Source organism: Oceanimonas smirnovii ATCC BAA-899 (assembly GCF_000381965.1).
Lineage (GTDB): Bacteria > Pseudomonadota > Gammaproteobacteria > Enterobacterales > Aeromonadaceae > Oceanimonas > Oceanimonas smirnovii.
On sequence record NZ_KB908458.1, the window covers coordinates 1 to 57,671 of the forward strand.

The following is a 57,671-nucleotide window of genomic DNA, read 5'->3' on the forward strand; positions in this document are numbered from 1 at the left end:
TTGTGACCGTTGGCGTGTTGCCCCGTGTCAGTGGATGCGCATTATAGGGAGCCGCGATTTTTGCGCAAGGGCTTTTTGCGGAAAAATCACTACTGCCGGCTCAAGTGCTTAACGGTTAACCAGAATGGTGAACTTTACCGCGCTTCGGTCAGTTGCCGTGCAAACTCCACCAGAGAAGGATAGACGCTTTGGGCCAGTTTTTCCCCTTCTGCGGTAATTTCCTTGCCGGTGCGTACCAGCACGGGATGGCCCACACCGGCGGCAATGGCCGCATTCATGTCCGATACCTTGTCGCCCACCATATAGGAAGCGGCCATGTCGATGCCGAGTTCTTTGGCTGCATCCAATAACATGCCCGGTGCCGGCTTGCGGCAGTCACAGGCCTTGGTGTTCGGACCGTTACCGGCAGAAGGATGATGAGGACAGAAATAGATGCCATCGAGATCGACGCCTCTGTCGGCCAGAGACCAGTCCATCCACTCGGTCAGACGCATAAAATCGTCTTCGCTGAACAGTCCCCGGGCAATACCGGACTGATTGGTAACCACTACCAGCAGGTAGCCCTTTTCCTTAAGCAAGCGAAGGGCGTCGATCACCCCGTCAATAAAAATGAAATCGTCAGAATGGGAGACATAACCGCTGTCTTGGTTGATGACACCGTCCCGGTCGAGAAAAATCGCTGGCTTTGCCACTGTAATACCTGCCTTTAGTCAATTGTTACCGAACGCATGGTAGCACAGGGCTGGCGGGCACCTGAGTCAATTTCAGCGGCATAATGGCAGGCGACTTTATGCTCACTGCCTTGCAGCATTGGCACTTCCTGAGCACAACGATCACCGGCGTAAGGGCAACGGGTTCGAAAATGACAGCCACTGGGCGGGCTGGCAGGAGATGGCAGTTCGCCGCTGAGCATGACGGGTTCTCGCCGAACTCTGGGATCCGGCCGGGGAATGGCCGAGATTAACACTCGTGTATAGGGGTGCATTGGCTGCCGGTAGAGCGCTTCCGCCGGTGCCTGCTCCACAATCCGCCCCAGATACATAACGGCGATATGATCCGACACATGCTTCACCACCGACAGATCATGAGCGATGAACAACATGGCCAGGCCTCGTTCCTGCTGCAACGATAACAGCAGGTTAAGGATCTGCGACTGTACCGACACATCCAGCGCCGATACCGCCTCATCACACACCAACAAGCGCGGGTTGAGCGCCATTGCCCGGGCGATACCAATGCGCTGACGCTGTCCGCCGGAAAACTCATGAGGAAAGCGATCCAGTGCAGAGGCTGGCAGCCCAACCCGTTCCAGCAACTCTGCCGCCCAGATCTGACGCTCGCGCCAGCTACCTGTTTTGTGAATAACAAACGGTTCCTGCAGCAGGGTGCCGATGGTATGGCGGCCATTTAAGGATTCTTGCGGATCCTGAAATACCATCTGCATTTCACGCCGCAGGGGCTGCATTTGCCGGCGGCTGTAGCCGGTGATGTCGGTGCCATCATAGATGATGCGCCCTGAGGTGGGCTCATGCAGCTTGAGCAAAGCCCGGGCCAGAGTAGATTTGCCACAACCAGACTCTCCCACCAGCCCCAGCGTTTCTCCGGCTTTCAGTTCAAAGCTGATGCCATCCACAGCATAGAGTTTTTTCCCCGAACGCAACAAACCACCGCCAAGGGTAAAATGCTGAGTCAGCTGCTCTAACTGCAGCAGTGCCGTCATAATGCCAGCTCCCGCCAATGGTGACACCAGACCTGATGCCCGTCTCCTGCCTGCTCCCGGGCCGGTTGAGTAGTGCACACTTCGCTGCTGTACGCGCAGCGATTGGCAAAGCGACAGCCAGCCGGTAGCTGCTCCAAAGAGGGTACCTGCCCGGGAATCACCGGCAGCTCGGTTTTACTTTGACGGTCCAGCCGGGGAATGGATGCCAGCAGCCCCTGGGTATAGGGATGTCGCGGACGTTCGAACAGATCAAGCACACTGGCTTGCTCAGCGCTGCGACCGGCATACATCACCAACACCTGATCGCAGATCTGGGCTACCACACCCAGATCATGAGTGATAAAGATCACCGCCATATTGTTTTGCTGTTGCAGCTCGTCAATAAGATGCAGAATCTGCGCCTGCATGGTCACATCCAGCGCCGTTGTGGGCTCATCGCAGATCAACAAGTCCGGTTCACAGGCCAGCGCCATGGCTATCATTACCCGCTGACGCATACCTCCCGACAGCTGATGAGGGTACGCATTCAAGCGGGCCTCAGCTTCGGAAATGCCAACCTTATTGAGCATGTTTAACGCGGCTTCCCGCCGTTGTGTCTTGTTCAGCTCAGGCCGATGCAGATCATAAACTTCGGTCAGCTGGCGACCGATTGTATGCACCGGGTTCAGCGCCGTCATCGGATCCTGAAATATCATGGCAATCTTGTTGCCCCTCAGCCGATAACGCGCTTTTGGGCTCAGAGTCAGCAGATCTGCTCCCTGAAACAAAGTCCGGCCACCTTCCACTTTCCCTGCCGGTTGCGGCAGCAGGCCCAGCAGGCTGAGGGCAGTCACACTCTTGCCACAGCCCGACTCACCCACCAGCCCCAGGGTCTGACCCGGTGCCAGCGAAAAACTGACGTCATCCACCACGCGAAAGCGGCCCGCTTCGGTGGTAAAACTGACCGCCAGGTTGTCCACTTCCAGCAATGCCGTCATTGGCTTTCAGGCCTCCGCCAGGTTTCCACCACGTCCAGTACCGGCTCGTATTTTTTGCCCCCGGCCTTGATCTCTGCCTGCAGCTGTTCATCAATCCAGAACAGACCGCCGGTGCTGTAAGGATAGCCTTCCATCGGCCAGAATAAGGACGGCGAATGCCGCGTACCCTTGCTCTCGGGCAGTTTCACATAACGCCAGTAGGCTTCCCGGGTATAAGGCACCTGATAGCCGGGAATAAAGATGGCCAGCTCGTGCACCCGGCGCTGAATTTTCCGGGAAACGGCCGCCTTGGCATCCAGGTCCATGGTACGACGATATTCCTCGATTAACCGGTCGAGCTCCGCATCGCTGACATTGAACAGGTTGTTGGTCTGGGGCTTGTTGGCATTAAGAGAGTGAAAGAACTCCCAGTACTGGGGGTAAAGACCGCCGCCGCCCCAGCCCAGCCAGGCGGCTTCATGCTTTTTCTCCAGCATCGACTTGAAGCCGGTGGCACCGTCTACCAGGTTCAGTTGCAAGTCCAGCCCGGCCTTGCGCGCCTCTTCCCGCAGAATGGCCAGACGGGCAGTATGTTCCTGAGTGGTGTAAGTCACCGCCAGACTGAGCCGATCGCCTGTGGCATTAAGCAGAATACCGCCCGGCCCCTGACGATCGTAGCCGGCCTCGGCAAACAGGGCTCTGGCCTTGTTAATGTCGTACTCCCGGGCGCGAATATCGTAGTTGGTAAAGTCACCATAACCGGTGCCAAAACTATTCATACGCTCGTAATCACCGCGCAGTATGGTCTCCAGCATGCGCTGCATATTAATGGCATGAGCAATGCCCTGCCGCACCCGGACATCAGCCAGCCTGGGATGAGCCGTGTTCAGATGAAACCCCTGCGCACCCTGTTGCATATCGTTATAGAACCAGATGCGATTAATAAGACCATCGCGGTATTCTGGAGTGTTGGTTTTGTCGTGCCACCATTCCGGCAGGATCAGACCAAAAGTATCCACATCGCCGCGCAGAAAATGGCGGTAGGCAATATTCAGATCCCGCACTACGGTGAGCCGGATTTCATCCACGTTAAAGCGATGTTTGTAATAGGTGAGTTCATTGCCCCACCAGTCGTCCAGCCGTTTAAAGGTAATGGAGCGGCCGCGCTTGACGTCACTGATCACGTAGGCACCGGTCACCGGCACCACTTCCCAGTTATAACGACGCACCCAGTCTTCACTCATTTCATAAAAATGCGCGGGCTGGGGCACCAGCCCCAGCGTATTGAGCAGCTCGCGCCGGCTCTTGGGGCTGCCGGCGGTCACCGAAATGGTGTGGTCATCATATTTGGTCACATCGGTAATTTCTTCGGTGAAGTAGTTGTTATACCATGGGGCCCGAATCACCTTGGAGCGCATAAATTCCAGCGCAAACAGAAAATCATCAGCAGTAACCGGCTCGCCATCGGACCAGCGAGCGTCCGGATTCAGCCTGAAATACATGGTGCGGTTGTCATCACCAAAGGCCCAGTGAGTGGCCAGCGCTGGTATGGGATTATCGGTTTGTGGATGCAGGGCATAGAGACCAAGCTGATTTTCCAGCACAAAAGACCGGAACGAAGTATTGGAGTCGGGCCCTACGGTGCGAAAGGTGAGCGGAAAGCTCATCAGCGTCATATTAAAGCGTCCGCCCCGCTTGGCTTCAGGGGAAGCAAAAATGGGATCCGCAGTATTGGTTTCCCATTCCAGATTATCGGGCAGCTCAGCGGCCTGCAGACTCAGGGCCAGGCTGAAAGATGCGAGCATTGCCAGCAGTTTGTTCATGCAGTCCTCACCTATTCGTATCGGGAAAAATGTTTGGGATCAAAGGCCTCACGAATGGCCTCACCAATAAAGGAAACATTGATCAGCACCAGCGACACCGCGCTGACCACCGACGCTACTATCCAGGGGGAGTCCAGGTGGTTCACGCCCTGACGCAGCAGCTCCCCCCAGCTGGGAGTGGGCGGCGGCAGGCCAAAACCGAGGTAATCCAGCGCCGTAAGCAGGGAAATATTGGCTACCACGGTAAAGGGGGCCAGGGTGACGATCATCATCAGGGTATTGGGCAGAATATGGTGCACGATAATACGCACAGTGCCTGCCCCCTGGGCCCGGGCCGCCAGCACATAATCCCGGGCCTTTTCCTTGTAGGTCAGGGTACGCATATACCAGGTGATGCCCATCCAGCCAAACAGCACGTTGATGGCCACAAACAGGGCAAAGTTGGGCTGAGTAATCGACACCAAAATCATGATCACATACAGAAACGGCACCTGCGACCAGATCTCGATAAAACGCTGAAACAATAAATCAAAACGCCCGCCCAGAAAGCCCATCAGGCAGCCGAGCATCACGCCAATCACATAGCTGGCGGTCAGTGCAATAAAGGCAAAGCCCACGGCGGTGCGAAAGCCGTAAACCAGCCGCGCCACTATGTCCCGGCCCGAGCTGTCGGTGCCGAGAAAATGCCGGCTGGCAAGGCTGGGAGCCGTGGGCGGATAGCCGTTACCGCTGTAATCCTGCTCGTAAGGACTCCAGGGCACCAGCGGCAGCAGCACCCAGTTGCCGGGCTGTTCGCTCAGCACTTGCTTCAGCTCCCGGTAGTCGGTTTCATACTGATAGCCAAGGCCAAAGGTGTTGCCGGTGATCACGGCCCCATAGGTGGGAAAGTACAGCTGCCCCTCATACTTCACCAGCAGCGCCCGATTGCTGACCCACAGCTCGGCGGCGGCGGCCAGCAGCACCATCACCATAAAAATGATAAAGGCGTAGTAACCGCGTTTAATGCTGCGAAAGCGGCGCAGTTTCTTTTTGGTCACATCGGAAAGCAGCCTAGCCATCGAACCTCACTCGCGGATCCACCAGCGCCACGCAGATGTCCGACAATATATTGCCCAGCAGCATCAGCAGTGACGTCACCGCCAGTATGCCCATCACCACAGGGTAGTCCCGCTCCACCACCGCCTCGTAGCCGAGCAGGCCAAGGCCGTCGATATTAAAGATCACCTCAATCAGAAAGGAGCCGGCAAAAAACACCGAAATCACGTTGCCGAAATGGCTGGCAATGGGGATCAGGCTGTTGCGCAGGGCATGGCGAGTGACCGCCTTGCGAAACGGTAACCCCTTGGCCACGGCGGTGCGCACATAGTCTGCCGACAGGTTTTCCATCAGGCTGTTTTTCATGGTCATGGTGAGCACGGCAAAGTCGCCGATGGCATAGGCAATCAGCGGCAGCAGGGCATGATGAAACAGGTTCAGGGTTTTGGGCCAGAAGCCCTCAAGATAGTAGAAGTCGTCCCCCACAAAGCCCCCCATGGGAAACCAGCCCAGCTGAAAGGCAAACACCGTCAGCAGAAAAATGCCCACCACATAGGCCGGCAGGGCGTAACCGGCATAGATAAACATGGAGCTGACACTGTCGAAACGGCTGTTGTGTTTAAGCGCCTTGAGAATGCCCAAGGGAATGGACACCAGGTAACTGAGAATAAAAGTGCTGATGCCAAAAAAGGCCGAGACTGGCAGCCGCTCTTTTATCAGCTCCCACACCGGCAGGTAGTAGCGGGTAGATTCTCCCAGATCGAGGCGCACCAGCTTGCCCAGCCATTCCAGATAGGCTTCTCCCACCGGCTTGTCGAGACCATAGAAAGCTTTCAGCTCTTCAATTTGATCGGCAGACAGCACCTGTCCGCCCCGGCTGCTCTGGCTGAACTCACTGCTTGCCATCTGGCTTTCCATCAGCATGCGCTCTACCGGGCCGCCGGGCACAAAGCGGGTAATGGCAAACACCACCAGGGTAATGCCTAAAAAGGTGGGGATAAGCAGCAATAATCGACGCAGAAAATACTGGCCCATCGGATTCCTTGTATTCGTTCCCTGAAAAAGAATAAGTGTCTGCTGGCTTATCACAGCAGACAACGCACTGTCAGAAGCAATAGCAGGGATTACCGGATTCGACCGTCAAATGCCATGGATGGCATTTGCCGAGCGCCACATGGATGTGCTCGCAGCGTGTCGAAGAAGGTAACCCTGCTAGTGCTTCGCTCAGACAACGCTGATGCTGAGCCTCTTGCCGCCAGCTTACGGCTTATCGTTATCTTTTACATCTTATATCAAGGCATTGGCATCGGGCCAAGGCAAAGGCATATGTTTCATTGTGGCAGCCTTACCGGTAAATACTCGTTGACGCAGACGTCCAGACGGCTTAGCATTCTCTGCCATCAGTCATGATGACATGACTTGTCCCTGTTCTTACGCTGTTTACGCAGTGGATAACCATACCGGAAGGCTCATCCTCCGATGATCAAACTAACCAATATTACCAAACGCTACGGAACAGGCGACTCCGCCGTTCACGCCGTGAAAAACGTGGATCTGGAGGTTGCTGCCGGCCAGATTATGGGCGTTATCGGCGAATCCGGTGCCGGCAAAAGCACCCTGATCCGTTGTGTTAATCTGCTCGAGCGCCCCACCGAGGGCAGCGTGCACGTAGACGGTAACGATCTGACCGCCATGAGCGGTACCGAACTGTCCCGCGCCCGCCGCAATATCGGCATGATTTTTCAGCACTTCAACCTGTTGTCATCCCGCACCGTGTTCGACAATATCGCTCTGCCTCTGGAGCTGGCAGGCAACTCAAAGGCCGAGATCAAACAGCGGGTGAACGAACTGCTGGAGCTGGTCGGCCTGTCTCACCGTGCCCATGCCTACCCCAATGCGCTGTCGGGCGGTCAGAAGCAACGAGTGGCCATTGCCCGGGCACTGGCACCGGCCCCCAAGGTACTGTTGTGCGACGAAGCCACCTCGGCGCTGGATCCGCAGACCACCCAGTCCATTTTGGCGCTGCTGAAAGAGCTCAATCAACGTCTGGGCCTCACTATATTGCTGATCACTCACGAGATGCAGGTGGTCAAATCTATCTGTGACAAGGTCGCCATTATCAATGACGGTGAACTGATTGAGCAGGGTGACGTGGCCTGGTTCTTTGCCAATGCTCAGACTGATCTTGCCCGGCGCTTTATTGCTTCCACCATTAATCTGGATATTCCCGAGGAATATCAGCAGCGGCTGTCGGCTGTGCAGGAGCCAGGTGCCCTGCCCCTGGTGCGGCTGGGCTTTACCGGGGAAACCGTGGACACACCGCTGATCTCCATTTTAAGCCGGGAACTGAGCGTGGATGTAACCATTCTCAGTGCCGATATCGAATATGCCGGCGGCGTAAAATTTGGCTTTATGCTGGCAGAGCTGGACGGTGCACCAGAACAGACTCAGGCTGCCATGACCTATTTGAACGAACACAAAATTCAGCTGGAGTTACTCGGTTATGTCCGACGCCATGATTAATCTGCTGCTCTCGGCACTCTGGGAGACCCTGATCATGACCTTTGGCTCGGGCGCTATTGCCTGCGCCCTGGGCCTGCCACTGGGCATTGCCCTGCATGTGAGCAAGCCCGGTCAGATCTGGGAAAACAAGGCTTTTAACAAAATACTGGGAACCGTGGTCAACATAGGTCGCTCCGTGCCCTTTATCATTCTGCTGGTGGCCATTATTCCCTTTACCCGGCTGGTGGTGGGCACCAGCATCGGCACCTGGGCTGCCGTGGTGCCGCTGACCGTGGCTGCCATTCCCTTTGTGGCCCGGCTGATGGAAGGGGCCCTGATGGAAGTGCCGTCAGGGCTGGTGGAAGCGGCGCAGGCCATGGGCGCGCGCCGGCTGCAAATTGTGTATAAGGTATTGCTGCCCGAGGCCCTGCCGGGCATGCTCAATGGCATTATCATCACCCTGGTCACCCTGGTGAACTACTCGGCCATGGCCGGTGCCGTGGGTGGCGGTGGCCTGGGAGATGTGGGTATTCGTTACGGCTACCAGCGCTTTGATCCGCAAATTATGCTGATTACCGTGGTCATTCTGGTGGTACTGGTACAAATCATTCAGAGCGCCGGCGAACGGCTGGTAGCTCGAATGGATCGTCGCTGAGTTTTCTTTATCAAGGAGTGCAATATGAAAGCAGGACTGAAATCATTCGCTACCCTGGGTCTGCTGGCTTCGGCCCTGGCGCTGGCCGGTTGTGGTGAACAGAACGAACAAACTACCGCCGAAGCCGAAGCTGCCAAGCCGCTGCGCCTGGGTGTGATTGCCGGTGCCGAGGAGCAGGTAGCCGAAGTGGCAGCCAGGGTCGCCAAAGAGCAATACAACCTGGAAGTAGAGCTGGTCTCCTTCAGCGACTACGTGACTCCCAACGTGGCCCTGAGCGACGGCAGCCTCGACATCAACGCCTTTCAGCACAAGCCTTACCTCGACAAGCAGATTGCTGACCGTGGTTATGAGCTGGTACCGGTGGGCAACACCTTTGTATATCCCATTGCCGCCTACTCCAGGGTAGTCAAGTCGCTGGATGAACTGGCCGACGGTGCCAAAGTGGCCGTGCCCAACGACCCCACCAACCTGGGCCGCAGCCTGCTGCTGCTGGAGCAGCAGGGTCTGATTGAAGTGGATGATGCCGTAGGCCTGGAAGCCACTCCCCTGAACATTACCGGCAATCCCAAAAACCTCGACATTATCGAGCTGGAAGCACCGCAGCTGCCCCGCTCGCTGGATGACGTGGCCTTTGCAGTGATCAACACCACCTATGCGTCACAAATCGACCTGCTGCCCGGCCGCGACAGCCTGTTTGTGGAAGACAAGGAGTCACCCTACGTTAACCTGATTGTATCCCGCAAAGATAACCAGAATGACGAGCGTATTCAGACCTTCGTCAAGGCGTATCAGAGCGAAGAGGTCTATCAGGCCGCACTGGAGCTGTTCAAAGGCGGTGTGGTAAAAGGCTGGTAAGTTACTGCTCACTTTATCTTCAGGGCCACGGCATGCCGTGGCCCTTTTTTATGGTTGCTGCCATAATGCGATATTTACTCACCTGCGCAGGACGGATTTATGCTCAACTGGTATCTTGCCCATTGCCGGCCCCGGGAAGAAGAGCGGGCGCTGCTTCATCTTGAGAACCAGAATGTGGAGTGTTTCTGTCCGTTTGTGGAAGCTAAACGTATCATTCGTGGTAAACGCATAGTCCGCAATGAAGCCCTGTTTTCCGGTTATGTGTTTTTGCGGGCCAACCTGAAAAAAATCAGCGCTACTTCTCTGCGTTCCACTCGCGGTGTCCGTAATCTGGTGCGCTTTGGCGACACTCCCTGCGTGGTGCCCGACGAACTTATTTTTGAGCTGATGTGCCGCACCGGAGACCCGCGTCTGCAGAACAAACTCAGCGATCTGCCCCAATGCGGCGACAGAGTCACCATTCACAGCGGTCCCTTTGCCGGTATGGAAGCCATCTATCAGGAAGCAGACGGCGATCATCGTGCTCTGTTGCTGATCAGCCTGCTGCAAAGTGAAACACGCGGCAGTTTTGCCAATACCGAATTTACCCCCCAGCCTAAATAAGCCCTTAACGATGCTCCAGTACCAGGACTCTGTGATATTGCAGAGGCCGGTATTCCTCCAGGTTATTATTTTCGGCAGGCCGCCACCAAAGTCCGGGAGAAAGTCTGAGGGGAAGCTCAAACATCAGTCGAATGCGGGATTCAAACTCGTCTTCGCTGTTATTCAGCACCGAGGTTTGTAACCGCAAAATACGCCAGGGTGCATAACTCAGCGACCACTGCCGGGAAGCGGCTGCCTTGTATTTATCACCACTGCCGAACAACTGCAGCTGACGGCCCTGCCACTGGTAGTAACGGCCACTAATGCTGAGCCCGGGCAGCGCACTGATATTACCCTCACCAAACCAGACTCTCCCCGCAGCGGGCCGCTCACCGGAATACCAGGGAGAAAGCGGGCGGTATTGTGCTGCGCCCAGACGTAAATCCTGATGCTGCATCCATAATAGAACGCCACCCCGTCTGTGATAGGTGTCATCCTGATAGTCAAACAGAGGCTGAAGGTGTAACTGATTGTCAGCCGGGAGATCACGGCGATAGTGCAAACCCAACTGATAGGTAAGCCGGTCGTCCCGGTAATCTATTCCCAGTTCACTGTTAAGCTGCCGGTTCACCGGAAGTGCCAGCTGAGTATTAGCCCTGGCATCACGATCAAACAAGGGTAATTGATAATCCCAGTACCAGTCACTGGGGTTCAGCCAGGGCAGCGCGGCCAGCTGGCTGGTGCCAAACGACAGAGTATCCTCAGCCAGCAGCTCGGTCTGGCTCAGCAGAAAACTGTCAATATCATCACTGGCAGCCGCTCTGGCAGCACTGGCCAGAGTCAGCAGCAACTCATCCGATTTGGGGGCAAGAGCAGGGTCGGGACGGCCCAGCACAGGCAAGGCCACTGAATCGGTAACGGGCAAGGTGGAAGTTCTGGCCGGCACCGGAGAAACCGCGCTCACATCGGTTCGCGGGGTTTTACGTGGTACTGACTTGTTTGGTACCCAAACCCAGTCTCCCGGTGCCAGCGGCACCAGAAAGCGCTCCCGGTTAAACTCAAATCGCAGCCGGCGTTCACTCAGCTGATAACGAGCCGCAAGCGCTCTCCAGCTCTCGCCTGCCACTACCTGATGCATCACCATCACTGGTCCGGCGGCCATGGCTGGCGTCATGATCAACAAACACAGCAGCAGGTAAAACCAACGCACCTGTCAGCCTCCAGCATTATTTATATCACGGTCTGGTATTCAGCTCTGAAGACCACACAGCAGCCGATATTCTTCCAGCACATAGGTATCTGTCATGCCACTGATAAAGTCCAGCAGCAGGCGCACGCGAAAATACCATTCCCGCTCGGCCTCACTTTCAAAAAAAGGTGCGCTTTGGCTGTCGCGCCGATAGGCCGCCAGGTGCCGTGCCGGTAACCGGTGAAACAGCCGGCGCAGCAGCTGGCCATTGGCATCGCGGCGGTTTTCAAGATCCACAAACTCGGCCGCAGACAATGTCAGCAAAGGCGCAAAAGCGTCGAGCACACCCTTGAGTGCGGCAAACCCTGCCAGCTCAAGCGATTCGACCTCACGACGGCGAAACACATGTTCGTGAGCAAAGCTTTTCAGCCACTGCAGCGCGTCGGCGGGAGCCTGCTCCGCCGCCAGCAGCGGCTGATCGTGCTCCCCCTCAAGAATGGCCTGTTGGTACAACATAAACTGCTCAGTAACCAACGGCAGCAAGTCTTGCCCCAGCCGCTCACGAAAGCGGCTGAAAAACCCCGGCTCCTGCACGCGGGAGCCCTGCCATAGCGTCTTCAAATAGTCGTTGCCGTTATTCAGCAGGGCTCGTTCCAGCTCGGCCAGGCTGAGCACCCCCCTGTCGACGGCATCCTCCAGATCCGCCACGCCATAGGCCATGTCATCGGCCGCTTCCATCAGAAATGTCAGCGGATGACGGCCCCGGGCGGTAGTGGGAAAAAGTTGCCGGATTTGCTGCACCAGCGGCCGCTCACTGAAAAAGTGTCCGGGTTTTTGCTGCCAGCGGCCGCCGGTTTTGGGCTGATAAGCACCGCGCACATATTTTTGCAGTGCTGCCAGCTGACTCAGGCTCAGATTCAGATCCTGCAGGGTATGCACCAGCCGAAGGCTCTGGGCATTCCCCTCAAACTGGCGTAAATCTGCCAGCAGCATAGGCCATTGCCGGGACGGCTCACCCACGGCCCGGCGAAACAAGCCCGGCAGCTGCTGTCCCAGCCAGTCAATCATAACCGCCTCGCCAAAATGTCCAAAAGGCGGATTACCCACATCGTGCAGCAGGCAGGCCATCTCCACCAGACTGACCAGCGCATCCCGCTCTACTTCAGGTTCAAGCTCAGCGGCCACCCTAAGTGCCAGCTGACGCCCGGTTTCCTTTACCTCCAGAGAATGAGTCAGGCGACTACGTACCGAGGCTTTTACGTCCAACGGAAACACCTGAGTCTTTTGCTGCAGCCGGCGTACCGGCGAGCACTGCACAATACGCGCCCTGTCTGCTTCTATTGCCTGCACTGTGGTTTCCGGTACAGAAGCAGGTCGTAACCGCTCAGCGCGGATCAGGTCTGCATAGCGACTCATACACGCAACTCCAGCCAGTGCCGCAATTCCGCCAGATCCGGCTCAAGCAGCCGTTCCAGTTCATTCACTCTGTCATCCAGCCGTTCCCACCAGTCGGGCAAATCCGGGCTTTGTATCTGCTGGGCCAGCAGCTGCACCCGCTTCAGCCCCACCGAACCCGCCGCCCCTTTTATTTTGTGAGCTTCTTCCACAATTTCCTGCTGCCGGCGTTCGGCAGTAACGCTTTTCAGCCGCGACAGATAATCACCCGCCATGGTGCCAAGCATATCCACACTGGACAGCAAGGCCGCAGCACCTACCGTCTCCACATAGTCCTGCAGAAAAACAGTATCCAGTACCGCGTCGTCCCGGGAAGCCTCAGCAACGGCAGAAGAGACCGCCCTTGCAGCCTTGCCGCAAGGTGGCTTATGACCAAAAAAACGGGCCAGAACGCCTTTGATGGCCTTGGACGAGAGCGGTTTGCTGATGGCATCATCCATACCGCCGGCCAGGTATTTCTGCTTGTCACTAATGACATTCGCTGTCAGCGCTACCAGCGGCGGCAATCTGGTTCCCTGCTGCTCAGCGTCTTGCCGCAGCCGGCCGGCGATATCAAAACCCGTCATGTCCGGCAGCTGAATATCCAGGAACACCAGATCAAACTGCTGCTCAGCCAGTAATGCAAAAGCTTCACCGCCGTTGCGGGCAACACTGACACTATGACCCAGTTTTTCCAGCAGAGCACAGGCCACGGTAATATTCAGCTCGACGTCTTCCACCAGCAATACAGACAAACAAGGCAGCTGGGCCAGCACAGGGTCGTCTTTGGGTGCCTGAGTGGTAGGCACGGTAATGGTAATACTGAAGCAGGAACCCTCCCCCGGCTCGCTGTCCAGTTCAATGGTGCCATGCATGGCTTCCACCAGCTGCTGTGACACTGCCAGACCAATGCCGGTGCCGGTAGCGTGTTTGCTGCCTTCAATCTGAAAATAGAGCGCAAATATCTTTTGCTGCAAGGCGGCAGGAATACCGATACCGGTATCTTCAATATCAAAGCGCAGAGTAACTTCTCCGGGGGTCAGTTCATCAGCCATACAACGAATGGTGACGCCACCGTCGTCAGTAAACTTGACCGCATTACCCACCAGATTCCACAGCACCTGACGTAACCGGGTGCCATCCGCCTCAATCCAGTCGGGTATGTCACCGTCCCGGTCAAAGTGCAGATACAGCCCCTTCTGCTCCGCCTGCAGCCGTGCCAGACTCTCCAGGTCATCAAGAAAGCCGGGCAAATCCATGGGTTCAGGTGCCAGCGTCAGCCGGCGGCGGTCCATTTTGTCGAGATCAATAATGTCATTAAAGATATTACCCAGGGTCACAGCGCTGAAGTGAATGGTCTTGAGATGCTGGCGCTGCTCGTCGCTGAGTTCAGTGGCCAGCAAAATACGGCTTAAGCCCACTATGCCGTTCAGCGGCGTACGCAGTTCGTGGCTGATGGTGGATATAAAAGTGGTTTTGTCCTGGCTCGCCTGCTCCAGCTCATTCTGATAGCGCTTGCGCTCGGTAATATCGCGGCCATAGCCCAACAGTCCCAGACGCTTGCCATCCCGATCAAAGAAGGGCACCTTGCGCAGCTCAAAGCAGGCTCGGCGGCCATCCGGATATTGCAACCACTGTTCGTAGGTTTGGGTTTCGTTGCGGGCAAAGACTTCTTTGTCGGTTTCTACTACTTTATCAGCCACGTCTTCCGGATACACATCGTAAGGAGTAAGGCCTATCAGCTCTTTTTCCGGCCGGCCGAGCAGATTTTCCATGGCCTTGTTACAGCCCGAAAATTCCTCCAGCTCATTACGGTAATACACCAGATCAGGTGAAGTATCGATAAAGGAGCGCAACAGTGCCGAGCGTTCCTGGGATTCCATCTGAGCTTTTTCCCGCTGAAACACTTCACTTTCCAGATCTTCAATGGCCTGCTGGCGGGCCGCCTGCGCCTTGCGGGTTTCTTCAATCTGACGATTAAGCAGCTCGATTTTTTCCTGCAACTCGCTGTTCAGCTCCTGATCCCGGTCGCGCATTTGCTGCAGCTTCTGCACCAGACGACTCAGCCGCTGGCGTGAATCCTCCAGCTGATCCACTACCACCGACAGAAAATACACCGCCCAGGGAGTGATCAGCAGGCCAAAGAAAATAGAGCGCACCATATCCACCGACTCTACCGAGCCACGCAGAAACAGGGTAACCCCCACCTGTATAAAGATGGCCAGCAGAATAATGCAGGCAGCCAGCAACATGCTGAAGCGGACTATGCCCAGCTTGGTCATCAGGTCCACATAGTACTGGGCCCAGGTTTTAATGGGTTTCATCAGGCTTTCCTTCGGCAACGGCAAGCTCAAAGAATACCGGCTCCGAAGTGCACTGTCATGTAGCCTGGCTGAATGATGTCTGCACCAAAAGAGGTAAATTTGACGTAACTCAGCGCCAGTCATTACCAAAGACGATCAATATAAGCCGGTACATTTAGCCGATATGCACCAAAATTGAACATGCAACCAGCTGAACACGGACCACTTTCCCGCCTATGCACTGGTATGGGGCAATTAATGCACCAATAAAATGCAGGAGTAAAATCAAGAAAAAGCGCCATTTTGTTGTAATAAAACAACAACTGGTGTGCATCACTTGCTTACGCCAAACATCAATAAAGAAAAGGATCAAAGGCACAAAAATCACATCAGGGCGGCATTAAACCCTAAACAAGCGCTTTTTACATTAAAAAAATCTGACATCAAGTCGCAGGACACGGTTACTTCGGAATGAAAACATTTCGTTGACCTCACAAAAAATTATCGATATTTTTGTAATTAAGCCACTTATGGCAACGGACGCTTCGACGCAGAATGCGCTGAGTAATACGCAGTCGCCCGGCCAGCAGCCGAGCAATGGAGGAAAGCAATGTCTCTTTATGACCCCACACTGGAAAAGGACAACTGTGGCTTTGGTCTGATCGCCCATACCGAAGGCGAAACCAGTCATAAGCTAGTGCGCCTTGCCATTTCGGCACTGGATCGTATGCAGCACAGGGGCGGTATTGCCGCTGACGGCAAAACCGGTGACGGTTGTGGCCTGCTGATGCAGAAACCCGACAGCTTCTTTCGCGCCGTGGCACAAGACAAGGGCTGGAGCCTGGGCCGTAAATATGCTGTGGGCATGCTGTTCCTCAACCCAGATGCCGCCCTGGCCGAGCAACACAGAGCCATTATTAACGAAGAGCTGGAGCGGGAAACCCTGAGCCTGGTGGGCTGGCGCGAGGTGCCGGTAAACCCGGGTGTGCTGGGCGAGATCGCCAAGGCTTCGCTGCCGCGCATTGAGCAGGTATTTGTTAACGCCCCTGCCGGCTGGGCCGAACAGGACATTGAGCGCCGCCTCTATATCGTGCGCCGCCGCATTGAAAAGCGCATCAGTGACGACTTTTTCTATGTGGTCAGCCTGTCCAACCTGGTGATGACTTACAAGGGCCTGTGCATGCCTGCGGATCTGCCCCGGTTCTACCTGGATCTGGCCGACATTCGCATGCAGTCTGCCATTTGCGTGTTTCACCAGCGCTTTTCCACCAATACTCAGCCGCGCTGGCCGCTGGCCCAGCCGTTCCGCTTTCTGGCCCACAACGGTGAAATCAATACCATCGGTGGTAACCGTCAGTGGGCCCAGGCCCGGGCCTACAAATTTGCCTCGCCGCTGCTGCCGGATCTGAAGGACGCCGCTCCCTATGTGAACACGTCAGGCTCCGACTCCTCCAGCCTCGACAACATGCTGGAGCTGTTCCTGGCCGGCGGCATGGACCTGTTCCGTGCCATGCGCATGCTGATCCCGCCCGCCTGGCAGAAAAACCCGGCCATGGACGAGGATCTGCGCGCCTTCTACGACTTCAACTCCATGCACATGGAGCCCTGGGACGGCCCTGCCGGCATAGTGATGTCCGACGGCCGCTTTGCCGCCTGTGCCCTGGACCGCAACGGACTGCGTCCGGCCCGCTATGTGCGCACCAAAGACGGCTTCATTACCCTGGCGTCGGAAATCGGCATCTGGGACTACACCCCGGACGAAGTGCTGGAAAAAGGCCGGGTCGGCCCAGGCGAGCTGTTCGTGGTAGACACCGCCAGCGGCAAGATCTGGAACAGCTTTGAAATCGATGACGATCTCAAAGGCCGCCACCCCTATAAGGAATGGATGACCAAACACAAACGCAAACTGGAGCGCTTTGAAGACCTGTCCGACGAACAGGCCGGCCAGCGCGAGCTGGACGAGCGACAACTGCGCACCTATCAGAAACTGTTCGGCTATTCCATGGAAGAGCTGGACCAGGTCATTCGGGTGATGGGCGAAAACGGCCAGGAAGCGGTCGGCTCCATGGGGGACGACGCCCCCATGGCGGTGCTGTCCAGCCGGGCCCGCTCCGTCTATGACTATTTTCGCCAGATGTTTGCCCAGGTGACCAACCCGCCCATCGATCCGCTGCGGGAAAATCACGTTATGTCTCTGGCTACCCTGATCGGCCGGGAGCAGAACGTGTTTAACGAAACCCATGGCCATGCCAACCGGGTTCAGTTTGAGTCACCCATTCTGCTGTACTCCGACTTTCATCAGCTGATGCAGCTGGATCAGTCCGAGCACAAACACTGCGTGCTGGATCTGAACTTTGAGCCGGCCGAAGGCCTGAAGGCGGCCATCGAGCGGCTGTGTGAAGAAGCCACCACCGCCGTGCGCGACGGCGCCGTGCTGCTGGTGCTGAGTGACAGAGCCATTCGCGAAGACCGGCTGCCGATCCCCGCCGCCATGGCGGTGGGCGCAGTACAACGCACCCTGGTGGAAGCCAACCTGCGCTGCGACTCCAACATCATAGTAGAAACCGCCAGCACGCGGGATCCGCACCAGTTCGCCGTGCTGCTGGGCTTTGGCGCCACCGCCATCTACCCCTATCTGGCCTACGAGACCCTGGCCCGCCAGGTGGCCGACGGCGTGCTGAACATGCCCCTGCGCCAGGCGCTGCTGAACTTCCGCAACAGCATCAACAAGGGCCTGTACAAGGTGATGTCCAAAATGGGCATCAGCACCGTCGCCTCTTACCGCTGCTCCCAGCTGTTTGAAGCCATCGGCCTGCACGACGAGGTGGTGGAACTGTGCTTCAAGGGAGTGTCCAGCCGTATTCAGGGCGCCGCCTTTGAAGATTTCCAGCAGGACCTGTTCAACCTGAGCAAGCTTGCCTGGATTGCCCGCAAGCCCCTGAACCAGGGCGGCCTGCTCAAATACGTGCATGACGGTGAATATCACAGCTACAACCCGGACGTGGTTACCAGCCTGCAAAAGGCGGTGCGCTCCGGCAACTATGACGACTACAAGGTCTACGCCAGACTGGTGAACGAGCGTCCGGTGGCCACCCTGCGGGATCTGCTGACGCTGAAGCCCGCCGGTGCCGGTATTGACCTGAGTGAGGTGGAGCCTGCCAGCGAACTGTTCCCCCGTTTCGACAGCGCCGCCATGTCCATCGGCGCGCTGGGGCCGGAAGCCCACGAGTCGCTGGCCGTGGCCATGAACCGCCTGGGCGGGCAGAGCAACTCCGGCGAGGGCGGCGAGGATCCCCGCCGTTTCAACAGCCTGAAGAACTCCAAAATCAAGCAGGTGGCCTCAGGCCGCTTTGGCGTGACCCCGCACTACCTGATGAACGCCGAGGTCATTCAGATCAAGGTGGCTCAAGGGGCCAAGCCCGGCGAGGGCGGCCAGCTGCCCGGCCACAAGGTAACCGCCGAAATCGCCAAGCTGCGTTATGCGGTACCGGGGGTGACCCTGATCTCGCCGCCACCGCACCACGATATTTACTCCATCGAGGATCTGGCCCAGCTGATCTTTGACATCAAGCAGATCAACCCCGACTGCCTGGTGTCGGTGAAGCTGGTGTCCGAGCCCGGCGTGGGCACCATCGCCACCGGCGTGGCCAAGGCCTATGCCGATTTGATCACCGTGTCCGGTTACGACGGCGGCACCGGCGCCAGCCCGCTGACCTCGGTCAAGTACGCCGGCTCTCCCTGGGAGCTGGGCCTGGCCGAAACCCAGCAGGCGCTGGTGGCCAACGGCCTGCGCCACAAGGTCCGGCTGCAGGTGGACGGTGGTCTCAAAACCGGTCTGGACATCGTCAAGGCCGCCATTCTGGGTGCCGAGAGCTTTGGCTTTGGTACTGGCCCCATGGTGGCCCTGGGCTGCAAGTACCTGCGTATCTGCCACCTGAACAACTGCGCCACCGGCGTGGCCACCCAGGATGAAAAGCTGCGCAGGGATCACTTCCTCGGTCTGCCGGAGATGGTAGAGAACTATTTCAAGTTTATCGCCGAGGAAACCCGCGAGCTGATGGCGCAACTGGGTGTGAGCAAGCTGACCGACCTGATCGGCCGCACCGATCTGCTGCAAGCCCTGCCCGGCCTCACCGCCAAACAGCAAAAACTGGATCTGTCCGGCATTTTGGCCAAGCCCGAGCCCAAACCGGGCCTGGGTGTGTTCTGCCAGACCGGCAATCCCAACTTCGACAAGGGTGTACTCAACCTGAAAATAACCGAAGACGCCCTGCCTGCGGTGGAAAGCAAGACCGGCGGTAACTTCTATTATGCCATTCGCAACACAGACCGCTCGGTGGGGGCCCGTCTGTCCGGCGAAATAGCCAAACGTCACGGCAACCAGGGCATGGCAGCCGACCCGGTACGCATTCATCTGGACGGCACTGCCGGTCAGAGCTTCGGAGTGTGGAATGCCGGCGGTCTGGAGATGATCCTCACCGGAGATGCCAACGACTATGTAGGCAAGGGCATGACCGGCGGCAAGCTGGTGATCAAGTCTCATGTGGGCGTGGCCTTTGCCTCTCAGGACGCCACCCTGGCAGGCAACACCTGCCTCTATGGTGCCACCGGCGGTTACCTCTATGTGGCCGGCCGCGCCGGCGAGCGGTTCGCGGTGCGCAACTCCGGCGCCATTGCCGTGGTGGAAGGCCTGGGCGACAACGGCTGCGAGTACATGACCAGCGGCATTGTCACCGTGCTGGGCCGCACCGGCGTGAACTTCGCCGCGGGCATGACCGGCGGTTTTGCCTATGTGCTGGACGAAGACGATGATTTCGAGCTCAGAACCAACTTTGAGCTGGTTGAGCTGCTGGGACTGGACGAGCTGGTCATCCATCAGGAGCACCTGCGCGGCATTATTACTCAGCACCTGCAGGAAACCGGCAGCGACCGGGCACAGCAAATACTGGCCGACTTCGACCGTTACCTGCCCATGTTCAAGCTGGTCAAACCCAGGTCCAGCGATGTGAAATCCCTGCTGGGTCACCAGAGCCGCTCTACCGCCGAGCTCCGTGTCCACGCGCAGTAAAGGAAGATTGTGATGAGCCAGAACGTATTTCAGTTTATAGACGTACAACGTGTCGACCCGCCCAAGAAGCCCATCGGCACCCGTAAAATCGAGTTCGTGGAAATCTACGAACCTTTTTCCGACAGCCAGGCCAGCATGCAGGCCGATCGCTGCCTGGACTGCGGCAATCCTTACTGCGAGTGGAAGTGCCCGGTACACAACTACATTCCCAACTGGCTGAAGCTGGCCAACGAGGGACGCATCTTTGAGGCGGCGGATCTGTGTCACCAGACCAACAGCCTGCCCGAGGTATGCGGCCGGGTCTGCCCGCAGGACAGGCTGTGTGAAGGCTCCTGCACCCTGAACGACGAGTTCGGTGCCGTGACCATCGGTAATATAGAAAAGTACATCACCGACAAGGCCTTTGAGATGGGCTGGCGTCCGGACATGTCTCAGGTGGTGAAGACCGACAGAAAAGTCGCCATTATCGGTGCCGGCCCCGCCGGCCTGGCCTGTGCCGACATTCTGGCCCGTAACGGTGTGACCCCTGTGGTGTTTGACCGTTATCCGGAAATCGGTGGTCTGCTGACCTTCGGCATTCCGTCGTTCAAGCTGGAAAAGTCGGTGATGAGCCGTCGCCGGGAAATCTTCACCGAGATGGGGGTGGAATTCTGCCTTAATACCGAAGTGGGCAAGGACGTGTCCTTTCAAAGCCTGGTGGACGACTATGACGCCGTCTTCCTGGCCGTGGGTACCTACAAGTACCTGCGCGGCGGCCTTGCCAACGAGAACGCCGACGGCGTGTACGACGCCCTGCCCTTCCTGATCTCCAACGCTAACCGGGTGCTGGGCTTCGAGAAGCAGGCCGCCGACTACATCGACATGGCCGGCAAGAAGGTGGTGGTGCTGGGTGGTGGTGATACCGCCATGGACTGTGTGCGCACCTCCATTCGCCAGGGCGCCGACAACGTCATCTGTGCCTACCGACGGGACGAGGCCAACATGCCTGGCTCTCGCCGCGAGGTGCAGAATGCCCGGGAAGAAGGGGTGAACTTTATGTTCAACCTGCAGCCCACCGGCATTCGGGTGGACGACAATGGCCAGGTCACCGGCGTGGAAGTGGTCTCCACCCGGCTGGGTGAGCCCGACGCCAACGGTCGCCGCCGCCCCGAGCCGGTACCCGGCTCCGAGCAGGTGCTGGAGGCCGACGCCGTGATCATGGCCTTTGGCTTCCAGCCTCACGAGCAGCCCTGGCTGAAGGAATTTGGCATTGAGGCCGATCAGTGGGGCCGGGTCATCGCCCCCGAGCAGGCCGAGTTTGCCTACCAGACCAGCAACCCGCGCATCTTCGCCGGTGGTGACGCGGTACGCGGCTCGGATCTGGTGGTCACCGCCATCGCCGAGGGCCGCAAGGCTGCCGACGGCATCATGGACTATATCGGCGTGTAAGTTCGCTTGTCTTCATGTGCAAAGGCCGCTCACCGAGCGGCCTTTTTGTTTTAACTGTCGGTTGAGTCATGCAAATACGTCGGCCAAAGGGCACTGCTTCTTCGGCTCGCCGTAAACCCATCCCTGGGGGCTCCGTCGCGCCATCCTTGGCGCGAAGGGCACGCCGAAGCAGACACCCTTTGTCCTCCTTATTCACCACCGGGCTGTCTGTAGCTATTTGCTGGCAACCCTGCTGGTGCTTCGCAATCCACAAATCCACATCCAACAAACGAATTTAGGTGCTGTGCAATCGGCCTTTTAAGGTGATGGTGGTACACTTGCGGCCATCATTTTTGCGGGAATCAGTGTTATGACTATCGGAATTATCGGGGCCATGGAGCAGGAAGTAGCCGAGCTGCGCGCCCAGCTGGAAAACGCCACTACCACCACAGTAGGCGGCTGCGAGTTTTATCAGGGCCGACTTGCCGACAAGGAGGTGGTGATCACCCGCTCCGGTATCGGCAAGGTAGCCGCCAGCATTGCCACCACCTTGCTGCTGGAGCGCTTTTCACCCAAGTGCGTGATCAACACCGGCTCCGCCGGCGGCTTTGATCCGGCCCTGCATGTGGGCGATGTGGTGGTATCCAGCGAGGTGCGCTTTCACGATGTGGACGTGACCGCCTTTGGCTACGAAATGGGGCAGATGGCCCAGCAGCCGCCGGCCTTTACCGCCGATCCGGCGTTGATTGAACTGGCCCGGGAATGCCTCACCGGCCAGGATAACATCAATTCCGCCGTCGGCCTTATCTGTACCGGCGATCAGTTTATGCACCGGGAAGAGCAGCTGAACAAGGCGGTCACCGAGTTTCCGGCCATGAAGGCCTGCGAAATGGAAGCCGGTGCCATTGCTCAGGTGTGCCATCAGTTCAAGGTGCCCTTTGTGGTGGTGCGTGCCCTGTCGGACATTGCCGGCAAGGAGCAAGCCGAATCCTTTGAAGCCTTTCTGGACGTGGCGGCACGCCACTCTTCGGCCATGGTCAAGGCCATGGTACAGCGTCTGCCCGGCTAAGCCATGACGTTTCTGCTGGAACACCCTCTCAGCCTGCTGACGCTGGCACTGCTGCTCAGCCTGCTGCAGCCTGCCGACAAATTGCAGCCGCTGCTCACCCAAGGGCTGACAAGCCTGGGCCGGCGGCTGAACAAATCCGGCTACAGCCAGGGTTACCTGAAAGCCGCAGGGATGGGGCTATGGCTGGTGGTGCTGCTGCCGCTGCTGGCCGCCTGGTGGGCCATTGCCGAGCTGGCCCCCTGGCCCGAGTTACTGGATGTGCTGTTGTTGTGGGCCTGCCTGGATGCGGGCCGGATCAGCCGGCGGCTGCCGCAAACGCTTAAACAGATAGCTGAACAACGCAATCTGGCCCAGTTAACTCTGGCCCCTCTGTGTTTGCGCCAGACCGATGCCCTCTCCGAGCTGGGGCTGCGCAAGGCAGCGGCGGAAGTGGCGGTGCTGCGGCTGGCCGGGGATTTTGCCCTGGCCTGCTGGTATCTGGCCGGAGGCATTTATGCGGCGCTGACCTTTGCCCTGCTGCGGCTGGCGGTACAGGCCTGGCCATGCAAGCTGAATGACTGGCGCGCCTTTGGCACTCTGCCCTCGGCGCTGTACCGTGCTATGGCCTGGCTGCCATTTCATATGCTGGCACTGACCCTGCTGATTTATCCCGGCTCCCGCCGGGCAGTCCGTGGCTGGGCCAAAGGCAGCCTGTGGGGCTTTGCTGCCGCCGGCCGGCTGCTGGCAGTCGCCGCTGCTGGCGTGAATGCTGGCCTGGGCGGGCCACGACGTTACACTCAGGCCACCGAGTATTACCCCAAGCTGGGCAGCGGCAATCAGCTGCGTTCTGATCAGGCCCGCGGGCTGCTGCTGCGGCTGGCTCTGGCGTTACTGTTCTGGCTCTCCATTGGCTGGACCCTGACTCTGGTGCCGCTGCTTTATGGCTAAATTACTGCTGCTGTTAGTGCTGATACCGGCGCTGGCCTACGGAGAGGCAAAACGCATTATCAGTCTGGCCCCGCATATTACCGAAATACTGTTTGCCATTGGTGCCGGCGAACAGGTGGTGGGAGTGGATGAGGCCAGTGATTATCCCGAGGCCGCCACTGCCCTTCCCGACATTGCCAATTACCGTTCCATTAATCTGGAGCAAGTGCTGGCACTGGAGCCGGATCTGATTATCGCCTGGCAAAGCGCGCAGTCGCTGCAGGTGGCTCCCTTGGTGCAACTGGGTATACCGGTAGCCTATTCCGAGCCCAAACAACTGGATGACCTGAGTGACGAGCTGCTCAGATTTGGCCGGCTCACCGGCCATGAGCAGCAGGCTCAGCAGGTGGCAGAACATTATCGGCACCGCCTTGCCGCCCTGCGTCAGCGCTATCAAGAAGCAGCGCCGGTCAGACTGTTTTATCAGCTGAACGAAGTGCCATTGATGTCGGCCAGCCAGCATACCTGGATGGGCCAGGCGGTCAGCCTGTGCGGCGGAGACAGTATTACCGCCGACAGTCCCACGCCCTATCCGCAAATTGATGCAGAATTTGTGCTGGCACAAAATCCGGACGTGATTCTGGCCCGGAACCTGTCTGCTCTGCAGCGCTGGAAAGACTGGCCAGAGCTTGCTGCCGTACAACAAAACCAGCTGTTCACTATGGATGTGGACACTCTGCACCGCTTTACTCCACGCACTCCCGGCGGCATTGCCGGGCTTTGCCAGCAGCTGGATCTGGTTCGTCAACACAGACAGAAGGCGAATTGAGTTCCTCATACCGCCTCTATACAATGGCGGCCCTTTTTTGTTGAGGTAAAGACAATTGCTGCCCCTGGTTGATTCGGTATTTTACTGGAGTGATTTATTCGGCACCGCCGTGTTTGCCTTTTCGGGCATTCTGGTTGCAGGCCGTTTGCGCATGGATGGCTTTGGCGTCATCGTACTGGCAGCCGTCACCGCTATTGGCGGTGGCACCATACGGGACCTTATTATCGGGGCCGAGCAAGTTTTCTGGGTAGCGGATACCCTTTATCTTTGGGTCATTCTGGGCACGGCCATGCTGGGACTCTATATAGTTCGCCTGCCCCGCCGGCTGCCCTGGTATATGTTGCCTCTGGCCGATGCCTTTGGCCTGGCGGTGTTTACCGTGATTGGTGCCGACAAGGCTCTGAGCCATGGCACCTCGGGCATGGTGGCGGTGGTGATGGGCGTGATCACCGGGGTGGCCGGCGGCATGATTCGGGACGTGCTGGCCCGGGAAGTGCCCATGGTGCTGCAACGGGAAATCTACGCCACCGCCTGTATTCTGGGCGGCATTCTCTACACCGGTACTCTGGCGCTGGGCCTGCCCACCCTGCTGGCCACCGCCCTGGGCATGCTGGGCACCTTTATACTCAGGGTTGCCGCCATTCGCTGGCACCTGTCGTTGCCGGTGTTCTCGCTGACGCGGTGAGGAAAACAAAAAGGCAGCTCAATGAGCTGCCTTTTTTAGCGTTAAAGCCTCAGACTCAGGCCACGGTGACCCTTGCAAACTTGCGCTTGCCTACCTGATATACCGCCTGACCGGGCAGTACCTGCAGCTTGCTGTCTTCCAGCTTGTCACCGTCCACTTTTACCGCACCCTGCTTGATCATGCGCAGAGCCTCGGAGGTGGACGCCACCAGACCGGCGTCTTTCAGCAAATTTGCAATGCCCATGCCGTCGGCACCGGCATTCAGGGTCACTTCCGGCAGATCGTCAGGAATGGCGTTTTTCTGAAACCGCTGCACAAAGTCCTGATAAGCCTGTTCGGCAGCTGCTTCGTTGTGGTAGCGGGTGATAATTTCTCTGGCCAGCAAAATCTTGGTATCCCGCGGGTTGGCACCGTCGGCTACTTCCTGCTTGAGGGCGGCCAGCTCGTCCAGACTACGACGGGACAAGAGCTCGAAATAGCGCCACATCAGCTCATCGGACAGCGACATGATTTTGCCGAACATTTCATTGGGAGCTTCGTCCACACCAATGTAGTTGCCTGCCGACTTGGACATTTTCTTGACGCCGTCCAGGCCTTCCAGCAACGGCATGGTCAGCACCACCTGAGGCGTCATACCTTCGTCTTTCTGCAGCTCACGTCCCATCAGCAGGTTAAAGCGCTGATCGGTTCCTCCCAGCTCAATATCGGCCTTCAGTGCCACTGAATCGTAGCCCTGCAATAACGGGTACATAAATTCATGAATAGCAATGGACTGGCCGGAAGCATAGCGTTTCTTAAAATCGTCCCGTTCCAGCATACGCGCGACTGTCTGACGGGCAGCCAGACGAATCATGCCGGTGGCACCCAGTTCACTCAGCCAGCTGGAGTTATACACTATCTCGGTTTTCGCCGGGTCCAGCACCTTGAATGCCTGCTCGGCATAGGTTTTGGCATTAGCGGCCACCTGCTCGGCAGTCAGCGGCGGGCGGGTCGTGTTTTTGCCGGACGGATCGCCTACCTGAGCGGTAAAGTCACCAATCAGCAGCAATACTTGATGGCCCAGATCCTGAAACTGACGCAGCTTGTTAAGGATCACGGTATGACCCAGATGAATATCCGGCGCGGTGGGATCCATACCCAGTTTTACCCGTAGCGGGCGACCTTCCTTCAGCTTTGCAATCAGCTCTTCTTCAACCAGTATCTCTTCGGCACCACGTTTAATTTCCGCCAGCGCCGCTTCCAGCTGGGACATGACAACTACACTCCTGTTGGCAAGCCTGAGGCACCCTCTGGCGCTTTGCCGGGGCACAAAAAGGGATCAGGCAATATAATTTAGTTAAGCAAGCCATATTACTGGAATGGCGAAGAAATTGGAAAGACTGTAGAATTTTTGCCAGTTTTCAGGGAAGAGCCGAGCATGCCTGTGATTAAACTGCTGAATAATTTACCCCGTCGACATCGTATTGCCATTTTTGCCCTTGGTATCGGTATGGGCATACTGGCCATGTTGCCCAGTGAACAGGCCGTTGCCAGCCGGGCGATAGCTGAGCAAACCGATGCCCTCATTGTGGCTGGCGAGCGTTATCCTCTGGCGTTGGAAGTCGAGAATATTCCTTTTAATGAGTCTCGCCGTCATGCTCAGGAGCAAATAGTTCAGGTAAAGTCCGGTGATGCGCTGTCGCTGATTTTTTCCCGTCAGGGCCTGCCCTCTGCATTGCTGCACGAGCTCAGCCAGCTTGAAGAAGCGAAGGCCCTGCAGTCACTGCATCCCGGTGACAAACTCACATTTCGCTACAACCGCAATAATGAATTTACCGCCCTGCTCTATTCTCTGGACGCCGCCCGCACATTGGAAATCACCAAAGGTGCCAAGGGACTGAGCAGCCGTATTCACAGTGCCAGTCTGGAAAGCCGCAGCCGGTTTGCCCAGGGCAGAGTCAGCTCGAGCTTCTGGAATGCCGGCAAGACTGCTGGCCTCAGCGCCAGTCAAATTATGAGCCTGGCCGGCATGTTTGCATGGGATCTCGACTTTGCGCTGGATATTCGCGAAGGTGACTATTTTACCGTGCTGTTTGAAGAGCAGTACAAAGACGGGCTGAGGGTAGGCAGCGGCGACATTCTTGCCGCCGAATTTGTGAATCAGGGCAAGGTCTATCGCGCTGTGCGTCATGAAGACGGCAACTACTATTCACCGGAAGGCCGCGCCATGCGTAAAAGCTTTTTGCGGGCACCGGTGAACTTTACCCATATCAGCTCCAACTTTAACCCCCGCCGGCTGCATCCGGTCACCGGTCAGGTGCGGCCGCACAGAGGCATAGACTATGCAGCACGCACCGGCACGCCGATAATGGCCGCCGGCAGCGGTGTCGTGACCGAGTCTGGCTATAACCGCTTTAACGGCAACTATGTGTTTATTCGCCACGACAGTACTTATGTGACCAAATATCTGCATCTGCATAAACGCATGGTTAAAAAAGGTCAGCGGGTAAAGCAGGAGCAGCAAATCGGAACGCTCGGGGCCACCGGCCGGGTCACCGGCCCGCATTTGCATTATGAGTTTCTGGTTAACGGCGTGCACAAGGATCCCAAGACGGTGAAGCTGCCTCAGGCCGCCAAACTGCCCACTGCCGAACTGGCCCGGTTCAAGCCCAGGGCTAACCAGCTGCTGGCCCAGCTGACTCGTGTCGGCAATGTGATGCTGGCGAAGAACTGATACAAAAACGGCCCGCATTGGCGGGCCGTTTTTTATTAAGCAGCGACAAAGTCCGGCAGTGCAGCCAACCGTTCACACCAGCGGGCAGCTTCGGCCTCAAGATCATCATAGAGCAAGGCCTCAAAACGCCCCCAGACAGGGCCTGGCCAGGCGTCATCGGTGGTAAAGCGGGCAACATGGTGCAGGTGCAGCTGAGGCACCATATTGCCGAGTGCGGCCACATTCAGCTTATCGGGTGACAGCGACTGTTCCATTAATTGCGCCAGCGCACAGGACTCACGCATCAGCTGCTGTTGATCCGCCTCGCTCAAGTGATGAATTTCCCGCAATTCGGCATAACGGGGCACTAAAATCAGCCAGGGATAGCGGCCGTCTTTGGCCAGCAGCACCCGGCTTAACGGCAGGTCGCCCAGCACCACGCAGTCGGCGGCCAGGCGCTCATGGAGCACAAAGTCATCGCTCATGATGCCTTGCCGAAGTGCAGGCGCAGGTAGGCGGCAATATCTGCCGATTCATACAGCCAGAAATAGTCACCGTTTTCCTGTTCAATGCGCAGGCAGGGCACCATACGCTGGCCGCCACCGGCCATCAGCGCCTGCAGGTGCTCGGGGTTATTGGTGTCATATTCGGCAAGCTCAAGATCCAGCTCGCGCACTACCGCGCTCACCTTCTGACAAAAGGGGCACCACTCTTTTTTATACAGCGCCAGCTTTTCCGGGCTCTGTACAGCCGGTGCCGCTTCGGCCGCCTTGCTGGCACCACCGCCAAACCAGTCAAACAGGGACATATTCAGCCTCAGATGCTAAAGGAAGAGCCACAACCACAGGTGCTGGTGGCATTGGGATTGGTTACCAGAAAGCGGGAGCCCTCAAGACCTTCAATATAATCGACGGTACCGCCCACCAGATATTGCAGGCTCATGGCGTCTACCACCATGATGATGCCGTTCTTTTCAATCACGGTGTCGCCGTCATTGCTTTTTTCATCAAAGGTAAAGCCGTACTGAAAGCCGGAGCAGCCGCCGCCGGTAATATAAACCCGCAGCTTCAGATCCGGGTTTTCCTCTTCGGCGATCAGGGCTTTTACCTTGTTGGCTGCCGCATCGCTCATCTGGATCGGCAAGGGGACTGCTTCGCTCATCACTACCTCTTTATATATGGTGTTCTGCAAAATTATCCGATACCCGACTAAACAGTTCAAGTATTGTGCGACCGGGGCCGATTCTCGGCCTGAGCAGATTTTGCTATAGTCGGCACCACACTCGACCACAACCACCAAGGATTTTGTGCATGTCCAAGTCTGACGAACTCTTTAACCAGGCCCGCCGCTTTATTCCCGGCGGTGTAAACTCTCCGGTTCGCGCCTTCAGCGGTGTGGGCGGCACCCCCCGTTTTATTGAGCGCGCCGACGGTGCCCGCATGTATGACGTGGACGGTAACAGCTATATCGATTACATCGGCTCCTGGGGCCCCATGATACTGGGCCACAATGCTGACGTAGTCAAAGATGCCGTGATTGAAGCCGTGTCCCGTGGCCTTAGCTTTGGTGCCCCCACCGGCGTTGAGGTGACCATGGCCGAGAAAGTTTCCCAGCTGGTACCGTCCATGGAGCAGGTGCGCATGGTAAACTCCGGCACCGAGGCTACCATGAGTGCCATTCGTCTGGCCCGGGGCTACACCGGCCGTGACAAAATTCTCAAGTTTGAAGGTTGTTACCACGGCCACGCCGACTGCCTGCTGGTAAAAGCCGGCTCCGGCGCTCTGACTTTGGGTCAGCCCAATTCACCGGGCGTGCCCGCCGACTTTGCCAAACACACCCTGACCTGCACCTTTAACGATCTGGACTCGGTACGCGCCGCTTTTGAGGCCGCTCCTGCCGACATCGCCTGTATTATCGTGGAGCCGGTCGCTGGGAACATGAACTGTATTCCGCCTGCCCCCGGCTTTCTGGAAGGCCTGCGCGCCATCTGTGACGAGTTTGGTGCCCTGCTGATTTTTGATGAAGTCATGTGTGGCTTCCGCGCTTCGCTCGGCGGTGCTCAGCAGCGCTTTGGCGTCAAGCCCGACCTCACCACCCTTGGCAAGATCATCGGTGGCGGCATGCCCGTGGGTGCCTTTGGTGGCCGTCGCGATGTGATGGAACATCTGGCACCTACCGGCCCCGTGTATCAGGCCGGTACCCTGTCCGGGAACCCGGTGGCCATGGCGGCGGGTCTGGCTACTCTGAATGCCATCGGCAAGCCCGGTGTGTATGAGGCGCTGGAGCAGAAAACTCAGGCTCTGGTTGAGGGCATGCAGGCGGCCGCCGACAAGCACGGTATTGCCTTTACCACCACCCGGGTGGGTGCCATGTTTGGCTTCTTCTTTACCGAAGAAAAAAACATCAGCCGCTATGAGCAGGTCACCCGCTGCGATCTGGACGCCTTTAAACGCTTCTTCCACCTGATGCTGGATAACGGTGTTTATCTGGCACCCAGCGCCTTTGAAGCCGGCTTTATGTCGCTGGCCCACGGTGAGCAGGAAATTGCCGACACCCTGGCCGCCGCCGACAAGGCCTTTGCCGCGCTCAAGAGCTAAAGGCTAGTACCGAGCCGTCTTCACCACGAATCAACGGCAGGGTTACCTCCACCGACACGCTGCAAGTACATCCATGTAGCGCTCGGCAAATGCCATCCCTGGCATTTGACGGTCGGTTACGGTAATCCCTGCCATTGCTTCGCTGAATATGAGCACAGCTTCAGAAGTCTCAAATATCCATTCTGCTTACGCCGGCCGCTGTATTTCCACCAGCGGTGCTTCCAGCAACTCCACGCTGTTGCCGTCGGGATCCATAATAAATACATAGCGGGCACAGGTCTGACCCGGCACCGGCGTTGGTTTATCGGCCAGCAAGCCGGCCCCGTGCAAACTGCTTAAGGCATCATCCAGATCAGTAACCTGCAGGGCAAAATGTCTCAGCCCCAGCCTATGGCTCTGCGCCCAGGGCGGCAAAGCGCCCAGATCCGGCTCTTCTTCAGGGCGAAAACAATACAGCTCCAGCCGCGCCTGCCCCAGACGAAGATGACAAATCTGCAGCTCGCCCTGCTCATCCTGCCAGCGGTAATCAGGCTCAAACCCCAGCCCTTTGTAAAACCCTTCTGATGCATTCAGATTACGCACATTTAACGTTACATGATGAAAAGCAAACATAGCGCTTCCCTCCGTCTCTCTATTCAGCATATACGGAGACGGTGGCTTTCACCCGTTTGCGCCGGCATCAACAATAAGGGGGAGCACAGTGGCTCCCCCTTATTTACTCAGCTTATTATCATCAGCGGGCAAAGTTAAAAATATCCCGCAGCCAGTCGCCCACCTGCTCTCCGCTGGGCAGCTCAGGCATGGACGGCTGACAGCCGCGTATCGGCGGCAGACCACTGGTGCGGGCCGGCAATAGCCGGGTCTGCTCACAACGGGGGTCGGCAGGCTGGCCGTCACTCAGGGCAAAGTTGACCTGATCAATACCCGCCGGCGGCGACAGCTGTAAAGAGTCAACGCCACGGCCATCGAGATAGCGGCTGTAAATGCGCAGGGCACCGCTGGCACCGGTCAGGCCGGTCACGCCGTTATCGTCCCGGCCCACCCAGGCGGTAACCAGCTCTTCGTTATCCAGTCCGGAGAACCAGGCATCCCGCAAGTCATTGGTAGTACCGGTTTTACCCGCCATGATCCGGTTAGGAAAACGGGCCGCCAGATGGGCCGCGGTACCACCGCCCACTACCCGGGTCATACCATAAAGCGCCAGATAACCGGCCTGAGGGTCCAGCACCTGAGTGGCCTTGGCAGTGTGCTGATAAATCAGCTCGCCCTTTTCGTCCTGAATGGCCCGAATAGACGTCAGCGGCTGATACAACCCCTGATTAGCCAGAGTCAGATACAGCTGGTTGACTTCCAGCGGGGTCAGCTCCAGCGTGCCCAGCAGCATGGAAGGATAAGGCGGCACCGGCTGCTCTACGCCCATGCGCTTGAGTCCGTCCACTATTTTATCCAGACCCACTGCCATCCCCAGGTTCACCGTGGGCACGTTCAGGGATTTGGCCAGACCATCCACCAGCAGCACGCTGCCGCGATACTGGCGATCGTAGTTTTTGGGCCGCCATACCTGTCCGCCTTCACTGCGCAGGGTAACGGGTTCGTCCTTAAGCGGGCTGGACAGACGATAGCCGTTTTCCAGACCCAGCGCATACACAGGCGGCTTAATCAGCGAGCCTATCTGGCGACGGGCTGACAGCGCCCGGTTAAAGCCGGCAAAGGCCGGATCGGCTCCGCCCACAACAGCACTCACTTCCCCCTTGCGCCAGTTTGACACCACCATGGCCGCTTCCAGATCCTGGCGCTTGGTATTGGCACGCAGCTGCTTTATCTGCTCGGCCACCGCCTGCTCAGCAGTATGCTGGGCGATGGGATCCAGACTGGTAAAAATACGCAGGCCGTTCTGATTGAGAAAGCCGGCACCAAAACGGGTGTTGAGCTCGTCCTTCAGCAGCCCCATAAAAGCCGGAGTGCGGCCATAGCCCATACGGCCACGCTCAATCAGCCCCAGATCCCGGCTGCTGGCCTGCTCATAGGTCTGGCGGTCAATATGACCTTCATTGGCCAGCAGCCGCAGCACCAGATCCCGGCGATCACGGGCCCGCTCACTGTTACGCCAGGGATCGTAAAAAGAAGGTCCTTTTACCAGCGCCACCAGCAGCGCCATCTGATCCGGATTCAGCTCGTTGATGGGCAGGCCGAAATAAAAATAACTGGCCAAACCAAAGCCATAAACCCCTTTGGCACCGTTTTGCCCCAGATAAACTTCATTCAGATAGGCTTCAAGAATTTCGTCCTTGTCGTAGCGAAAATCGATGATCAGTGCCATGTAGGCTTCCTGAACCTTGCGCCACAGGCTGCGGTCCTGACTGAGGAAGAAGTTCTTGGCCAGCTGCTGAGTCAGGGTACTGCCGCCCTGCACGGTGCGGCCGGCCTTGATGTTGACCACCAGGGCCCGCAATATCGCCAGCGGCGACACGCCATCGTGCTGATAGAAGTCTCTGTCTTCCACCGTGATCAGCGCCTGCACCAGCAGCTCGGGCACCTGATCCAGACGCACCAGCAGCCGGTCTTCCCGTTCGTCCACATTGAGCCGGTCAAGCAGCACCGGATCCATGCGCGCATAACCCAGTTCGCGGCCGTTATCCGGATTCTGCATGCGGCTCAGACGCTGGCCGTCAAAGCTCAGCAGCAAAGTACGGGCCTGCTCGGCACCATCAGAGAAGTTGAACGGCCGGCGATGAATTTCAATACGGTTACGGCTCACCGCATATTCACCGGGCCGCGAAGGGCTGGCCACCTTGCGATAATTCAGCATCTGCAGTTCACGCAGCATCTGGGCATGAGACAGCTTCTGCCCCGGAAACAGCTCCAGCGGCCGGCTGTAGACCAGCGCTGGCAGCGACCACTTCTGTCCTTCAAAGCGGGCGCGCACCTGGCTGTCCAGATAAATGCCGAAAATGCCCATTAATACTGTCCCTACCAGGGCCAGCTTGAGCATGAGTCCCCAGCCAAAGCGGCGCTGTTTTTTCACCGGCTTTTTGCGGGATTTACGGGTTGTCTTTTTTGCCATAGTCAGTGATTCATTCGTTTTTTGGTGTACCGGGTCGGCGCCGTATTGGCGGGATCATCGGGCCACGGGTGTTTGGGGTAGCGTCCGCGCATTTCTTTTTTTACATCGTCATAGGCACCGGCCCAGAAGGCAGCCAGATCCCGGGTCAGCTGCAGCGGCCTGCGCGCCGGTGACAACAGCTCAAGAAGCAGTGGCACCCGGCCTTCCGCCAGCAGCGGAGAACCGGGTTGCCCGAACATTTCCTGCAGCTTTACCGGCAAAACCGGATCTTCCTGTTTCCGGTAGCGAATCGCTGCTTTGGTGCCGGTGGCCAGTTCAAGCTGGCTGGGTAGCAGAGTATCCAGCAATTGCCGCTGTGGCCAGTCCAGCCGGCTCAGTAAAATGCCGTGCCAGTCGAGCTTGCCAAGCTCACTCCAGCGGCCAAGGCCGTGCAGGTGAGGGGCCAGCCACTGCTCGGCATCGGCCAGCCAGGCGGTTTCATCACATTCCATAAAGCCTTTATCGGCCAGTTTTTGTCCGGCGAGCTGCATGCGAAGCCAGGTTTGTTCGGCTTTTTCGTTCAGCGGTAGCGCCGCCCAGCCCCGTTTTTGTATTTCCTGCAGCAAACATTGCGCCTTTTGTTCCGGGCTGACCGAACTCAACGGCGTCCGTTGCAGCACCAGTCTGCCAAAACATCGCTGTCGCTCGGCCCGCACCCTGTCGGCATCAGCATCCCACTCCAGTTGCTCCCGCTCACTGAAACGCTCCGGTAACAACGACTGAAGCTGACTGAGCTCCACCGGTTCAGCAGCCTGCACAAACACGCCCCGCTCGCTCCGGCTGAGTGCCGCCACCGCCAGCCAGCTTTTGCCGGTAAGCGGGCTGCCTTCGGGCAAATCGGCACTCAGGCCGCCGGCCAGACCGTAGCGACGCCCGCCGCGCAACTGCCCCAGCCACTCTGGTCTGGCGTTGGCCAGCAAAACGCCCACATAAGTGCCTTCGGGCTCACTCATTGGCTGCTTTATTCGTTCAAACCAGCGCCGGGCACTGGCCCTGATGCGGCCTTTGCCCGCCAGTATTTGTCCGGACAGGGGGCTATCTCCGAGCCGGTTTTCTTCCAGCAGCGCCAGCAGCCAGACGCCATCGGCCAGCGCGCCCTTATGGCCCTGCTGCTGCCACGCCAGTGCAGTCAGCAACAACTGCCCCAGCCAGGGCTCACAGCCCAGCTGCCAGACCCGCCGGCCCAGTGGCGTCAGCTGAGTGCCGGTCAGTAATCCCAGCACTTCCAGCTGCTGCTGCGCCGCCGCCAGCAAGGAGGCCGGCGGCGGCGTGAGCAAAGGCAACTGTTCTGGCTGGGCCCCCCAGGCGGCACACTCCAGTAAAAAACCACTGAGGCAGCTTTGCTCTATTTCTGCCGGCCGCCGCGGGTCCAGCCGTTCCTGCTGCTCCCGGCTCCACAGCCGAATACAGGTGCCCGGCTGCAGCCGGCCGGCACGGCCGGCCCGCTGAGTGGCCGAGGCCTGGCCGATGAGCCGGCTGTGCAACTGAGTGATACCCGACTCAGGGTCAAAACGGGCCTGGCGCTCCAGCCCCGAGTCCACGACCAGGGTAATACCTTCAATGGTGAGCGACGTTTCTGCCACATTGGTGGCCAGCACCAGCTTGCGCCGGCCTTCTTGGGCTGGCGCTATGGCTGCCTGTTGCTCCGCAAGGGAAAGACGACCATATAAGGGTCTGAGTTCCACATCATCGGGCAAGCGCTCATTCAGCCACTCTGCAGACCGGCGAATTTCCCGCTCGCCGGGCAAAAAGGCAAGCAGGCTGCCCTGCTCACGGCTGAACGCATCCAGCACGGCCCGGCCCAGGCTTTCTTCCAGGGGCGTATGCAGGTTGCGGGGGCGGTATTCCAGCGCCACCGGAAAACTACGGCCTTGGCTTACCACCAGCGCGGCCTCGGGCAACAAAGCATCAAGGGCCAGGCCATCCAGGGTGGCCGACATCACCATAATCTTGAGGTCATCGCGCAGCGCCTGGCACTCCAGGGCAAAGGCCAGTGCCAGATCCGCCTGCAGGCTGCGCTCGTGAAACTCATCAAAAATCAGCAGTCCAACCCCGTTCAGCTCCGGGTCAGCCTGCAGCATGCGGGTCAGCACTCCTTCGGTCACGACTTCCAGCCGGGTCTGCTTACCAATACGGCTTTCACCACGCATGCGATAGCCTACCGTCTGCCCGGGCTGCTCATTCAGCTGAGCCGCCAGATATTGAGCAATGGAACGGGCCGCCAGCCGGCGCGGTTCCAGCATAATAATGCGCCCTTCAGTCATCTGCTGCTGCAACAGCCACAACGGCAGCCAGGTAGACTTACCGGCACCGGGTGGTGCTTCAATAATTATCTGGCTGGCCTCAAGGGCTTGTTGCAATTGCGGCAGGACCTGGGTTATGGGTAGCTGGTTCACGGCGTTACTCGGCTGGCATTAAACCCGGCTATTGTGCCAAAAGGTCTGCAGGAATGAAATTTGCGCCAGCGCAACACTCTCGCAAAACCCGGGCGTAAAATTGTGTATAGTATTTTATCGGTAACCAGACGGAGCTTGTTGCCCATGCATTGGTTTTTACCACCAGCAATTTCACGGATCTGCGCCGGCAGCTGTTATGTTTAAAGCCCGGCTTAGCATTTTTTATACGCTGCTGACGTTTGTCTGCATTTTTTCTGTTGGCCTGTTTTATACGCACCTTAGGCTGCAGGCAGATCGTAAAGAGCAGCTGCTGCTGGTAGAGGAAGTCGCCAGTGCTCAGGCCTCATCACTGGAGCGCCGCCTGACGCAGGCGCTGTCGTCTACCTATATTCTTGCTCAGGAAGTACGCCGCAGTAACGGAGAGTTTCATGACTTCAACAAGTTTGCCAGAGAAGTCATGGATTCTCTGGGTGGTGTGTCTGCATTACAGCTGGCACCAGACGGTACAACCGAGCAAGTCTATCCACTGCATGGTAATGAGCAGGGCATTGGTCATAATCTGCTGTTCAGTGACCAGCGCAGCAAAGAAGCCTGGCAGGCCGTCAACAGCAAAAAGCTGACTCTGGCCGGTCCCTTCCCGCTGGTGCAGGGTGGTGTGGGCCTGGTAGGGCGCAATCCTGTTTTTCTTGATCAAAATGGCCGTGAGGAGTTCTGGGGTTTTGTAACGGCCCTGATCCACCTGGATGATTTGCTGGCAGTCACAGAGCTGGGGACGCTGGCACAAAAACACTACACCTATACCCTGTCACGCCAGCACCCCGATACCGGCAGCACCGATATTTTTGCCCGCACTGACGCCCCGCTGACACCGTTGCAAATTACGCGTACCATTCAAGTGCCCAATGGTGAATGGACTCTGACCATGAGTCGTCCGGTCAGCTTTGTTCAGCCCGTGATCACCGGGGCCGGCTTCAGTCTGCTGCTTGCTGCCATTATGTCTTTATTACTCCATCGCATCTTACGTGAGCCTGAACGCTTGCGCAGCCTGGTAAAACAGCAAACCAACCGGCTGGAACACCTGGCTTTTCACGACGAGCTTACCGGATTGGCTAATCGTCGCTTCCTGACCGAAAAGCTGGATCAGGCCCTTTTTCACAACCACCGCAAGGGTGAATGCCTGGCGCTGATGTATCTGGATCTGGATGATTTCAAACGCATCAATGACTCCACCGGCCATGAAGACGGTGACCGCTTGCTGGTGATGGTGGGGCACCGTCTGCAAGAAGCAGTACGGGAAGCCGATATCATCGGACGGCTGGGTGGCGATGAATTTGCAGTGATTCTGCTCAACATAGAAAATGCCGATAATGCCCGCCAGGTAGCCGAAAAGATTATCAGCACCCTGAGCCAACCGGTAAACCTGGGGCAGCACGAGGCAACCATCAGTGCCAGCATCGGCATTACCATGGCTCCTGATGACGGCAGCAGTAGCAGCGAGTTACTGCGCAATGCTGATCTGGCCATGTATAACGCCAAGCGGGCAGGCAAGAATCAGCTGTCCTTCTATAACAGCGTTATGCAGGAGCAGGCGCTGCAGGCCATGGTGCTGGAAGATGAGTTACGACGGGCTCTGCAACGCCGGGAATTTGTGCTGATGTTTCAGCCCATAGTGTCTTTGACCAGCGGCAAAAACATAAAATTTGAAGCATTAATTCGCTGGCAGCATCCTGAAAGAGGTCTGCTGGCCCCAGGCAGTTTTATCGATATCGCTGAACAAACCGGCCTGATTGTCCCTGTCGGCTATTGGGTGATTGAAGCCGCCTGCGAGTTTATTCGGCAGCAGTACCAACATGGCGTGCCGGTCAGACCCGTTGCCGTCAACCTGAGTGTCTGCCAGCTACGAGAGCCGGATCTCGCCTGCAAGATAGAGCGAATAATGGCACACCTGAAGGTGCCTCCCTATTTATTGGAACTGGAAATTACCGAATCCATGCTGATGGAAAATGTGGAGCTGGCCATGACGCTGATTAACCAGCTGCAACAGCTCGGCATTCGCATCTCTATTGACGACTTTGGCACCGGCTATTCCTCCTTGTCGCAACTGCGCCAGCTGCCGTTCAACTCCCTCAAAATTGACCGCTTGTTCATCAAGGATCTGGAAACCAGCCTGGTGGATCAACAAATGGTAGAAGCCATTACCGCCATGGTGCACAAGCTCGACCTGATGGTGGTAGCAGAAGGCATAGAAACAGAATGGCAAATGGCATTTCTTGCTGCTGCCGGCTGTGATCATGGCCAGGGCTTTCTGTTCGCCAGACCGCTTCCGGCAGCCGATGCACTGCAATACCGCGGCCATAACATACGATCAAAAGGCGATCAAAAAGCAACGGTATGACTGAAACGAACAATCGCCTGTTTCTGGCCTTCGCCGCCCAGCAGCTGGCCCCTGAGCTGACATTATTACAAAACCGGCTGGCGCTGCCGGGCCGGCGCGTTCCTCCCGAGCAATTCCATATGACTCTGCATTTTATGGGTCAATGCACACCCGAACAGCAGACCTCTTTGCTGGCCCAGATAGACCGCCTGACACTGCCTGCCTTTGCCCTCACTCTGGATCGGCTGGGCTGCTTTGCCAAAGCCGGCGTTATCTGGCTGGGGCCAAGCGCACCGCCTGACTCTCTGATGAAGTTATACGAGACCATAGAGCTGAAATGCCGGGCTTTGGGTGCCGGCAAGCCCCACCGCGCCTACCGGCCTCATATTACTCTGTTCAGAAACTGTACCAGTGAGGCGCTACCACCCATAGCGCCACTGCATTACCGCCCGGACAGCCTGTGCCTGTATCGCTCCGAGCTGACCGCGCAGGGGCCGGTTTATCACTGCCAGAAGCGCTGGCCTTTGAAAAGGGAATAGGGACTGGGAACTAGGGAGCAGGAATGTCGGTTATCGCAGCGCTATTCCGCTCCTGCAGACGGCTTTCAACGACACTTCGGTGTTTAAACCTCCACCGGTACTGGCTCGGTCAGGGTCATGCCTTCTGGTGAAATCGTTGCCTTCCAGGCCTGGCATTCCACGCCGGCGGCAACGGCTTCGCGCACCAGAGCGGCGTATTTGGGATCCAGATGCTCTGCGGGGCTGACCCGCTCAATGCCGGTGTGCAGCACGCAAAACAGCATCACCGCTCTGTGACCGGCCTTGGCGCATTCCATCAGCTCGCGCACATGTTTTTGTGCCCGCAGGCTTTGCGTATCCGGAAAAAAACCGGCCCCGCCACCTTCATGCAGGGTCACGCTTTTCACCTCCACATAACAGTCGGGCCGGCCTTCGCCACTCAGTAAAAAATCAATGCGGCTGTTTTCACTGCCATAGCGCACTTCGGCCCGCACTCGTTCATAACCGGCCAGTGCCGGAATTCGCTGTTCACTCAGCGCCTCGGCCACCAGCTGATTGGCCCGGCTGGTATTCACGCAAATAAAATCACCGGCATCATTGCGGCTCAGCTCCCAGGTATGGGCATATTTTCGCCTGGGATTATCGGAAGTGGAGTAAAATACGGTCCAGCCCGGCTCGGCACACCCCGTCATCCGGCCGGTATTGGGGCAGTGCAGCGTCAGCTCCCGCCCCTCCGCCTGCACATCGGCCAAAAAACGTTTATAGCGCCGAATCAGCCGCCCGCAGCCCAATGATGAGGAAAAATCCAAAATAAAACCTATAGTTGTTGAAATGATACGGAATGGTAACCGTAACAAGGTTTCAGGCTCCAGACTTGAAAAGCGCTCACTTCGCCCCCATCTGGTGGGGTCACCATAAGAAAGCATGGACTCTTTGGTGACATGGTGGTGGTGTTTATATAGCCAGATTGTGCCGTACGAAGACCACTTTCGCAGAAACAGCACGGTAAAATTGCTTTGCCATTATGCTTTCTGCTATAGATAGCCGCTTCTCAAATTTGGTTGGCGCAATATTTGCTTTTTAGGAGATACAGAATGCCAGCAGTCGAAACCAAAAAATCTCTCGGTATTCTGGCTATTGCCGGTGTTGAACCCTACCAGGCCAAGCCCGACGAAGAATACATGAACGAAGCGCAGAAGACGCACTTCCGCAAAATTCTGGGTGCCTGGCGCAATCAATTGCGCGAAGAGGTGGATCGCACCGTGGGCCATATGAAGGACGAAGCCGCCAACTTCCCGGATCCGGTAGACAGAGCCGCCCAGGAAGAAGAATTCGCCCTTGAGCTGCGTGCTCGCGACCGGGAACGTAAACTGATCAAAAAGATCGAAAAAACCCTGCAGAAAATCGAAGAAGACGATTTCGGCTTTTGCGAGCACTGCGGCGTGGAAATTGGCATTCGTCGTCTTGAGGCCCGTCCCACTGCCGATCTGTGTATCGACTGCAAAACCCTGGCCGAGATCAAGGAAAAGCAGATGGCCGGTTACTGACCGGTCAGTATATCCATGAATAACACAGCGCCCGACCGCTATACAGGGCGCTTTGCCCCCTCTCCCAGCGGTCCCCTTCATTTTGGCTCTCTTATTGCCGCTCTTGGCAGCTACCTGCAGGCCCGCAGTCTGGCAGGGCAATGGCAGGTGCGCATTGAAGATCTGGACCCGCCCCGGGAAGTTGCGGGGGCAGCCGATGATATTTTACGCACCCTTGAGGCCTTTGGCCTGCACTGGGACGGTGCCTTGGTATATCAGAGCCAGCGGCATGAGCGTTATCAGCAGATACTGGATGACTGGGCCAGCCGCGGGCTTACCTATTACTGTCACTGTACCCGCAAACAGATTGCCGCCGCCGGGGGGCTCTACACCGGCCACTGCCGGAAACTGGGACTGGCAGCAAAAGGTGCCGCCGTGCGGTTGAAAATGTTCAGCCCCGTCTATGGTTTTCACGATCAGCTGCAAGGTGAGGTGCGCGTGGACGAGCGCCTCGCAGAAGAAGATTTTATTGTGCGCCGGCGCGACGGCTTTTATGCCTATAACCTGGCGGTGGTCATTGACGACATGGATGCGGGCATCACACAAGTGGTGCGCGGTGCCGATCTGCTGGAGCCCACAGCGCGCCAGATTGCACTCTACCGTTTGCTGAATGCTCCCGTACCCGACTGGCTGCATTTACCCCTGGCGGTATTTCAGGGCAATAAGCTGTCCAAGCAAAACCATGCGCCTCCCCTGAATATAAAAGCACCAGGTGAGGCCTTGTGGCAGGCCCTGACGTTTCTCGGGCAGCAGCCACCGGCAGACTTGTTTGGTGCCGGTGCAGATGAATTGCTGGCCTGGGCCATTTCGAACTGGCAGCTGAATAAAGTGCCTTCGAGGCCAGATATTGAGCTGAATTGCGCCGACAGTTCGCATTTTCAGCGCCCTGCGCTATCATAGTGCGCCGATTTTTCAACCCCGACCCTCGCGAGGTGTCCTATTTTTTCCCAGATTGCCGGCTTTTGTAAAAAGCTGCTGACCCGACAACAGGAGGCGTTGCCCTTGCAACCCGTGGTACTGACGCGCGACCAGCATGGTATTTCGCGCCAACAAATCAGTGATAACGCCCTCAAGGTGCTCTATCGCCTGAACAAGGGGGGCTATGAAGCCTACCTGGTAGGCGGTGGCGTGCGCGACCTGCTGCTGGGCCGCCAGCCCAAAGACTTTGACGTGGCCACCAATGCCACACCGGAGCAGGTAAAGGGGCTGTTCAGCAATTGCCGGCTGGTGGGCCGTCGCTTTCGTCTGGCCCATGTGCTGTTTGGCCGGGACGTGATTGAAGTGGCGACCTTTCGCGGCCATCACCACAGCGTGAACACCAGCAAGCATGTGTCTTCCCGCTCCAAGGAAGGCATGCTGCTGCGGGATAACGTGTACGGCACCATCGAAGAAGATGCCGAACGCCGCGACTTTACCGTTAACGCCCTCTACTACAATATTGCTGACTTTACCGTGCTGGGCTTTGCCGGCGGCCTGGCAGATCTTGAAGCCCGCCGCCTTGATCTGATTGGCGACCCGGAGACCCGTTACCGGGAAGACCCGGTGCGCATGCTGCGTGCCGTGCGTTTTTCCGCCAAGCTGGGGCTGTCCATCAGTCCGCGCACCGAAGCGCCCATCAGAGAGCTGGCACCACTGCTGACCGATATTCCGCCTGCCCGCCTGTTTGAAGAAACCCTCAAGCTGCTGCTGGCCGGTCAGGGTGTCGAAACCTATCGTCAGCTGCAGCACTACGGCCTGTTTGCGCCACTGTTTCCGGAAGCCTTTGAGGTGATGGGCCGCGGTAACAACCGCTATGGTCGCTTTATTGAGCTGGCCCTGGCCAACACCGATGAACGCATTGCTCAGGAACAGCGGGTCACTCCTGCTTTCCTGTACGCTGCGCTGCTGTGGGGCCCGGTAGAAACCCGCACCCAGGAATTTGTTAACGAAGGCGGCCTTGGCTATCACGATGCCTTTATGCTGGCTGCCGACGAAGTCATTAGCCGCCAGGTCAAAAGCGTGGCCATTCCGCGTCGCTTCAGTACCGTCGTGCGCGATATCTGGCAGCTGCAGGACAGGCTCACCAAACGCGCCGGCAAGCGCCCGTTCCGCTTGCTGGAACATCCCAAGTTTCGCGCCGGCTACGACTTTTTGCTGCTGCGGGCCGAGCTGGACCCGCGTTTGCGTGAACTGGCCGACTGGTGGACCGACTTTCAGCAGGCCAACCCCATGGAACGCCACCCGGTGGGGCACCACCCCGCCGATCGTCAGCAACAGAGCCGCCCTGCGCGCAACAGCAACGATAACGAAGGCAGCAGCCGTAAACGCAAGCGTCGCCGCCCGCGCCGGAAAAAAGAGTCGTGACACGGGTTTATGTCGCCCTGGGGGCTAATCTGAATGAGCCACTGGCCCGTATTCGCGCGGCCCAGCAGGCCCTGTCGTCCCTGGCTGACGCTGGCAGCCTGCGTCACTCCCGGCTGTATTGCAGCAAGCCCATGGGTCCGGCCGATCAGCCCGACTTTATCAATGGCGTATCAGTATTTGATACCAGCCTTTCCCCCCACGACCTGCTTGATGCGTTGCAGGCCATCGAGCAGCGGGAAGGACGCGTTCGCAAGGATGAACGCTGGGGACCCAGAGCACTGGATCTCGATATACTGCTCTATGGAGAGCAGCAAATTAATGATCAACGTCTTACCGTTCCTCACTACGGCATGAAGCAAAGGGAATTTGTACTTTATCCGCTGGCAGATCTCGCCCCTGAGCTTACCCTGCCCTGCGGCACGACTCTCTCCTCCCTGCTGCAGCAATGCCCGCTCAACGGCATGACGCCTCTGTCCGAGCAGTAACAGGAAACCAAAATGAGTAAAATCACTACCGCCAGACTGCGGGCCATGAAGCAGGCCGGCGACAAAATCGCCATGATCACTGCCTATGACGCCACCTTTGCCACTCTGTTTGAGCAAGCGGGTGTGCACGCCATTTTAATTGGCGACTCGCTGGGCATGGTGCTGCAGGGTGAAAGCAGCACCCTTGGCGTAACCATGGATGACATGGCTTACCATACCCGTTGTGTGGCTAATGGCTGCGAAAAGGCGTTCATCGTCGCCGACATGCCGTTTATGAGCTATAGCAACCCGGAGCAAGCCTGCACCAATGCGGCAACGTTAATGCGCGCCGGTGCTCATATGGTAAAGCTGGAAGGAGGTGACTGGCTGTCCGAGACGGTGCAGCAGCTCACCCGTCAGGGCGTGCCGGTATGTGGTCATCTGGGGCTGACACCCCAGTCGGTGCATGTGTTCGGCGGCTTCAAGCTGCAGGGCCGTGAAGCCGAGCAGGCAGCGCAGATCAAGCATCATGCCAAAGCGCTGGAAGCCGCCGGCATTCAGCTGCTGGTACTGGAATGCGTACCCAGCCCGCTTGCGGCCGAGATCAGCCGCATGCTGTCGATTCCGGTGATTGGCATTGGTGCCGGTGCCGATACCGACGGCCAGGTGCTGGTGATGCAGGACGCCCTGGGGCTGACTACCGGCTATGTGCCCAAATTTACCAAAAATTTCCTGGCTGACAGCGGCAATGTAAAGGCCGCTATCGAGACCTATGTGGCCGAGGTGGCCGCAGGCCGCTTTCCCGGCCCTGAGCACAGCTTTAACTGAGAGAAGTTCCATGCAAGTGGTCAGTAATATAGAACAGCTGAGAGCCACCATCAGTGAGTGGCGTCGCGCCGGCCTGCGCATCGGCTTTGTGCCCACCATGGGCAACCTGCACAATGGTCACCTGGAGCTGGTACGCCGGGCCCGTGAACAAGCCGACAGAGTCGTGGTCAGTATTTTCGTCAATCCCCTGCAGTTTGACCGTGCCGCCGATCTGGATGCCTATCCGCGCACGCTGGAGCAAGACTGCGAACGCCTGGGTGAGCTGGCCGAGCTGGTGTTTACTCCCACCCCCGAGCTGATGTACCCCCATGGTCAGCAGCAACAGACCAAAGTCGTTGTGCCAGGTGTTTCCGAAGTACTGGAAGGGGCGCTGCGCCCGGGCCATTTCGACGGCGTCAGCACGGTTGTGTGCAAGCTGTTCAATCTGGTGCAGCCCGATGTGGCCTGTTTTGGCGAAAAGGATTATCAACAACTGGCACTGATCCGTAAAATGACTGCAGATCTGAACCTGCCGGTAGACATTATTGGCGTGCCCACGGTACGCGCCGACGACGGCCTGGCGCTGAGTTCACGCAACGGTTACCTGACCGAGGCCGAACGGGCACTGGCACCCATGCTTGCCGCCACCATGAACTGGCTGGCAGAACGGCTGACCGCCGGCGAACGTAACCTTGAACAGCTGGCTGCCGATGGCAGCGCCCGGCTGAATGACGCCGGTTTTCGCACCGATGGCATCGATATGGTAGATGCCGATACCCTGCTCCCGCTGAATGAACACAGCCGGGCAGTGGTCATTTTAATGGCCGCCTTTCTGGGCAAGGCCAGACTGATAGACAACCGGGTCGTCACACTCGGCTAACGATACGGAGACAAGCAAACATGGACATGCAACGCATTATGCTCAGAGGCAAGCTGCATCAGGCCCGGGTTACCCACGCCGAGCTGAATTATGAAGGCTCCTGCGCCATTGATCAGGATCTGCTGGATGCAGTGAATATTCGCGAATATGAGCAGATTGATATTTATAACATCGAGAACGGCGAGCGTTTTCATACCTACGCCATTGCCGGTGAGCGTGGCTCGAAAATGATTTCCCTGAACGGTGCCGCTGCCCGCAAGGCCGCCGTGGGCGATCGCATCATCATCTGCGCCTATGCGCCCATGAGCGAGCAGCAAATAAACTCTTACGACCCGAATCTGGTCTATCTGGATGCCGATAACAACATAGTGCGCACCAGCAAGAACATTCCGCTGCAACTGGCCTGATTATCGGCTTTCACCGCAGTAAATAACAAAATGCAGCCAACTGGCTGCATTTTTGCTTAAACGAGCCGGAAAAGTCGTGCAACGAAGCATCAATGCGGTTGCGCTCCGCCGACACGCTTCAAGTACTTCCCTGTAACGCTCGAAAATGCCATCCATGGCATTTTATGGTCGGCTACGGCAATCCCCACTGCTGCTTCGGGCAACATCGGCGTTGCCTGCATGCTGCCAATCAGCTCCGAGTGTCCAAGAAGGACAAAGGGTGTCTGCTTCGCCGCACCCTCTGCGCCAGGGAGGGCGCAGCGGAGCCACCAGGGAGGGGTTCACGGCGTGTCGGCGAAGCAGTGCCCTTTGCCCGTTTACGCAGGCGTTACAGACACCTGCTGATCAGTGCCGCAGGCCGCGGCCGGTGTGAATCAGGTACCAGGCCGCGCCGTAGAAGGCAGCGATAAAGGCAATAATAATGCCGTAGGCCACGGTCAGGGGCACATCACTGATGCCGAGAAAACCATAACGAAAGGCGTTCACCATATAGAGCACAGGATTGGCATGAGACACGCCCTGCCAGAACTCCGGCAGCAGCTCGATGGAGTAGAACACCCCGCCCAGATAGGTCAGCGGCGTCAGAATAAAAGTGGGAATAATGCTGATATCATCAAAGGAGCGGGCGAAAATGGCGTTCAGCAGCCCGGCCAGAGAAAACAGCACAGCCGTCAGAAAAACAGTAAAGATAACGCTGAACAGGTGGCTTATCTGCAAATCCACAAAAAACAGCGATACCAGACTGACAATAAGGCCTACCAGCAAGCCCCGGGTGACACCGCCACCCACATAGCCGGCAATAATCACATAGGTGGGCACCGGGGCCACCAGCAGCTCTTCTACATTGCGCTGAAACTTGCTGCTGAAAAACGACGAGGCGACGTTAGAGTAGGAGTTGGTGATCACCGACATCATGATAAGACCCGGCACAATAAAGGCCATATAGGAATAGCCGCCCATCTCGCCGATACGGCTGCCGATGAGGTTGCCAAAAATCACGAAATAGAGGGTCATGGTAATGGCCGGCGGCACCAGGGTCTGCACCCAAATGCGGGTAAAACGCACTATCTCCCGGTGCAGTATGCTTTTGAAGGCGATGTAATATTGTCTGGTATTCACGCTTTTCTCCCCTGCTCCACCAGTGTTACAAACAATTCTTCCAGCCGGTTGGCCTTGTTGCGCATGCTCAGCACACGAATACCCTGCTCATTCAGCTGAGCAAACACTCCATTCAGCCCCTGCTCTTTTGCTACTTCCACTTCCAGGGTGTGATCGTCTGTCATCTGCCAGTTAAAACCCGATAAAAAGGGCTCGCGACAGTCGGCAGCCAGATCGAGAATAAAGGTTTCCACATTGAGCTTGCCCAGCAACCCCTTCATGGTGGTGTTTTCCACCAGCCGGCCCTTGTCGATAATGCCGATATGGCGGCACAATATCTCCGCCTCTTCCAGATAGTGGGTGGTAAGAATAATGGTGATACCTTCAGCATTAATTTCTTTCAGAAAATCCCACATGGCCCGGCGAATTTCGATATCCACTCCGGCGGTAGGCTCATCAAGGATCAGTAATTTGGGCTGATGCATCAGGGCCCGGGCTATCATCAGCCGGCGCTTCATGCCGCCGGACAAAGTACGCGCCGGCAGATCCCGCTTGTCCCATAAATCCAGCTGTTTCAGGTATCTTTCCGCCCGGGCCAGAGCTTCCTTGCGCTCCACACCATAAAGGCCGGCCTGATTCACCACTATCTGGCGCACTTTTTCAAACTGATTGAAGTTGAATTCCTGGGGTACCAGACCAATGCAGGACTTGGCCTGCTCCAGCTCAGTATCTATGTCGTGGCCAAACACTTTCACCGTGCCGCCGCTCTTGTTCACCAGAGACGAAACAATGCCGATAGTGGTGGATTTTCCCGCTCCGTTGGGGCCCAGCAGGGCGTAAAAATCACCCGCTTCCACATTCAGATCTATTCCCTTGAGCGCTTCCACACCACCCTCATAGGTTTTGCGCAAGCCCTGAATTTCCAGTGCTTTGGTCATATTTTCTCCAAACGAAAAACATATGCCTGGGCAAGGACCAGGCATATGAAGGAATCAAGTGTCGGAATACAGGAGTGCGCTACTCCAGCGGTACCACTTTGCCGATGTAAGGCAGATTGCGGTAACGTTGTGCGTAGTCGATGCCGTAACCTACCACGAATTCATCGGGAATGGTAAAGCCCACCCAGTCTACCGGCACCTGGGCTTCACGACGCTCGGGCTTGTCGAGCAGGGTGCAAATGGTGAGCGAGGCCGGGCTGCGCAAAGACAGTATTTCCTTCACCTTACTCAGGGTGTAACCGGTGTCGATGATGTCTTCGACGATCAACACATGCTTGCCGTGAATTTCGTCATCCAGATCTTTAAGAATGCGCACATCCCGGTTGCTGTCCATGCTGTTGCCATAGCTGGAGGCGGTCATAAAGTCGAGCCGCACCGGCACAGTGAGATGGCGGCACAGATCGGCCATAAAAATACAGGAGCCCCGCAGCAGACCCACCATGACCACTTCCTCAACGCCCTGATAGTGGTTGTTTATCTGTTCGCCCAGCGCCTGAGTTCTGGCATTGACCTCATCGGTGCCGATCAGCACATCCACTCGGTGTTTCATTGTTACTGCTCCGTTCGGGTGGCCAGCACCCGGCTGTGATTAAAGCGGTATTTTAGCGGAATTCCCAAACCTGTGCACAAACGCGGATACGCAGCGCGAAGCATCAGTGCGGTTGCACTCCGCCGACACGCTTCAAGTACTTCCCTGTAACGCTCGAAAATGCCATCCATGGCCTTTTATGGTCGGCTTCGGCAATCCCCACTGCTGCTTCGAGTAACCTAGGCATCGCCTGCATACAGTCACCCCAGCACATTCTGAGGAGGACAAAGGGTGTCTGCTTCGCCGCGCCCTCTGCGCCATGGATGGCGCAGTGGAGCCCCCATGGATGGGTTCACGGCGTGCCGGAGAAGCAGTGCGCTTTGGCCGACGAACTGCACTGTAGCTACAGACAACTGGTTTTTACTTCCAGCTTCCGAGTCCTAGCTTCGCTCTGATCCGTAACCCCAGCGGCTGACCAGATCCTGATCCAGCCCCAGATGATCCAGGATCCGTGCCACCATAAAGTCCACCAGATCGTCGATCGATTTGGGCTGATGATAAAAGCCCGGTGCTGCCGGCATGATGGTCACGCCCATGCGTGCCAGTTTGAGCAGGTTTTCCAGATGGATCTCGGATAACGGCGACTCGCGGGGCACCAGAATCAACTGGCCTTTTTCCTTGATCACCACATCGGCGGCGCGTTCAATCAGGTTGTCGGATGCGCCGCTGGCAATGGAAGCCACAGTACCCATGGAGCAGGGGCAGATCACCATGCGCCGGGGAGCGCCTGAGCCGGAGGCCACCGGCGAGAACCATTCTTCCTTGCCATACACTCGAACCTGGCCGGGCCCGGCCTGATAGCGCTCGCACAGATAATCGGCCAGCTGCTCCGGTTTGCCAGGCCACTGTTCGCCCTGCTCGGTAGCCAGCACCACACGGGCAGCGCTGGACACCAGCAAATGCACCTGCATGCCGGCCTTTACCAGACATTTCAGCAAAGACAGTGCATAGGGCGCGCCGGACGCGCCGCTTAATGCCAGAGTGATCTGCTGCTGTCGGGAATACTCAGCCATGTTTAACCTCCAGTACCGCCAGCAGTTTGTCGTGAATACCACCAAAACCGCCGTTGCTCATGATCAGAATCTCATCGCCGGCCTGAGCCTCGCGTACCAGAGCGGCTATCAGTGCATTTAACTCGCCAAACACCCGGCCTTGCGGGCAGGCATCGGCCACGGCCTGCAAATTCCACTCAAGCCCGGGGGGCTGAAACAGATAGGTGGCATCGGCCTGTTGCAGCGAATTCGCGAGCTCTTGCTGGTGTATGCCCATTTTCATGGTGTTGGAGCGTGGCTCCAGCACCGCCAGTACCCGGCCGCCTTTGCTGCGGGCGCACAAGCCGGCCAGGGTGGTGGCAATGGCAGTGGGGTGGTGGGCAAAATCGTCCCACACCCGAATGCGGTTTACCTCGCCTTTTTGCTCCATGCGCCGTTTGGGCGACACAAAACCACAGAGGGCGGCAATGGCTTCGGCCACAGGCACACCGGCATGACGGGCGGCGGCCAGTGCCATCAGGCCGTTGTTCACATTATGCAGACCCATGCAGGACCAGTTCACCTCTCCTGTCCGCTCATCATCGAGCCAGACCGCAAAGTGACTGCCGTCGTCCGCCAGCAGCTCGGCGCGCCAGCGGCCCCCCTCGCCCACATATTCCAGCTCACTCCAGCAGCCCATGTTTTTCACCGCGTCCAGCGCCGGTGTATGTGTTGGCATCAGAATACGACCATGGCCGGGCACCATGCGCAGCAGATGATGAAACTGCCGCTGGATTGCCGCCAGATCGGGAAAGATGTCCGCATGATCAAATTCAAGGTTGTTCAGGATCAGAGTGCTGGGGCGGTAGTGTACAAACTTGGATCGCTTGTCGAAAAAGGCGCTATCGTACTCGTCCGCCTCGATCACAAAGAAAGGTGCATCACCCAGCCGGGCAGAAACCTCAAAGTTGCCAGGCACGCCGCCGATCAAAAAGCCGGGCGCAAGGCCGCAGTCTTCCAGAATATGCGCCAGCATGCCCGAGGTGGTGGTTTTGCCGTGAGTGCCGGCCACCGCCAGTACCCAGCGGTCCTGCAGCACATGCTCAAGCAGCCACTGCGGACCGGAAGTATAGGGAATGCGCCGGTTGAGCACGGCTTCCACACAAGGATTGCCCCGGCTCATGGCGTTGCCGATCACCACCAGATCCGGCACTGGATCGAGCTGGCTTGAATCATAGCCTTCGATCAGCGTGATCCCCTGTTGCTCCAGCTGAGTACTCATGGGCGGATAAACATTGGCGTCACTGCCGGTGACCTGGTAGCCAAGCTGACGGGCCAGCACCGCCAGCCCGCCCATAAAAGTGCCGCAAATACCGAGAATATGAATATGCATGAGACTGCCTTCGGCGTTTAAAAAGTGCCGTCATTCTAGCAATGTGGCGGCTCTTTGGGCACTGCTCTGGTGATTCACGCGACAGGCCGGTTATAATGCCTGCCTGTCATCGCCGTTACCCATTTGTATAACAGATGCAAAGCGGCCGCGGTGGTACACTCGATTCACAAATACGTAACTGACTATATACAAGGAAACGTCATGAGCCTGAACCTGGTACCGGCCGGTAAGAGCCTGCCCGAAGATATCTATGTGGTAATCGAAATCCCTCAGAATGCCGATCCCATCAAATATGAAGTAGACAAGGACACCGGTGCCCTGTTTGTGGATCGTTTCATGGCCACTCCCATGTTCTACCCCTGCAACTACGGCTACGTGAACCAGACTCTGTCTCTGGACGGCGATCCGGTAGACGTGCTGGTACCCACTCCTCACCCCCTGGTGCCCGGCTCAGTGATCCGCTGCCGTCCGGTTGGCGTACTGAAAATGACCGACGAATCCGGTGAAGACGCCAAGGTAATCGCCGTTCCCCACAGCAAGCTGAGCAAGGAATATGAGCACATTCAGGACATCAATGACGTGCCCGAGCTGCTCAAGGCCCAGATCAAACACTTCTTTGAGCGCTATAAAGAGCTGGAAGCAGGCAAGTGGGTCAAGGTAGAAGGCTGGGAAGACAAGGCTGCCGCTGAAGCCGAAATTCTGGCTTCCGCCGAGCGTTACAATAAGGCCTGATCATTCTGCCTTGCTGATATAAAAAAAGAGCACTGCGGTGCTCTTTTTTTATTGGTGTGGCGGTCAGCCGGTTTTTGATGAATGTTGGCAAAATGGCTCTTAACGAGCCTTTTTTGTATACAGATTAACCGGTTGCCCTATATCATGATGGCCAGGATCCCGAGGCTTGAGACATAGCCAATGAACAGAAGCAACCAAGTCATCCTGGACTTGTCTTTTTTCATTCGGTGATCCTTTCAAAAGTTGCAGCTGAATTTTAACATGGTGAAAACATAATTAACAAGCTGAATTGACGTTCATGATCACCAAGACACTCAGTCAGGATACAAAGATAAAAAACAGTAAACATTTACTGCGCGAGCTGGCCGAACAGCGAGGCCTGGCAGGTTTGCTGCACGGGGACTCACCCAACAGTTTTGGGGATCGTTACCGAATCCGGCAGCAGCTGGAAGACGCCGCCCGCCAGAAGAATCTGGAAACCATTATGCGCCTGGCTCATGAACAATGCGGCAGCGACGTAGGGGGCGAGCCGGATCCTGACTGGCTGAGTCATTTCATGAGTCTTGCAGAAAATATTCGTCACAGCGCCATGCAGCAGTTCTGGGCCAGCATACTGACCCGTGAAATTGCTCAGCCCGGCCGTTGTTCAGTACAGGCGCTCACCTGCCTGCGGCGTATGACCCAAAAAGACGCCCTGCTGCTGCAAAAGGCCAGTGCGCTTGGCTGCCATTTTGGCGATGACAATTTACGGCTGTTTCTGGGTTACCGGCAAAAAGGACTCTGGCAGGGGCTGCGCCAGCAAAAGCTGACTCCGGGCAAATATCGCCTGCCCTTTGCCGGCCTGATGCAGCTGTTTGAACTGGGATTATTACACCAGACCGAGCTGGAGTCGGGCGAGCTGACCACTGCCAACCCGCTCACCCTGATACTGGGAGACAGACGGCTCAAACTCAGCCCACGGCGCAAAGGCGTACGGCTGCTGTATTACCGTTTTACCGGCATTGGCAACGAGCTGGCCGCGCTGATGACAGAAGTCACACCGGCAGACTATATAACGGATGTGCTGGAGTTGCTGGCCCCGCTGGGCCAGCTGGAGCAGGACAAAGGCGCTTAAACAGCGCGATCGAGCAGGGTTTCAACCTCGGCCTGAGACTGAAACCAGCCCAGCTTGCCGGCCAGTGAGGTGACTGAGCCAATTACCATCAGCGCCGGACTTTCCACTTGAGTTGCCAGCTCGCCAAGCTCATTCAGAGTGCCACGCACCAGCTTTTGTTGCTGAGTGGTGCCCCGCTCAATCAGCGCCACCGGCGTGGCACCGCTTAAGCCATGCTCCATCAATCGCTGCTGAATATGCGCCGAGCGCATCAATCCCATGTAAATCACCAGGGTCTGGCGGCTGTTGGCCAGACTGGCCCAGTCCGGCTCTTCACCATCCTTCTTGCAGTGACCGGTAATAAATACCGCACTCTGAGCATGATCCCTGTGGGTCAGCGGAATGCCGGCATAGGCGGTAGCACCGGCGGCAGCGGTAATGCCGGGCACCACCTGATAGCGAATGCCCGCTTCCACCAGGGTCTCCAGCTCTTCCGCGCCGCGGCCGAACATAAAGGGATCGCCGCCCTTGAGACGCACCACCCGCTTGCCTTCAAGCGCATGATCCACCAGCAGCTGATTGATTTGATCCTGGGGCACGCTGTGATTACCCGCCTTTTTGCCTACCGGGATCAATTCCGCTTCAGGACGGATCAGCGCCATGATCTCATCCGACACCAGTTGATCGTACAGCACCACATCGGCCTTCTGCAGCTCGTTCAGCGCCTTGACCGTCAACAGTTCCGGGTCGCCCGGGCCGGCCCCCACCAGGATCACTTCGCCTTGTGACGGCAGCTGCGCTTCCTGCTGCAGCCAGCGCTCTGCCGCCGCCAGGTTACCGTGTTTCAGGTAAGCATTGAGGGTGCCGTCATCCTGAGCCCGGGCCCAGAAACGACGACGCTCTTCGCTGCTGCCAAAACTGTTTTTCACCCGCTCCCGCAACCGGCCGGCCACCTCTGCCAGTGCGCCCCAGTGTGACGGCAGTAATGCATCAATACGAGCCCGCAGCAGGCGGGCCAGCCAGGGTGCCTTGCCACCGGTGCTGAGCGCCAGCTGCAGCGGAAAGCGCTCCACCACGGACGGAAAGATCACCGCCGAGCGCTTGCTGTCATCGGCCTTGTTGACCAGAATGCCGCGCTGATTGGCCAGCTGATAGACGCGGGCGTTCACTTCCTTGCTGCTGGTGGCGGCCACCACCAGAAAATGATCCTGCAGATGCGTTTCGTCAAACTCGGCCTGCCGCCACTCAAACTCCGGCAGCAGTTGTTCCAGCTCGGGGCAGAGTTCGGGGGCCACCACGGTCAGCCTGGCTCCGCGAGACAGCAACAGCCGGGCCTTGCGGGCGGCCACGGCACCGCCGCCTACCACCAGGCAGGGACGTTGTTCAATGCTGATAAAAAGAGGCAGGTGTTCCATGGCCGGCTCCGACAATAACAATAGACAGGCTAACTATAAACCGGCAGGCATATATCAGTATAATAATAAAAAATGATTTTTTATGCTTTTAAGGAATCAATAGGGCTTGTGATTCCATTCGAAGGCAGGAATTTTGGCCTGTTTCACAGGCCCCGCCAACTAAAGTGGCGGCTACAAAAGTGCAGAGAAGATGGTGCAGTCAGGCAGGCAAAACCGAGACTTCCAAGGGGAGGACAAGGAGAGCGGCTTCACGACCGATCAAATGCCATGGATGGCATTTGCCGAGCGCCCCACGGAGGGGCTTGAAGCGTGTCGTGAAGTCGACTCCTTGTTCGACCTGCTCTGGGTTCCGCAGGTTCAGGGGGTCAAATACCGCTGCCGTCGGACTCGGGTATTTCGTGCAGGCCGCATTCGCGCTTGAGGCCGTTGAAGCGGGTGTCCGCTTCGCTCATGCCCGGCTCCCACTTGGCGGTGGTGTGCACATCGCCCACCGACACATAACCCTGTTCCCACAACGGGTGATACGGCAGCTCGTGGTCTTTCAGGTAGTAGTGCACGTCCTTGTTGCTCCAGTCGATAATCGGCAGGAACTTGAACAGGCCGTTCTGAATACCCAGCACCTCAAGCCCTTCACGGGTATCGGACTGACTGCGGCGCAGGCCCGAGAACCAGACGCCGGCGTTCAGCTCACGCAGCGCCCGTTGCATCGGCTCCACCTTGTTCAGGTGGTTGTAGCGGCTGATGCCTTCCACCCCCTGCTCCCACAGCTTGCCGTGGCGGGCTTCCTGCCAGGCGGCGGACTCGGCGGCCCGGTACACCTTGAGGTTGAGCCCCAGGCGCTCGGTCAGCTCGTCAATAAAGCGGTAGGTTTCCGGAAACAGGTAGCCGGTATCGGTAAGGATCACCGGAATATCAGCCCTGACTTGCGTCACCAGATGCAGCATCACCGCCGCCTGAATACCAAAACTGGAGGAGAGCACTGGCTCTCCCGGCAGATGGTCCAGCGCCCAGCGCACCCGCTCGGATGCGCTCAGTGCCGCCAGCTCTTTATTGAGCGGCGCCAGGGCCTCGACCTGCTGCTGTCGGGACAGGCCGGTCAGCTCATCAAGAGCGGGCAACACATTAGACTGCATAAAAATCCCTCGCGGAGTCAACCACAGGCGCAATGATGCCGGCACGGATCACGAAGTCGCCAAAACCTTCACCGGCCTCACGCTCGGCGGCCCAGCGGGCAACCAGACCGTCGATCTCTTCCAGGATCTGGCGATCGGTGATGTTTTCCTTATACATGCGCGGAATGCGGGTGCCTTCCCGGTTGCCGCCCAGGTGCAGGTTGTAGCGACCGGGTGCCTTGCCCACCAGACCGATTTCCGCCAGCATGGCGCGGCCACAGCCGTTGGGGCAGCCGGTCACACGGAAGATGATGCTGTCATCATTCACGCCGTGCTTGGCCAGCACGCCTTCGATCTCGGTGACGAACTCCGGCAGGAAGCGCTCAGCTTCCGCCATGGCCAGCGGACAGGTGGGCAGCGCCACACAAGCCATGGAGTTCTGCCGCTGTTCAGACACGCTGTCGTCCAGCAGGCCGTATTGACGGGCCAGCGCTTCAATTTCCGCCTTCTGCTCGGTGGGTACACCGGCAATGATCAGATTCTGGTTGGCGGTCAGGCGGAAGTCGCCCTGATGCACTTTGGCAATCTCGGCCATGCCGGTTTTCAGCGGCTTGCCCGGATAGTCCAGAATGCGGCCGTTTTCGATAAACAGGGTCAGGTGGTGCTTGCCGTCTATACCTTCCACCCAGCCAAAGCGGTCGCCGCGGCTGGTGAATTCGTAAGGGCGTACCGGCTCGAATTTAATGCCGGCGCGCTTTTCCACTTCTTCCTTGAACGCATCCACGCCTACCCGCTCCAGGGTATATTTGGTCTTGGCGTTCTTGCGCTCAGAGCGGTTGCCCCAGTCACGCTGAGTGGTGACCACAGCAGCGGCCACCTCCAGGGTGTGCTCCAGCGGAATATAACCGAAGTCGCTGGCCTTGCGCGGATAGGTATTGGTGTCGCCGTGAGTCATGGCCAGGCCACCGCCCACCAGCACGTTAAAGCCCACCAGCTTGCCGTTATCGGCAATGGCCACAAAGTTCAGATCGTTGGCGTGCACATCAATGTCGTTATGCGGCGGAATGACGACCGTGGTCTTGAACTTGCGCGGCAGATAGGTGGAGCCCAGAATCGGCTCTTCGTCGGTGGTTTCCAGCCGCTCGCCGTCCAGCCAGATCTCGGCATAGGCCCGGGTCTTGGGCAGCAGATGCTCGGAAATCTTCTTGGCCCACTCGTAGGCTTCCTGATGCAGCTCAGACTCTACCGGGTTGCTGGTGCACAGCACGTTACGGTTCACGTCACCGGCGGTGGCGATGGAGTCGATGCCGGTCTTGTTCAGGGTCTGGTGCATCAGCTTGATGTCACGCTTGAGCACGCCGTGAAACTGAAAGGTCTGGCGGGTGGTCAGGCGAATGCTGCCATACATGGTGTGATCAGCGGCAAACTTGTCAATGGTCAGCCACTGCTCGGGCCTAATAATGCCGCCGGGCAGACGGGCGCGCAGCATCACATTGTGCAGCGGCTCCAGCTTTTGTGCGGTACGCTCGTTGCGAATGTCGCGGTCGTCCTGCTGATACATGCCGTGAAAGCGGATCAGCATAAAGTTATCGCCGTTAAAGCCACCGGTGAGCGGATCCTGCAGATCCTGCGTTATGGTGCCACGCAGAAAATTACTCTCGCGCTTGAGGCGTTCGTTGTCAGACAGTTTTTGCTCGCTCATCTTAATAAACATCCCTTTGGTAACGCTTGGCGCTGCGCAGCGCATCCACATAATCTTCGGCCTGTTCGCGGGTCTTGCCGCCGTGCTCAGCCACCAGTTCGATCAGGGCTTCATGCACGTCTTTAGCCATTTTGTTGGCATCGCCACACACATAGAAATGCGCGCCCTGCTCCAGCCAGGCATAGACCTCGGCCCCCTCTTGCTTCAGCTTGTGCTGCACATAGACTTTCTCGGCCTGATCCCGGCTGAAGGCCAGGGAGATTTTGTCCAGCAGGCCGGATTTGACGTAGCGCTGCCACTCCAGCTGATACAGGAAGTCCTGAGTGAAGTGCGGGTTGCCGAAGAACAGCCAGTTTTTGCCCTCGGCACCTCTGTCATCCCGCTCCTGCATAAAGGCGCGGAACGGCGCTATGCCGGTGCCCGGGCCCACCATGATCACCGGGGTGCTGTCGTCGGCGGGCAGGCGGAAGTTGTCGTTGTGCTCCACGAACACCCGCACCTTGCCGCCCTCTTCCAGCCGGTCGGCCAGGTAGGAAGAGGCACCACCGGCACGGGGCTGTCCGTCGTGGTCAAAACGTACCACCCCCACGGTCAGGTGCACTTCCTCGTCTACTTCCGCCTGGGAGGAGGCAATGGAATAGAGCCGCGGCGTCAGTTTACGCAGGGCCCCCAGCAGTTGCTCGGCAGTCAGTGCCACCGGCTGCCCGGCGATAATGTCTTGAATCTGATGACTGGCACAGTATTCGCGCAGGGCAGCCTTGTCATCCACCAGCGCCTTAAGCTTGTCGCTGCCGGACAGTTCGGCATAGGCCTGTACAAAGCTGGCATACCCCTGAGTCAGCTCATAGTGGTTGATCAGCGCCTCATGCAGGGACAGAGTCTTATCGTCCACCTTGACTTCAGTATCGCCGGACAGCTCCACCAGTTGCAGCAGGCTGTCTACCAGCGCCTCGTCGTTGCTGAACCACACGCCAAGCGCATCACCGGGCTGGTAAGTCAGGCCCGAGTCTTCCAGGGAGATCTCAATGTGGCGCACATCCCGGTCAGAATCCCGGCCGGTAATTTTCTGATTGGTGGACAGCTCGGCCACAAAGGGATTTTTCTTGCTGTAGAGGCTGGCGACCCCCTGAGTGGCGGGAGTGCCCGGGATCACTTCATTGGCGGCCTCACCGGCCAGGGCATCCTTGAGCAGTTCAAAGGCGGACTGGCTCCACTCGGCGGCGGGGCCTTCATAGTCCACATCACAGTCAAGACGGGCCAGCAGCGGCTTGGCACCGGCCTTGCTGAGATATTCATCAAAGTCCTTGCCGGTCTGGCAGAAGAATTCATAAGAAGAATCACCCA

The 57,671-nt window shown here is 57.6% G+C and carries 49 protein-coding genes (1 of these 49 running past the window's edge); 23 read left to right on the forward strand and 26 right to left on the reverse strand.

The genetic code is table 11. The annotated features are described in order from the left end of the window. Positions 1-134 precede the first annotated feature (134 nt). The 6 genes from gmhB to G364_RS0106930 are packed head-to-tail and all read right to left on the reverse strand — an operon-like array spanning position 135 to position 6,569. On the reverse strand, positions 135-692 hold the full coding sequence (gmhB, locus tag G364_RS0106905) for a D-glycero-beta-D-manno-heptose 1,7-bisphosphate 7-phosphatase (protein ID WP_019934417.1): 558 nt from the start codon (positions 690-692) through the stop codon (positions 135-137). A gap of 14 nt (positions 693-706) precedes the next feature. Continuing rightward, on the reverse strand, positions 707-1,720 hold the full coding sequence (locus G364_RS0106910) for an ABC transporter ATP-binding protein (RefSeq protein WP_019934418.1): 1,014 nt from the start codon (positions 1,718-1,720) through the stop codon (positions 707-709). Next, on the reverse strand, positions 1,717-2,697 hold the full coding sequence (locus G364_RS0106915) for an ABC transporter ATP-binding protein (protein WP_019934419.1): 981 nt from the start codon (positions 2,695-2,697) through the stop codon (positions 1,717-1,719). The genes G364_RS0106910 and G364_RS0106915 overlap by 4 nt, the downstream gene beginning before the upstream one ends. Continuing rightward, on the reverse strand, positions 2,694-4,499 hold the full coding sequence (locus G364_RS0106920; RefSeq protein ID WP_019934420.1) for an extracellular solute-binding protein: 1,806 nt from the start codon (positions 4,497-4,499) through the stop codon (positions 2,694-2,696). The genes G364_RS0106915 and G364_RS0106920 overlap by 4 nt, the downstream gene beginning before the upstream one ends. An 11-nt stretch (positions 4,500-4,510) precedes the next feature. Beyond that, positions 4,511-5,557 carry an ABC transporter permease gene (locus tag G364_RS0106925; RefSeq protein WP_019934421.1) on the reverse strand — a complete coding sequence of 349 codons (1,047 nt, stop codon included), beginning with the start codon at positions 5,555-5,557 and terminating at the stop codon, positions 4,511-4,513. After that, entirely contained in the window at positions 5,550-6,569 is a 1,020-nt protein-coding gene (locus G364_RS0106930; RefSeq protein ID WP_019934422.1) for an ABC transporter permease subunit, read from the reverse strand. The genes G364_RS0106925 and G364_RS0106930 overlap by 8 nt, the downstream gene beginning before the upstream one ends. A 444-nt stretch (positions 6,570-7,013) precedes the next feature. On the opposite strand from G364_RS0106930, the gene metN reads away from it, so the two are divergent. The 4 genes from metN (at position 7,014) to rfaH (ending at position 10,149) form a co-directional block, all read left to right on the forward strand. Beyond that, positions 7,014-8,057, forward strand: a complete 1,044-nt coding sequence (metN, locus tag G364_RS0106935; protein WP_019934423.1) for a methionine ABC transporter ATP-binding protein MetN — start codon at positions 7,014-7,016, stop codon at positions 8,055-8,057. Beyond that, complete coding sequence (locus tag G364_RS0106940) at positions 8,038-8,691, forward strand: methionine ABC transporter permease (RefSeq protein WP_019934424.1); 654 nt, start codon at positions 8,038-8,040, stop codon at positions 8,689-8,691. Before metN ends, G364_RS0106940 begins: the two co-directional genes overlap by 20 nt. A 24-nt stretch (positions 8,692-8,715) precedes the next feature. Beyond that, a complete protein-coding gene (metQ, locus tag G364_RS0106945) occupies positions 8,716-9,546 on the forward strand; it encodes a methionine ABC transporter substrate-binding lipoprotein MetQ (RefSeq protein WP_019934425.1) in 831 nt (276 codons plus the stop codon). Between the two features lie 99 nt (positions 9,547-9,645). After that, positions 9,646-10,149 (forward strand): transcription/translation regulatory transformer protein RfaH, encoded by a 504-nt coding sequence (gene rfaH, locus G364_RS0106950; protein ID WP_019934426.1) that lies wholly within the window; start codon positions 9,646-9,648, stop codon positions 10,147-10,149. A gap of 4 nt (positions 10,150-10,153) precedes the next feature. On the opposite strand, the gene G364_RS0106955 is transcribed toward rfaH, so the two are convergent. From G364_RS0106955 to arcB, 3 genes are read right to left on the reverse strand one after another with little or no spacing between them, the layout of a single operon-like run. After that, complete coding sequence (locus G364_RS0106955) at positions 10,154-11,338, reverse strand: inverse autotransporter beta domain-containing protein (protein ID WP_019934427.1); 1,185 nt, start codon at positions 11,336-11,338, stop codon at positions 10,154-10,156. A gap of 39 nt (positions 11,339-11,377) precedes the next feature. Beyond that, the gene (dgt, locus tag G364_RS0106960) at positions 11,378-12,733 is read right to left on the reverse strand and encodes a dGTPase (RefSeq protein WP_019934428.1); all 1,356 of its coding nucleotides are present in this window, start codon (positions 12,731-12,733) and stop codon (positions 11,378-11,380) included. Continuing rightward, a complete protein-coding gene (gene arcB, locus G364_RS0106965; RefSeq protein ID WP_019934429.1) occupies positions 12,730-15,075 on the reverse strand; it encodes an aerobic respiration two-component sensor histidine kinase ArcB in 2,346 nt (781 codons plus the stop codon). The genes dgt and arcB overlap by 4 nt, the downstream gene beginning before the upstream one ends. A 589-nt stretch (positions 15,076-15,664) precedes the next feature. On the opposite strand from arcB, the gene gltB reads away from it, so the two are divergent. From gltB to G364_RS0106995, 6 genes are all read left to right on the forward strand, one after another. Then, positions 15,665-20,122 carry a glutamate synthase large subunit gene (gene gltB, locus G364_RS0106970; RefSeq protein WP_019934430.1) on the forward strand — a complete coding sequence of 1,486 codons (4,458 nt, stop codon included), beginning with the start codon at positions 15,665-15,667 and terminating at the stop codon, positions 20,120-20,122. Positions 20,123-20,134: 12 nt separating this feature from the next. Next, the gene (locus G364_RS0106975) at positions 20,135-21,550 is read left to right on the forward strand and encodes an FAD-dependent oxidoreductase (protein ID WP_019934431.1); all 1,416 of its coding nucleotides are present in this window, start codon (positions 20,135-20,137) and stop codon (positions 21,548-21,550) included. A gap of 349 nt (positions 21,551-21,899) precedes the next feature. Then, complete coding sequence (mtnN, locus tag G364_RS0106980; protein WP_019934432.1) at positions 21,900-22,598, forward strand: 5'-methylthioadenosine/S-adenosylhomocysteine nucleosidase; 699 nt, start codon at positions 21,900-21,902, stop codon at positions 22,596-22,598. A gap of 3 nt (positions 22,599-22,601) precedes the next feature. Then, positions 22,602-23,525: a cobalamin biosynthesis protein gene (locus G364_RS0106985; RefSeq protein WP_019934433.1), complete on the forward strand. Its 924-nt coding sequence runs from the start codon at positions 22,602-22,604 to the stop codon at positions 23,523-23,525. Further along, positions 23,518-24,333, forward strand: coding sequence for a cobalamin-binding protein (locus G364_RS0106990; RefSeq protein WP_019934434.1), 816 nt, complete (start codon positions 23,518-23,520; stop codon positions 24,331-24,333). The genes G364_RS0106985 and G364_RS0106990 overlap by 8 nt, the downstream gene beginning before the upstream one ends. Positions 24,334-24,388: 55 nt before the next feature. Next, complete coding sequence (locus G364_RS0106995) at positions 24,389-25,018, forward strand: trimeric intracellular cation channel family protein (RefSeq protein ID WP_019934435.1); 630 nt, start codon at positions 24,389-24,391, stop codon at positions 25,016-25,018. Between the two features lie 55 nt (positions 25,019-25,073). Here the strand turns inward: G364_RS0106995 and tyrS are convergent, their stop codons facing one another. After that, a complete protein-coding gene (gene tyrS / locus G364_RS0107000) occupies positions 25,074-26,270 on the reverse strand; it encodes a tyrosine--tRNA ligase (protein ID WP_019934436.1) in 1,197 nt (398 codons plus the stop codon). Between the two features lie 165 nt (positions 26,271-26,435). Here tyrS and G364_RS0107005 point away from each other — a divergent pair, with 165 nt between their 5' ends. After that, entirely contained in the window at positions 26,436-27,731 is a 1,296-nt protein-coding gene (locus tag G364_RS0107005) for a peptidoglycan DD-metalloendopeptidase family protein (RefSeq protein WP_019934437.1), read from the forward strand. Between the two features lie 35 nt (positions 27,732-27,766). On the opposite strand, the gene G364_RS0107010 is transcribed toward G364_RS0107005, so the two are convergent. Genes G364_RS0107010 through erpA form a run of 3 tightly spaced genes read right to left on the reverse strand, consistent with a single transcriptional unit; the run spans position 27,767 to position 28,871 of the window. Beyond that, positions 27,767-28,195 (reverse strand): HIT domain-containing protein, encoded by a 429-nt coding sequence (locus G364_RS0107010; protein ID WP_019934438.1) that lies wholly within the window; start codon positions 28,193-28,195, stop codon positions 27,767-27,769. Next, on the reverse strand, positions 28,192-28,518 hold the full coding sequence (locus tag G364_RS16425) for a glutaredoxin family protein (RefSeq protein ID WP_019934439.1): 327 nt from the start codon (positions 28,516-28,518) through the stop codon (positions 28,192-28,194). The genes G364_RS0107010 and G364_RS16425 overlap by 4 nt, the downstream gene beginning before the upstream one ends. Before the next feature lie 8 nt (positions 28,519-28,526). Further along, positions 28,527-28,871, reverse strand: coding sequence for an iron-sulfur cluster insertion protein ErpA (gene erpA, locus G364_RS0107020; RefSeq protein ID WP_026344754.1), 345 nt, complete (start codon positions 28,869-28,871; stop codon positions 28,527-28,529). A gap of 149 nt (positions 28,872-29,020) precedes the next feature. On the opposite strand from erpA, the gene hemL reads away from it, so the two are divergent. Beyond that, positions 29,021-30,307 (forward strand): glutamate-1-semialdehyde 2,1-aminomutase, encoded by a 1,287-nt coding sequence (gene hemL / locus G364_RS0107025; protein ID WP_019934441.1) that lies wholly within the window; start codon positions 29,021-29,023, stop codon positions 30,305-30,307. Between the two features lie 186 nt (positions 30,308-30,493). Here the strand turns inward: hemL and G364_RS0107030 are convergent, their stop codons facing one another. The 3 genes from G364_RS0107030 to hrpB all read right to left on the reverse strand — a co-directional run bounded on the left by G364_RS0107030 (position 30,494) and on the right by hrpB (position 35,806). Next, positions 30,494-30,919: a VOC family protein gene (locus tag G364_RS0107030; RefSeq protein ID WP_019934442.1), complete on the reverse strand. Its 426-nt coding sequence runs from the start codon at positions 30,917-30,919 to the stop codon at positions 30,494-30,496. A gap of 121 nt (positions 30,920-31,040) precedes the next feature. Beyond that, positions 31,041-33,371, reverse strand: coding sequence for a penicillin-binding protein 1B (gene mrcB / locus G364_RS0107035; RefSeq protein ID WP_019934443.1), 2,331 nt, complete (start codon positions 33,369-33,371; stop codon positions 31,041-31,043). A gap of 2 nt (positions 33,372-33,373) precedes the next feature. Continuing rightward, positions 33,374-35,806 (reverse strand): ATP-dependent helicase HrpB, encoded by a 2,433-nt coding sequence (gene hrpB, locus G364_RS0107040; RefSeq protein ID WP_026344755.1) that lies wholly within the window; start codon positions 35,804-35,806, stop codon positions 33,374-33,376. A 196-nt stretch (positions 35,807-36,002) separates the two neighbouring features. On the opposite strand from hrpB, the gene G364_RS0107045 reads away from it, so the two are divergent. After that, positions 36,003-38,201: a bifunctional diguanylate cyclase/phosphodiesterase gene (locus tag G364_RS0107045; RefSeq protein WP_019934445.1), complete on the forward strand. Its 2,199-nt coding sequence runs from the start codon at positions 36,003-36,005 to the stop codon at positions 38,199-38,201. Continuing rightward, positions 38,198-38,719 (forward strand): RNA 2',3'-cyclic phosphodiesterase, encoded by a 522-nt coding sequence (gene thpR, locus G364_RS0107050; protein ID WP_019934446.1) that lies wholly within the window; start codon positions 38,198-38,200, stop codon positions 38,717-38,719. The genes G364_RS0107045 and thpR overlap by 4 nt, the downstream gene beginning before the upstream one ends. Positions 38,720-38,802: 83 nt before the next feature. On the opposite strand, the gene sfsA is transcribed toward thpR, so the two are convergent. Continuing rightward, positions 38,803-39,507 carry a DNA/RNA nuclease SfsA gene (gene sfsA / locus G364_RS0107055; protein WP_026344756.1) on the reverse strand — a complete coding sequence of 235 codons (705 nt, stop codon included), beginning with the start codon at positions 39,505-39,507 and terminating at the stop codon, positions 38,803-38,805. Between the two features lie 285 nt (positions 39,508-39,792). Here sfsA and dksA point away from each other — a divergent pair, with 285 nt between their 5' ends. The 7 genes from dksA to panD all read left to right on the forward strand — a co-directional run bounded on the left by dksA (position 39,793) and on the right by panD (position 45,185). After that, positions 39,793-40,245 carry an RNA polymerase-binding protein DksA gene (gene dksA / locus G364_RS0107060; protein WP_019934448.1) on the forward strand — a complete coding sequence of 151 codons (453 nt, stop codon included), beginning with the start codon at positions 39,793-39,795 and terminating at the stop codon, positions 40,243-40,245. Positions 40,246-40,260: 15 nt separating this feature from the next. Then, on the forward strand, positions 40,261-41,184 hold the full coding sequence (gene gluQRS, locus G364_RS0107065; protein ID WP_019934449.1) for a tRNA glutamyl-Q(34) synthetase GluQRS: 924 nt from the start codon (positions 40,261-40,263) through the stop codon (positions 41,182-41,184). A gap of 102 nt (positions 41,185-41,286) precedes the next feature. Beyond that, positions 41,287-42,627 (forward strand): polynucleotide adenylyltransferase PcnB, encoded by a 1,341-nt coding sequence (pcnB, locus tag G364_RS0107070; RefSeq protein ID WP_019934450.1) that lies wholly within the window; start codon positions 41,287-41,289, stop codon positions 42,625-42,627. Continuing rightward, complete coding sequence (gene folK / locus G364_RS0107075; protein WP_019934451.1) at positions 42,624-43,112, forward strand: 2-amino-4-hydroxy-6-hydroxymethyldihydropteridine diphosphokinase; 489 nt, start codon at positions 42,624-42,626, stop codon at positions 43,110-43,112. The genes pcnB and folK overlap by 4 nt, the downstream gene beginning before the upstream one ends. Positions 43,113-43,124: 12 nt before the next feature. After that, positions 43,125-43,919, forward strand: coding sequence for a 3-methyl-2-oxobutanoate hydroxymethyltransferase (panB, locus tag G364_RS0107080; RefSeq protein ID WP_019934452.1), 795 nt, complete (start codon positions 43,125-43,127; stop codon positions 43,917-43,919). A gap of 10 nt (positions 43,920-43,929) precedes the next feature. Further along, the gene (gene panC / locus G364_RS0107085; protein WP_019934453.1) at positions 43,930-44,778 is read left to right on the forward strand and encodes a pantoate--beta-alanine ligase; all 849 of its coding nucleotides are present in this window, start codon (positions 43,930-43,932) and stop codon (positions 44,776-44,778) included. Between the two features lie 20 nt (positions 44,779-44,798). Next, positions 44,799-45,185, forward strand: a complete 387-nt coding sequence (gene panD / locus G364_RS0107090) for an aspartate 1-decarboxylase (RefSeq protein WP_019934454.1) — start codon at positions 44,799-44,801, stop codon at positions 45,183-45,185. 384 nt (positions 45,186-45,569) lie between these two features. Here panD and G364_RS0107095 read toward each other — a convergent pair whose 3' ends face one another. From G364_RS0107095 to mpl, 5 genes are all read right to left on the reverse strand, one after another. Next, on the reverse strand, positions 45,570-46,343 hold the full coding sequence (locus G364_RS0107095; protein WP_019934455.1) for an ABC transporter permease: 774 nt from the start codon (positions 46,341-46,343) through the stop codon (positions 45,570-45,572). Next, positions 46,340-47,260, reverse strand: coding sequence for an ABC transporter ATP-binding protein (locus G364_RS0107100; protein ID WP_019934456.1), 921 nt, complete (start codon positions 47,258-47,260; stop codon positions 46,340-46,342). Before G364_RS0107100 ends, G364_RS0107095 begins: the two co-directional genes overlap by 4 nt. 79 nt (positions 47,261-47,339) lie before the next feature. Further along, positions 47,340-47,870 (reverse strand): hypoxanthine phosphoribosyltransferase, encoded by a 531-nt coding sequence (hpt, locus tag G364_RS0107105; protein ID WP_019934457.1) that lies wholly within the window; start codon positions 47,868-47,870, stop codon positions 47,340-47,342. 419 nt (positions 47,871-48,289) lie between these two features. After that, positions 48,290-48,922, reverse strand: coding sequence for a flavin prenyltransferase UbiX (locus G364_RS0107110; protein ID WP_019934458.1), 633 nt, complete (start codon positions 48,920-48,922; stop codon positions 48,290-48,292). After that, complete coding sequence (gene mpl / locus G364_RS0107115; protein WP_019934459.1) at positions 48,915-50,273, reverse strand: UDP-N-acetylmuramate:L-alanyl-gamma-D-glutamyl-meso-diaminopimelate ligase; 1,359 nt, start codon at positions 50,271-50,273, stop codon at positions 48,915-48,917. The genes G364_RS0107110 and mpl overlap by 8 nt, the downstream gene beginning before the upstream one ends. A 201-nt stretch (positions 50,274-50,474) precedes the next feature. On the opposite strand from mpl, the gene ppa reads away from it, so the two are divergent. Then, the gene (gene ppa / locus G364_RS0107120) at positions 50,475-51,005 is read left to right on the forward strand and encodes an inorganic diphosphatase (RefSeq protein ID WP_019934460.1); all 531 of its coding nucleotides are present in this window, start codon (positions 50,475-50,477) and stop codon (positions 51,003-51,005) included. Between the two features lie 298 nt (positions 51,006-51,303). Then, a complete protein-coding gene (locus G364_RS0107130; protein WP_019934461.1) occupies positions 51,304-52,119 on the forward strand; it encodes a TIGR03899 family protein in 816 nt (271 codons plus the stop codon). Here the strand turns inward: G364_RS0107130 and cysG are convergent. The 4 genes from cysG to G364_RS0107150 form a co-directional block, all read right to left on the reverse strand. Next, the gene (gene cysG / locus G364_RS0107135) at positions 52,116-53,513 is read right to left on the reverse strand and encodes a siroheme synthase CysG (protein WP_019934462.1); all 1,398 of its coding nucleotides are present in this window, start codon (positions 53,511-53,513) and stop codon (positions 52,116-52,118) included. The two genes, G364_RS0107130 and cysG, sit on opposite strands and share 4 nt — an antisense overlap. Before the next feature lie 365 nt (positions 53,514-53,878). Beyond that, positions 53,879-54,646, reverse strand: a complete 768-nt coding sequence (locus tag G364_RS0107140) for a phosphoadenylyl-sulfate reductase (protein ID WP_019934463.1) — start codon at positions 54,644-54,646, stop codon at positions 53,879-53,881. Continuing rightward, positions 54,636-56,339: an assimilatory sulfite reductase (NADPH) hemoprotein subunit gene (gene cysI / locus G364_RS0107145; protein WP_019934464.1), complete on the reverse strand. Its 1,704-nt coding sequence runs from the start codon at positions 56,337-56,339 to the stop codon at positions 54,636-54,638. The genes G364_RS0107140 and cysI overlap by 11 nt, the downstream gene beginning before the upstream one ends. Then, positions 56,329-57,671: the 3' portion of an assimilatory sulfite reductase (NADPH) flavoprotein subunit gene (locus G364_RS0107150; RefSeq protein ID WP_019934465.1), read on the reverse strand. Its footprint extends 463 nt past the window's final position; only the last 1,343 of its 1,806 coding nucleotides appear in the window; the start codon falls outside the window, past its right edge; the stop codon is at positions 56,329-56,331. The genes cysI and G364_RS0107150 overlap by 11 nt, the downstream gene beginning before the upstream one ends.

What these genes read in the sequence shown, in the direction of transcription:
- G364_RS0106910 (WP_019934418.1), bottom strand. Translation starts at nt 1,720, where the DNA reads ATGACGGCACTGCTGCAGTTAGAGCAGCTGACTCAGCATTTTACCCTT.
- G364_RS0106915 (WP_019934419.1), bottom strand. Translation starts at nt 2,697, where the DNA reads ATGACGGCATTGCTGGAAGTGGACAACCTGGCGGTCAGTTTTACCACC.
- G364_RS0106920 (WP_019934420.1), bottom strand. Translation starts at nt 4,499, where the DNA reads ATGAACAAACTGCTGGCAATGCTCGCATCTTTCAGCCTGGCCCTGAGT.
- G364_RS0106925 (WP_019934421.1), bottom strand. Translation starts at nt 5,557, where the DNA reads ATGGCTAGGCTGCTTTCCGATGTGACCAAAAAGAAACTGCGCCGCTTT.
- G364_RS0106930 (WP_019934422.1), bottom strand. Translation starts at nt 6,569, where the DNA reads ATGGGCCAGTATTTTCTGCGTCGATTATTGCTGCTTATCCCCACCTTT.
- metN (WP_019934423.1), top strand. Translation starts at nt 7,014, where the DNA reads ATGATCAAACTAACCAATATTACCAAACGCTACGGAACAGGCGACTCC.
- G364_RS0106940 (WP_019934424.1), top strand. Translation starts at nt 8,038, where the DNA reads ATGTCCGACGCCATGATTAATCTGCTGCTCTCGGCACTCTGGGAGACC.
- metQ (WP_019934425.1), top strand. Translation starts at nt 8,716, where the DNA reads ATGAAAGCAGGACTGAAATCATTCGCTACCCTGGGTCTGCTGGCTTCG.
- rfaH (WP_019934426.1), top strand. Translation starts at nt 9,646, where the DNA reads ATGCTCAACTGGTATCTTGCCCATTGCCGGCCCCGGGAAGAAGAGCGG.
- dgt (WP_019934428.1), bottom strand. Translation starts at nt 12,733, where the DNA reads ATGAGTCGCTATGCAGACCTGATCCGCGCTGAGCGGTTACGACCTGCT.
- arcB (WP_019934429.1), bottom strand. Translation starts at nt 15,075, where the DNA reads ATGAAACCCATTAAAACCTGGGCCCAGTACTATGTGGACCTGATGACC.
- gltB (WP_019934430.1), top strand. Translation starts at nt 15,665, where the DNA reads ATGTCTCTTTATGACCCCACACTGGAAAAGGACAACTGTGGCTTTGGT.
- G364_RS0106975 (WP_019934431.1), top strand. Translation starts at nt 20,135, where the DNA reads ATGAGCCAGAACGTATTTCAGTTTATAGACGTACAACGTGTCGACCCG.
- mtnN (WP_019934432.1), top strand. Translation starts at nt 21,900, where the DNA reads ATGACTATCGGAATTATCGGGGCCATGGAGCAGGAAGTAGCCGAGCTG.
- G364_RS0106985 (WP_019934433.1), top strand. Translation starts at nt 22,602, where the DNA reads ATGACGTTTCTGCTGGAACACCCTCTCAGCCTGCTGACGCTGGCACTG.
- G364_RS0106990 (WP_019934434.1), top strand. Translation starts at nt 23,518, where the DNA reads ATGGCTAAATTACTGCTGCTGTTAGTGCTGATACCGGCGCTGGCCTAC.
- tyrS (WP_019934436.1), bottom strand. Translation starts at nt 26,270, where the DNA reads ATGTCCCAGCTGGAAGCGGCGCTGGCGGAAATTAAACGTGGTGCCGAA.
- G364_RS0107005 (WP_019934437.1), top strand. Translation starts at nt 26,436, where the DNA reads ATGCCTGTGATTAAACTGCTGAATAATTTACCCCGTCGACATCGTATT.
- G364_RS0107010 (WP_019934438.1), bottom strand. Translation starts at nt 28,195, where the DNA reads ATGAGCGATGACTTTGTGCTCCATGAGCGCCTGGCCGCCGACTGCGTG.
- G364_RS16425 (WP_019934439.1), bottom strand. Translation starts at nt 28,518, where the DNA reads ATGTCCCTGTTTGACTGGTTTGGCGGTGGTGCCAGCAAGGCGGCCGAA.
- erpA (WP_026344754.1), bottom strand. Translation starts at nt 28,871, where the DNA reads ATGAGCGAAGCAGTCCCCTTGCCGATCCAGATGAGCGATGCGGCAGCC.
- hemL (WP_019934441.1), top strand. Translation starts at nt 29,021, where the DNA reads ATGTCCAAGTCTGACGAACTCTTTAACCAGGCCCGCCGCTTTATTCCC.
- G364_RS0107030 (WP_019934442.1), bottom strand. Translation starts at nt 30,919, where the DNA reads ATGTTTGCTTTTCATCATGTAACGTTAAATGTGCGTAATCTGAATGCA.
- mrcB (WP_019934443.1), bottom strand. Translation starts at nt 33,371, where the DNA reads ATGGCAAAAAAGACAACCCGTAAATCCCGCAAAAAGCCGGTGAAAAAA.
- G364_RS0107045 (WP_019934445.1), top strand. Translation starts at nt 36,003, where the DNA reads ATGTTTAAAGCCCGGCTTAGCATTTTTTATACGCTGCTGACGTTTGTC.
- thpR (WP_019934446.1), top strand. Translation starts at nt 38,198, where the DNA reads ATGACTGAAACGAACAATCGCCTGTTTCTGGCCTTCGCCGCCCAGCAG.
- dksA (WP_019934448.1), top strand. Translation starts at nt 39,793, where the DNA reads ATGCCAGCAGTCGAAACCAAAAAATCTCTCGGTATTCTGGCTATTGCC.
- gluQRS (WP_019934449.1), top strand. Translation starts at nt 40,261, where the DNA reads ATGAATAACACAGCGCCCGACCGCTATACAGGGCGCTTTGCCCCCTCT.
- panB (WP_019934452.1), top strand. Translation starts at nt 43,125, where the DNA reads ATGAGTAAAATCACTACCGCCAGACTGCGGGCCATGAAGCAGGCCGGC.
- panC (WP_019934453.1), top strand. Translation starts at nt 43,930, where the DNA reads ATGCAAGTGGTCAGTAATATAGAACAGCTGAGAGCCACCATCAGTGAG.
- panD (WP_019934454.1), top strand. Translation starts at nt 44,799, where the DNA reads ATGGACATGCAACGCATTATGCTCAGAGGCAAGCTGCATCAGGCCCGG.
- G364_RS0107100 (WP_019934456.1), bottom strand. Translation starts at nt 47,260, where the DNA reads ATGACCAAAGCACTGGAAATTCAGGGCTTGCGCAAAACCTATGAGGGT.
- hpt (WP_019934457.1), bottom strand. Translation starts at nt 47,870, where the DNA reads ATGAAACACCGAGTGGATGTGCTGATCGGCACCGATGAGGTCAATGCC.
- G364_RS0107110 (WP_019934458.1), bottom strand. Translation starts at nt 48,922, where the DNA reads ATGGCTGAGTATTCCCGACAGCAGCAGATCACTCTGGCATTAAGCGGC.
- mpl (WP_019934459.1), bottom strand. Translation starts at nt 50,273, where the DNA reads ATGCATATTCATATTCTCGGTATTTGCGGCACTTTTATGGGCGGGCTG.
- ppa (WP_019934460.1), top strand. Translation starts at nt 50,475, where the DNA reads ATGAGCCTGAACCTGGTACCGGCCGGTAAGAGCCTGCCCGAAGATATC.
- G364_RS0107130 (WP_019934461.1), top strand. Translation starts at nt 51,304, where the DNA reads ATGATCACCAAGACACTCAGTCAGGATACAAAGATAAAAAACAGTAAA.
- cysG (WP_019934462.1), bottom strand. Translation starts at nt 53,513, where the DNA reads ATGGAACACCTGCCTCTTTTTATCAGCATTGAACAACGTCCCTGCCTG.
- G364_RS0107140 (WP_019934463.1), bottom strand. Translation starts at nt 54,646, where the DNA reads ATGCAGTCTAATGTGTTGCCCGCTCTTGATGAGCTGACCGGCCTGTCC.
- cysI (WP_019934464.1), bottom strand. Translation starts at nt 56,339, where the DNA reads ATGTTTATTAAGATGAGCGAGCAAAAACTGTCTGACAACGAACGCCTC.